This is a genomic window from Vibrio sp. SG41-7, assembly GCF_014164465.1.
GTDB classification, from domain to species: domain Bacteria; phylum Pseudomonadota; class Gammaproteobacteria; order Enterobacterales; family Vibrionaceae; genus Vibrio; species Vibrio splendidus.
Window position 1 is genome coordinate 1 of sequence record NZ_JACJFF010000036.1, and the last position, 45,731, is coordinate 45,731.

Annotated in this window: 42 protein-coding genes, 2 tRNA genes and 1 other annotated feature; of the genes, 24 read left to right on the forward strand and 20 right to left on the reverse strand. The window is 45.1% G+C overall.

What is annotated here, in order from left to right:
* Window positions 1-151: 151 nt before the first annotated feature.
* From H5300_RS11715 to uvrY, 5 genes are all read right to left on the reverse strand, one after another.
* A tRNA-Gly gene (locus tag H5300_RS11715) sits at window positions 152-227 on the reverse strand.
* A gap of 32 nt (window positions 228-259) precedes the next feature.
* A tRNA-Cys gene (locus H5300_RS11720) sits at window positions 260-333 on the reverse strand.
* A 266-nt stretch (window positions 334-599) separates the two neighbouring features.
* Window positions 600-1,157, reverse strand: a complete 558-nt coding sequence (pgsA, locus tag H5300_RS11725; RefSeq protein ID WP_017078221.1) for a CDP-diacylglycerol--glycerol-3-phosphate 3-phosphatidyltransferase — start codon at window positions 1,155-1,157, stop codon at window positions 600-602.
* Window positions 1,158-1,203: 46 nt separating this feature from the next.
* Window positions 1,204-3,036, reverse strand: a complete 1,833-nt coding sequence (gene uvrC / locus H5300_RS11730) for an excinuclease ABC subunit UvrC (RefSeq protein ID WP_182796027.1) — start codon at window positions 3,034-3,036, stop codon at window positions 1,204-1,206.
* A 15-nt stretch (window positions 3,037-3,051) separates the two neighbouring features.
* Window positions 3,052-3,696: a UvrY/SirA/GacA family response regulator transcription factor gene (gene uvrY / locus H5300_RS11735; protein WP_004729778.1), complete on the reverse strand. Its 645-nt coding sequence runs from the start codon at window positions 3,694-3,696 to the stop codon at window positions 3,052-3,054.
* Window positions 3,697-4,122: 426 nt separating this feature from the next.
* Between uvrY and H5300_RS11740 the strand changes: the two genes are divergently transcribed.
* Window positions 4,123-6,486 carry a DNA polymerase II gene (locus H5300_RS11740; protein ID WP_182796028.1) on the forward strand — a complete coding sequence of 788 codons (2,364 nt, stop codon included), beginning with the start codon at window positions 4,123-4,125 and terminating at the stop codon, window positions 6,484-6,486.
* A gap of 141 nt (window positions 6,487-6,627) precedes the next feature.
* Here H5300_RS11740 and H5300_RS11745 read toward each other — a convergent pair whose 3' ends face one another.
* Window positions 6,628-7,395, reverse strand: coding sequence for a hypothetical protein (locus H5300_RS11745; RefSeq protein WP_004729780.1), 768 nt, complete (start codon window positions 7,393-7,395; stop codon window positions 6,628-6,630).
* Window positions 7,396-7,532: 137 nt separating this feature from the next.
* On the opposite strand from H5300_RS11745, the gene yeiP reads away from it, so the two are divergent.
* The 3 genes from yeiP (at window position 7,533) to H5300_RS11760 (ending at window position 9,023) form a co-directional block, all read left to right on the forward strand.
* The gene (gene yeiP, locus H5300_RS11750) at window positions 7,533-8,102 is read left to right on the forward strand and encodes an elongation factor P-like protein YeiP (protein ID WP_004729781.1); all 570 of its coding nucleotides are present in this window, start codon (window positions 7,533-7,535) and stop codon (window positions 8,100-8,102) included.
* A gap of 10 nt (window positions 8,103-8,112) precedes the next feature.
* Window positions 8,113-8,442, forward strand: coding sequence for an HI1450 family dsDNA-mimic protein (locus tag H5300_RS11755; RefSeq protein WP_004729782.1), 330 nt, complete (start codon window positions 8,113-8,115; stop codon window positions 8,440-8,442).
* Between the two features lie 89 nt (window positions 8,443-8,531).
* Window positions 8,532-9,023: an RNA methyltransferase gene (locus H5300_RS11760; RefSeq protein WP_004729783.1), complete on the forward strand. Its 492-nt coding sequence runs from the start codon at window positions 8,532-8,534 to the stop codon at window positions 9,021-9,023.
* A 204-nt stretch (window positions 9,024-9,227) separates the two neighbouring features.
* Here the strand turns inward: H5300_RS11760 and rluB are convergent, their stop codons facing one another.
* The 3 genes from rluB to H5300_RS11775 all read right to left on the reverse strand — a co-directional run bounded on the left by rluB (window position 9,228) and on the right by H5300_RS11775 (window position 11,961).
* Complete coding sequence (gene rluB, locus H5300_RS11765; RefSeq protein WP_004729784.1) at window positions 9,228-10,256, reverse strand: 23S rRNA pseudouridine(2605) synthase RluB; 1,029 nt, start codon at window positions 10,254-10,256, stop codon at window positions 9,228-9,230.
* Window positions 10,257-10,415: 159 nt separating this feature from the next.
* Complete coding sequence (locus H5300_RS11770) at window positions 10,416-11,036, reverse strand: L-threonylcarbamoyladenylate synthase (RefSeq protein ID WP_009848751.1); 621 nt, start codon at window positions 11,034-11,036, stop codon at window positions 10,416-10,418.
* A gap of 55 nt (window positions 11,037-11,091) precedes the next feature.
* Window positions 11,092-11,961 (reverse strand): RNase RNM, encoded by an 870-nt coding sequence (locus H5300_RS11775; protein WP_004729788.1) that lies wholly within the window; start codon window positions 11,959-11,961, stop codon window positions 11,092-11,094.
* Between the two features lie 120 nt (window positions 11,962-12,081).
* On the opposite strand from H5300_RS11775, the gene H5300_RS11780 reads away from it, so the two are divergent.
* The 7 genes from H5300_RS11780 to trpA all read left to right on the forward strand — a co-directional run bounded on the left by H5300_RS11780 (window position 12,082) and on the right by trpA (window position 19,253).
* Window positions 12,082-12,207 (forward strand): trp operon leader peptide, encoded by a 126-nt coding sequence (locus H5300_RS11780; RefSeq protein WP_009848753.1) that lies wholly within the window; start codon window positions 12,082-12,084, stop codon window positions 12,205-12,207.
* Window positions 12,154-12,268: a sequence feature (Trp leader region), on the forward strand. Its footprint overlaps the gene before it by 54 nt.
* Window positions 12,269-12,393: 125 nt before the next feature.
* The gene (locus tag H5300_RS11785; protein WP_065681543.1) at window positions 12,394-13,983 is read left to right on the forward strand and encodes an anthranilate synthase component 1; all 1,590 of its coding nucleotides are present in this window, start codon (window positions 12,394-12,396) and stop codon (window positions 13,981-13,983) included.
* 2 nt (window positions 13,984-13,985) lie between these two features.
* Complete coding sequence (locus H5300_RS11790; RefSeq protein WP_004729794.1) at window positions 13,986-14,612, forward strand: aminodeoxychorismate/anthranilate synthase component II; 627 nt, start codon at window positions 13,986-13,988, stop codon at window positions 14,610-14,612.
* A 9-nt stretch (window positions 14,613-14,621) separates the two neighbouring features.
* Window positions 14,622-15,617 carry an anthranilate phosphoribosyltransferase gene (gene trpD / locus H5300_RS11795; RefSeq protein WP_017080967.1) on the forward strand — a complete coding sequence of 332 codons (996 nt, stop codon included), beginning with the start codon at window positions 14,622-14,624 and terminating at the stop codon, window positions 15,615-15,617.
* Between the two features lie 26 nt (window positions 15,618-15,643).
* Window positions 15,644-17,095 carry a bifunctional indole-3-glycerol-phosphate synthase TrpC/phosphoribosylanthranilate isomerase TrpF gene (trpCF, locus tag H5300_RS11800; protein ID WP_182796029.1) on the forward strand — a complete coding sequence of 484 codons (1,452 nt, stop codon included), beginning with the start codon at window positions 15,644-15,646 and terminating at the stop codon, window positions 17,093-17,095.
* Between the two features lie 161 nt (window positions 17,096-17,256).
* Window positions 17,257-18,447 carry a tryptophan synthase subunit beta gene (gene trpB, locus H5300_RS11805; RefSeq protein WP_004729801.1) on the forward strand — a complete coding sequence of 397 codons (1,191 nt, stop codon included), beginning with the start codon at window positions 17,257-17,259 and terminating at the stop codon, window positions 18,445-18,447.
* On the forward strand, window positions 18,447-19,253 hold the full coding sequence (gene trpA / locus H5300_RS11810; RefSeq protein ID WP_017080965.1) for a tryptophan synthase subunit alpha: 807 nt from the start codon (window positions 18,447-18,449) through the stop codon (window positions 19,251-19,253). The genes trpB and trpA overlap by 1 nt, the downstream gene beginning before the upstream one ends.
* A gap of 101 nt (window positions 19,254-19,354) precedes the next feature.
* Here trpA and H5300_RS11815 read toward each other — a convergent pair whose 3' ends face one another.
* Both H5300_RS11815 and H5300_RS11820 read right to left on the reverse strand, forming a co-directional pair.
* Complete coding sequence (locus H5300_RS11815) at window positions 19,355-20,152, reverse strand: slipin family protein (protein WP_004729804.1); 798 nt, start codon at window positions 20,150-20,152, stop codon at window positions 19,355-19,357.
* A 69-nt stretch (window positions 20,153-20,221) separates the two neighbouring features.
* Window positions 20,222-21,628, reverse strand: coding sequence for a nodulation protein NfeD (locus tag H5300_RS11820; RefSeq protein ID WP_182796030.1), 1,407 nt, complete (start codon window positions 21,626-21,628; stop codon window positions 20,222-20,224).
* Between the two features lie 410 nt (window positions 21,629-22,038).
* On the opposite strand from H5300_RS11820, the gene H5300_RS11825 reads away from it, so the two are divergent.
* Complete coding sequence (locus H5300_RS11825) at window positions 22,039-23,358, forward strand: dicarboxylate/amino acid:cation symporter (protein WP_310736122.1); 1,320 nt, start codon at window positions 22,039-22,041, stop codon at window positions 23,356-23,358.
* 143 nt (window positions 23,359-23,501) lie between these two features.
* Here H5300_RS11825 and H5300_RS11830 read toward each other — a convergent pair whose 3' ends face one another.
* Both H5300_RS11830 and hisC read right to left on the reverse strand, forming a co-directional pair.
* Window positions 23,502-24,275: an ABC transporter substrate-binding protein gene (locus H5300_RS11830; RefSeq protein ID WP_102450290.1), complete on the reverse strand. Its 774-nt coding sequence runs from the start codon at window positions 24,273-24,275 to the stop codon at window positions 23,502-23,504.
* A gap of 10 nt (window positions 24,276-24,285) precedes the next feature.
* A complete protein-coding gene (gene hisC, locus H5300_RS11835) occupies window positions 24,286-25,437 on the reverse strand; it encodes a histidinol-phosphate transaminase (RefSeq protein ID WP_182796032.1) in 1,152 nt (383 codons plus the stop codon).
* 181 nt (window positions 25,438-25,618) lie between these two features.
* Here hisC and H5300_RS11840 point away from each other — a divergent pair, with 181 nt between their 5' ends.
* From H5300_RS11840 to H5300_RS11865, 6 genes are all read left to right on the forward strand, one after another.
* Window positions 25,619-26,506 (forward strand): LysR substrate-binding domain-containing protein, encoded by an 888-nt coding sequence (locus tag H5300_RS11840; RefSeq protein WP_017094465.1) that lies wholly within the window; start codon window positions 25,619-25,621, stop codon window positions 26,504-26,506.
* 285 nt (window positions 26,507-26,791) lie between these two features.
* Window positions 26,792-27,040, forward strand: coding sequence for a hypothetical protein (locus tag H5300_RS11845; RefSeq protein ID WP_004736516.1), 249 nt, complete (start codon window positions 26,792-26,794; stop codon window positions 27,038-27,040).
* A 146-nt stretch (window positions 27,041-27,186) separates the two neighbouring features.
* The gene (locus H5300_RS11850; protein WP_182796033.1) at window positions 27,187-27,789 is read left to right on the forward strand and encodes a septation protein A; all 603 of its coding nucleotides are present in this window, start codon (window positions 27,187-27,189) and stop codon (window positions 27,787-27,789) included.
* Between the two features lie 193 nt (window positions 27,790-27,982).
* Entirely contained in the window at window positions 27,983-28,381 is a 399-nt protein-coding gene (gene yciA / locus H5300_RS11855) for an acyl-CoA thioester hydrolase YciA (RefSeq protein WP_017061510.1), read from the forward strand.
* A 193-nt stretch (window positions 28,382-28,574) separates the two neighbouring features.
* Window positions 28,575-28,871: a YciI family protein gene (locus H5300_RS11860; RefSeq protein ID WP_004741234.1), complete on the forward strand. Its 297-nt coding sequence runs from the start codon at window positions 28,575-28,577 to the stop codon at window positions 28,869-28,871.
* Window position 28,872: 1 nt separating this feature from the next.
* Window positions 28,873-29,268, forward strand: coding sequence for a GspS/AspS pilotin family protein (locus H5300_RS11865; RefSeq protein ID WP_102311435.1), 396 nt, complete (start codon window positions 28,873-28,875; stop codon window positions 29,266-29,268).
* A gap of 92 nt (window positions 29,269-29,360) precedes the next feature.
* Here H5300_RS11865 and metE read toward each other — a convergent pair whose 3' ends face one another.
* Window positions 29,361-31,709, reverse strand: a complete 2,349-nt coding sequence (gene metE / locus H5300_RS11870) for a 5-methyltetrahydropteroyltriglutamate--homocysteine S-methyltransferase (protein ID WP_182796034.1) — start codon at window positions 31,707-31,709, stop codon at window positions 29,361-29,363.
* Window positions 31,710-31,988: 279 nt separating this feature from the next.
* Between metE and H5300_RS11875 the strand changes: the two genes are divergently transcribed.
* A complete protein-coding gene (locus tag H5300_RS11875; RefSeq protein ID WP_102497985.1) occupies window positions 31,989-32,900 on the forward strand; it encodes a LysR substrate-binding domain-containing protein in 912 nt (303 codons plus the stop codon).
* Window positions 32,901-33,130: 230 nt separating this feature from the next.
* On the opposite strand, the gene H5300_RS11880 is transcribed toward H5300_RS11875, so the two are convergent.
* Window positions 33,131-33,331 carry a DUF4250 domain-containing protein gene (locus H5300_RS11880; RefSeq protein WP_004736508.1) on the reverse strand — a complete coding sequence of 67 codons (201 nt, stop codon included), beginning with the start codon at window positions 33,329-33,331 and terminating at the stop codon, window positions 33,131-33,133.
* Window positions 33,332-33,451: 120 nt separating this feature from the next.
* Complete coding sequence (locus H5300_RS11885; RefSeq protein WP_017080955.1) at window positions 33,452-34,132, reverse strand: hypothetical protein; 681 nt, start codon at window positions 34,130-34,132, stop codon at window positions 33,452-33,454.
* Between the two features lie 330 nt (window positions 34,133-34,462).
* On the opposite strand from H5300_RS11885, the gene H5300_RS11890 reads away from it, so the two are divergent.
* Window positions 34,463-36,769, forward strand: coding sequence for a YgiQ family radical SAM protein (locus tag H5300_RS11890; protein WP_405055137.1), 2,307 nt, complete (start codon window positions 34,463-34,465; stop codon window positions 36,767-36,769).
* 389 nt (window positions 36,770-37,158) lie between these two features.
* Here H5300_RS11890 and H5300_RS11895 read toward each other — a convergent pair whose 3' ends face one another.
* Genes H5300_RS11895 through H5300_RS11905 form a run of 3 tightly spaced genes read right to left on the reverse strand, consistent with a single transcriptional unit; the run spans window position 37,159 to window position 40,113 of the window.
* Window positions 37,159-37,623 (reverse strand): GtrA family protein, encoded by a 465-nt coding sequence (locus H5300_RS11895; protein WP_017093111.1) that lies wholly within the window; start codon window positions 37,621-37,623, stop codon window positions 37,159-37,161.
* Window positions 37,610-39,097: a glycosyltransferase family 39 protein gene (locus H5300_RS11900; protein ID WP_182796036.1), complete on the reverse strand. Its 1,488-nt coding sequence runs from the start codon at window positions 39,095-39,097 to the stop codon at window positions 37,610-37,612. Before H5300_RS11900 ends, H5300_RS11895 begins: the two co-directional genes overlap by 14 nt.
* Window positions 39,094-40,113, reverse strand: coding sequence for a glycosyltransferase family 2 protein (locus H5300_RS11905; protein WP_004736502.1), 1,020 nt, complete (start codon window positions 40,111-40,113; stop codon window positions 39,094-39,096). The genes H5300_RS11900 and H5300_RS11905 overlap by 4 nt, the downstream gene beginning before the upstream one ends.
* 125 nt (window positions 40,114-40,238) lie before the next feature.
* On the opposite strand from H5300_RS11905, the gene H5300_RS11910 reads away from it, so the two are divergent.
* From H5300_RS11910 to H5300_RS11925, 4 genes are all read left to right on the forward strand, one after another.
* Window positions 40,239-40,916, forward strand: a complete 678-nt coding sequence (locus H5300_RS11910) for a response regulator transcription factor (protein WP_004736501.1) — start codon at window positions 40,239-40,241, stop codon at window positions 40,914-40,916.
* Entirely contained in the window at window positions 40,913-42,211 is a 1,299-nt protein-coding gene (locus H5300_RS11915) for a HAMP domain-containing sensor histidine kinase (RefSeq protein ID WP_182796037.1), read from the forward strand. The genes H5300_RS11910 and H5300_RS11915 overlap by 4 nt, the downstream gene beginning before the upstream one ends.
* A gap of 161 nt (window positions 42,212-42,372) precedes the next feature.
* Entirely contained in the window at window positions 42,373-43,302 is a 930-nt protein-coding gene (locus H5300_RS11920; RefSeq protein ID WP_182796038.1) for a pyridoxal-phosphate dependent enzyme, read from the forward strand.
* Window positions 43,303-43,518: 216 nt separating this feature from the next.
* A complete protein-coding gene (locus tag H5300_RS11925; RefSeq protein ID WP_004736498.1) occupies window positions 43,519-44,256 on the forward strand; it encodes a dienelactone hydrolase family protein in 738 nt (245 codons plus the stop codon).
* Between the two features lie 80 nt (window positions 44,257-44,336).
* Here the strand turns inward: H5300_RS11925 and H5300_RS11930 are convergent, their stop codons facing one another.
* Entirely contained in the window at window positions 44,337-45,590 is a 1,254-nt protein-coding gene (locus H5300_RS11930) for a D-amino acid dehydrogenase (RefSeq protein WP_182796039.1), read from the reverse strand.
* Between the last annotated feature and the right edge of the window lie 141 nt (window positions 45,591-45,731).

Below are 45,731 nucleotides of genomic sequence, written 5' to 3' on the forward strand. Positions count from 1 at the left end.
ACTTGAACCGGCACAGCGCGAACGCCGAGGGATTTTAAATCCCTTGTGTCTACCAATTCCACCACCAGGGCACGCAATTCTTTATTGCGATGCCGATTACTGAAAAGTAAAACACCATCTTAATGCTGACGCCAATCAACATTACAAATTTTGGAGCGATACATCGGGTTCGAACCGATGACCTCAACCTTGGCAAGGTTGCGCTCTACCAACTGAGCTAGTATCGCATTTTCATTACTCTTCTAAACGAAAGAGATAATGGAGGCGCCTCCCGGAGTCGAACCGAGGTCCACGGATTTGCAATCCGCTGCATAGCCACTCTGCCAAGGCGCCTTAGTAGCTCCAATCGAATCGCTTATTGCCATCCTCTTGGGTACGGGATGCATTCTACGGATTCAGAGGATTGAGTCAATATTATTTTTGTATTTTTAATTCGTTTGAATAGATTTCATACGAAACAGGCTAAATAGCTGACTTTGTGTGCAAAGGACTTTGTGGACAGGCCATTCAAAGGCGATCTATATCACATTAGATATCCACTATTGATAACTTAACCTTAGGTTAAAGATCAAAAAAGCGAGCCTCAGCTCGCTTCTTCATCAATGATGTTTTTCGTCTAACAAATCGTCTTTGGCAGCCATCAAGTATTGCGCCATTGACCAGTATGTAAGAACGGTTGCAACATAGAGCGCAATGTAACCTACCCACACCATCCAGTCGTCGTATCGCCAGATCAGTACCCAAAGAGCGAACATCTGAGAAACGGTTTTGACTTTACCAACCCAAGATACCGCAACGCTTGCACGTTTACCGATTTCAGCCATCCATTCACGAAGCGCCGAAATAATAATTTCACGAGCGATCATGGTAACCGCTGGAATCGTTATCCAAATCGAATGGTAATGCTCAGTCATCAAGATAAGAGCCGTAGCAACCAGCACTTTATCCGCCACAGGGTCAATAAAGGCACCGAAGCGAGACGTTTGCCCGAGTTTACGAGCCAGCATGCCATCTAGCCAGTCAGTAAAACCCGCTACCCAAAACACCATTGCAGCAGCAAAAGGAGCCCATTGGTAAGGTAGGTAAAAAACAACAACGAATACTGGGATCAAAAATAGTCTCAGTAAGGACAAAATGTTAGGTATATTCAAACGCATATTATTGGGCTCTTATTAATTGCGCTTTAATGGTGCGGGATTTTTACTATTGTTTCAATGCTTGATAAATGTTTTCTGCCAAAGAATGACTAATGCCCGGTACTTTGGCTATTTCTTCGACAGTTGCACGCTTAAGTTCTTGTAAGCCACCCATATATTTCAGCAAAGATTGACGGCGCTTAGGCCCTACCCCTTCAATTCCTTCAAGCGCACTGGTTCTACGCGTTTTACCACGTTTTGCTCTATGCCCTGCAATCGCATGATTATGGCTTTCATCACGAATATGTTGGATAAGGTGCAGTGCTGGCGCATCACTTGGTAAATTAAACTCTTCACCTTCAAGGGTCACCAAGGTTTCCAAACCCGGTTTACGTGTTACCCCTTTCGCAATACCCATCATTCTTGGTCGAAACGGCCAATCATCCCAATATTTGGAAATGATCTCATGGGCACGGTTTAGCTGACCTTTACCGCCATCGATAAAAATGATGTCTGGGATCTTTTCGACATCGAGTTGTTTTGAATAGCGTCTCTCAAGCGCCTGAGCCATTGCAGCGTAGTCATCACCACCGGTAATACCTGTGATGTTGTAACGACGGTATTCCGGTTTAACTGGCCCTTCTTGATTGAAGACCACGCAAGATGCAATCGTACTTTCACCCATGGTGTGACTGATATCGAAACATTCCATGCGTTTGATAACGTCCATTGACAGCACTTCTTGAAGCTCCTTAAAGCGCTGATTGATCGTCATCTTGTGATTAATCTTGGTGGTAATGGCTGTTAATGCATTGGTGTTAGACAGTTTAAGGTAGCGACCACGAGTGCCAGAAGGATTGGTATTGAAGTGGATCTTACGACCCGCAACTTCACACAAGGCTTCTTGAATCGGTGTGACATCTTCCATCAAATCAGCACTAAGGATGAGACGAGTTGGGATGGTTCTCGCTTCATTATGTGCAAGATAGTATTGGCTTAAAAAGCTCGAAAAGACTTCCTCTCGCACCGTATTGTTTGGAATTTTTGGGAAATGGCTTCTACTGCCTAAAACCTTTCCTTGGCGAATCATCAAGATGTGAATACAAGCCACGCCATTTTCTTGAGCAAAACCTAACACGTCCATATCTTCCATTGAGTCGTCAGATACGTATTGTTGCTCTTGCACGCGTCGAATCGCTTGGATCTGGTCACGGAAAGCAGCTGCTTGCTCAAAGCGAAGCTCTTGGCTTGCCTTGTCCATTTTGTCGATGAGTGTCTCAAGAACTAGCTTGTCTTTCCCTTGCAGGTATAAACGAACGTAGTCGATAAGCTTGCTGTACTCTTCATCAGAGATAATTGAGCTGACACATGGCGCAGCGCAACGACCAATCTGATACATCAAACACGGGCGCGTTCTGTTGGCATAAACCGTATCTTCACACTGACGAGCAGGAAAGATTTTCTGTATTAGGTGCAACGTCTCACGCACAGCGCCGGAATCAGGATAAGGACCAAAGTATTCTCCCTTTTTCTTCTTAGCACCACGATGCATCGACAAACGAGGATGTTTGTGACCACTAATAAAAATATAGGGATACGACTTATCATCACGCAGAAGTACGTTGTATTTTGGTAGGTACTGCTTGATGTAGTTGTGCTCAAGGATAAGAGCTTCTGTTTCTGTATGCGTTACAGTGACATCGATTTTATCGATATTGCTAACTAGAGCGCGCGTTTTTTCACTGTCGACTTTTTTACGGAAATAACTGGAAAGGCGTTTTTTGAGGTTCTTTGCTTTACCGACGTAGATAACAACAGCCTCGGCGTTATACATACGATAAACGCCGGGCTGTTCTGTTACTGTCTTGAGAAATGACACTGAGTCAAACAAGTTGGTCACTATACGATCTCAGTGTTAAAGGGTCTCAGTGTCTAACATTCCATGTCTAATCGCTAAATGCGTCAGCTCTACATCGCCACTGATATCCAATTTGCTGAACAAACGGTAGCGGTAACTGTTGACTGTTTTAGGACTTAGATTGAGTTGTTCTGAAATATCCGTCACTTTCTGACCTTTGGTAATCATCATCATGATTTGAAGTTCACGCTCAGATAAGTCTGCGAATGGATTTTCAGACGCAGGCGAGAATTGGCTCAAAGCCATCTGCTGCGCAATTTCTGGTGAAATGTATCGTTGGCCACTATTAACCACTCGAATTGCATTTACCATTTCATCCGGACCTGCCCCTTTAGTAAGGTAACCAGCAGCTCCAGCTTGCATCACTTTAGTTGGAAACGGATTTTCCGTATGAACAGTTAAAACGATGATTTTAACATCAGGGTTGAAACGCAAGATTTTCTTGGTTGCTTCTAAGCCACCAATACCAGGCATATTCATATCCATCAAAATAACGTCAGTATTATTAGTACGACACCATTTTGCAGCATCTTCACCGCTTTCAGCTTCCCCTGCTACGTTCATTCCACGGACGTCTTCAATAATACGTCGTATCCCTGTGCGAACCAGCTCGTGATCATCTACAAGGAAAACATTTATCAAACTTGTATCTCCACACTATTAATTGGCTCTGCAACCACTGTGTCATTTCATCTGTTTGAAACAATTGAACAAAGGAACAGTGGATCGCAGCATTGAGTACATCTTAACTTAATTACTAAAAAAAAGCTCTGTTGAATATGTGCTGAAACACGAACTTTAGCAAGTACTTATTAACAAATAAGCTAACTAAAACAACAAGCTTTTTCTAAAAATCAACCAGTTAAAACAACACCCAATAAAATTACACAAGATAAAGATATTTTCAATACCATTGAATAGCCATTCGCGACAATTTCACTTATTTGCTTATGGAGTCCCGTTATTTGCCTCTGTTAACTAGAATTTAGTTAGTATTTTGGTTGCCTGTTGTGCGCAGAGAGCCGCTAGATGGTAGTATTCGATTCCCCATTTCAATAGGTTACTACATTGGATATTCAGCAAGGCTTTGTACTCACAAGACAAGCGAGAGACTTTTCAGGGCGTACCCAAATTGACTTGTGGTTAAGCTCCCCTCAAGGCCCAACTCTGCTGACGATTCAAAATGAAAAACCTGTATTTTTCGTCGCTCAATCTGATGTTGAAGAATGTCAGGCAATCGCAGCGAAAGAGTCGATTGATTGCCAATTCAAGTCCCTAGAACTCGCCACATTCGATCAAACCCCTCTCGCCGCATGTTATACATCACTAGCGAGAAGTAGCTTTGGTTTAGCACAAGCCTTTCACAGCGAAGAAATTCAGACCTTTGAAAGCGATATTCGACTCGCCGATCGATATCTGATGGAACGCTTTATCAAGGGCAGCATTGAGTTCACTGGGACTGCCGTGAAAAAAAGTCAGCATCTTAGAGTTTCCAATGCAAAATGCAGAGCGGGCAATTACTTACCCAGTTTATCTGTGGTTTCGCTTGATATTGAATGCTCGGAAAAAGGCGTACTTTATTCCATTGGCTTAGACAGCCCGATGGACAGCCGAGTCATCATGGTCGGCGAACCACAAGAGGCTGACACAAACGTCCAATGGGTTCCTAATGAAAAAGCTCTAATCGAGGCGATGATTAGATGGTTTTCTGAATTTGATCCCGACATCATCATCGGTTGGAATGTCATTGATTTCGACTTTAGGCTACTGCACAAACGTTCAGAATGGAACGAAGTGAAGCTCAGCATCGGTAGAGACAATCAACCAAGCTTTTTCCGTAGTTCTGCACAAAACCAGCAAGGCTTTATCACGATTCCAGGCCGCGTTGTGTTGGATGGCATCGACATGCTCAAGACAGCGACCTACCACTTCCGCTCTTGGTCTCTTGAATCTGTATCTCAAGAGCTACTCGGCGAAGGCAAAGACATCCATAACGTTCACGACCGCATGGATGAGATAAACCGGATGTTTAAGTTCGATAAGCCTTCGCTCGCCAAGTACAACCTTCAAGACTGCGTGCTAGTAAATCGCATCTTCGAACACACTCACCTACTCGACTTCGCGATTGAGCGCTCTCGATTAACCGGTGTCGAGCTGGATCGTGTTGGTGGCTCTGTCGCTGCTTTTACGAACTTATACATGCCTCAGATACACCGAGCGGGTTACGTCGCGCCTAATTTAGAGCCCGAGAACTGGATCGCTAGCCCCGGTGGCTATGTGATGGATTCGATTCCCAATTTGTACGACTCGGTTTTGGTACTCGATTTTAAGAGCCTATACCCATCGATCATTCGATCTTTCTTGATTGATCCAATGGGGCTGATAGAAGGACTAAAGTTAGAGCTAGGCTCTGAAGAAGACCAAGCGGTGGCTGGGTTTCGTGGCGGTCAGTTTCACCGCTCTAAGCACTTTCTACCAGAGATGATCGAAAACCTGTGGGCAGCACGTGACGTTGCAAAGAAGAACAACGAAAAAGCGTTCTCTCAAGCGATTAAGATCATCATGAACTCCTTCTATGGTGTGCTTGGCTCTTCTGGTTGTCGCTTCTTCGATACCCGTTTGGCCTCATCGATCACTATGCGTGGGCATGAGATCATGAAGCAAACCAAGGTTCTAATCGAGGATAAAGGTTATCAAGTAATTTACGGAGATACCGATTCAACCTTCGTATCGCTAAACGGCAGTTACGATCAACAAAAAGCAGATGAGATCGGAAACGCACTGGTCGCTTACATCAACGATTGGTGGACGAATCATTTAAAAGAAACCTACAACCTAACCTCAATACTCGAACTGGAATACGAAACTCACTATCGCAAGTTTCTAATGCCAACCATTAGAGGTTCAGAAACCGGTTCGAAGAAACGATATGCAGGCTTGATCAATCAAGGCGATCAAGAGAAGATCATCTTTAAAGGGCTTGAAAGTGCGCGAACCGACTGGACACCTCTCGCTCAGCAATTCCAACAAACCCTGTATGAGATGGTGTTTCACGACCAAGATCCAACGGACTATGTCAGACAGTTTGTCGATGAAACCGCTGCTGGTAAACACGATGATTTACTGGTGTACCAAAAGCGTTTGCGCCGCAAACTACACGAGTATCAAAAAAACATTCCTCCACAGGTTCGCGCAGCTCGTCTGGCCGATGAGATAAATGCCAAGCTTGGTCGCCCGCTGCAATACCAAAACAAAGGGCGTATTGAATATTTGATTACTCTGATTGGCCCTGAGCCAAAGGAGTACTTGAAGAATGGTATCGATTATCAGCATTACATCGACAAACAGATTAAACCGGTCGCAGAGGCTATCTTACCCTTCATCGGTTTAGATTTTGAACGAGTCAGCGGGCAGCAGCTAGGTCTGTTCTAGATTGAGCCCTCTTTTCGAGGCGACATTAGACTCGAGATATCTATTAAAACTCGAGCCAAACATCAAAAAGAAAAAAGCAGAGAAGTGCTGTGTTACTCAGCCCGCTCTGCTTTTTAGTATTCATTGGGAGGTTACGAATCTCTACCCGATTCTAAACTCAGTTTTCTGATACTGCTTAACCAGCCACTCGCCAAAGCCATCAAGAATCCCTATCACCGAACGTTTAGGAATCGGTCTACCAGAAAGTAAAATGCCTAACCTTTGGATTTCGACGTCTTTATCTGGGTGATACTTCAAGAACTGTTGACCACACTCTATTGGGTCATCGAACCAATATTTGTCACGATACATCACCAAAGAGTAACTCGCTCGCAGTAGCTTTTTAGCAATGATCACCTGTGCTGCAACTTGTTGTTCTGGCGTTGTTGCTCGGGCTATCTTGTTGCGATAAACCGCCAACCAGTTTTCCGCATCCATATTCCAGTGCTTGGCAATTTCCCAACTTGTTTCAAAATCACCATAACAATCCGATAAGTCTTCACCATGCACACACACGGCTAAATGCTTGAGCATAAAGCCCCACGTGAATATGTTGTCGAAATCAACGATCTCGCTCACCAAGGTAGTTTTAATCGCCACTTGAGTGACCTGAGGGAAGCTCTTTTGAAAACGCCATTTGATGGTATTCAGCAGCGTGGTTCGTTGATCTGGGAAAGGACGATGGGTAACCACAACCACATCTAAATTCGAGCGACCGACAACGGCTTGTTTGCGTGCCACACTGCCATAAACATAGACACTGTGTAGATTGGATCCTAACCCACCTTTTAAAAAGGTAATCAGATCGTTAACCACAGGTTGGAATTCAGGTTGAAATGGCTGTGTTGGGTCAATAACAGGTAGCTGCATAGGTCGTTTCGGTAAATAAAATAATGATTTAACTGTCTCTCTATGATCGCTTAGGTGACTTTATGATTCAAGCTATTCCTATTTATAGCGTCTACGAGATATAATCACCGGATAGACCCAATAAGGACAAACACAAAATGCCTAGAGCAAGTGAGATTAAAAAAGGTTTTGCGATCAACGTTGATGGCAAAACAGTACTAGTAAAAGATATCGAAGTGACAACACCAGGTGGCCGTGGCGGTCAAAAGATTTACCGCTTCCGTGGTCACGATGTAGCAACTGGCGTTAAAACAGAAGTTCGCCACAAGGCTGACGAAATCGTTGAAACTATCGACGTAACTAAGCGTGCAGTGATGTTCTCTTACGTTGACGGCAACGAGTACATCTTCATGGATAACGAAGATTACTCACAGTTCATCTTCAACGGTGAAATGATCGAAGACGAACTACTGTTCATCAACGAAGAAACTCAAGGCATGTACGCGATTCTTATCGACGGTACTGCAGCAACGCTTGAACTACCAACTTCAGTTGAGCTAGTGATCGAAGAAACAGACCCTTCAATCAAAGGTGCATCTGCTTCAGCTCGTACTAAGCCAGCTCGTCTATCTACAGGCCTTACTGTTCAAGTTCCTGAGTACATTGCAACTGGCGACAAAGTTGTTGTGAACACAGCTGAACGTAAATACATGAACCGCGCAAGCTAAGATATTTATTATGACCGAAGCTAACGACCTAATGTCTTACGACGACGCAATTGACACTGCATACGACATCTTTCTAGAGATGGCTCCTGATAACCTTGAACCAGCAGACGTGATCCTATTCACGGCTCAGTTTGAAGATCGTGGCGCTGCAGAGCTCGTTGAAACTGGTGACGATTGGGTTGAACATGTTGGCTTTGAAGTCGACAAAGAGATCTACGCTGAAGTACGCATTGGTCTTGTAAATGAAGCTGATGATGTCTTAGATGACGTATTCGCTCGTCTGCTGATCAGCCGTGACCCTGAACACAAGTTCTGTCACATCTTGTGGAAACGCGACTAGGCTCTTCTTAAATCAGCTCAGAGTACTGAGCTGATTTTCTTACGACTTCATAGCCTCATCACTTTACCAAACTGCAACTCTACAAAATTATGACCAAAGCAAAGACAGATACACTATCCAAAGGCTATGCCTGTGTTGGATTAGTAAACCCCAAAACACCTGAAAATGTTGGCTCAGTAATGCGAGCGGCTGGTTGCTACGGAGCAAACTCTGTATTTTATACTGGCACCCGTTATGACCACGCTCGACAGTTTCATACCGACACCAAGGAAAAGCACCTTGAGCTACCATTAATTGGTGTTGAAGACCTGAAAGACATTATTCCAGTTGGCTGCGTACCAATCGCGGTTGATTTGATAGAAGGCGCTAAGCCTCTGCCTGATTATAAGCACCCACCTCGTGCTTTTTATATCTTCGGCCCTGAAGATGGAACTCTGAAAAAAGAGATCACGGACTTCTGTCGTGAAACTATCTACGTTCCGACTAATGGCTGCATGAACCTTGCTGCCGCGGTCAATGTTATTTTGTATGACCGCATGGCGAAGGGTGACAACTTCTCGAATCATTTGAAAGTGACCTAATACCAATCGTAGTCCATAGCTAGTCACCCTAGCTAGTGAAGCACTTCTACCTGGTTAATCGTTTCTACTTGGTAAGCACTTCGACATGATTTGAACTGCGCCATATTCAAGACGAAAAAAAACCTGCTAAGTTAGCAGGTTTTTTAGTATTCGAAACGTTGGATTAAGCTTTAAGCTTAAGAACTGTAGCAACTACTGGTGTAATTACTTACGTGATCTTGGCTTAGCCGGTTTAGCCGGGCGTCCGTTGTTCAGTTTAGGCTTTTTGGTAGCCTGAGGTTTGCCATTGGTCGCTGGAGCACTACGACCTGAATCAGGTGTTGTAGTTCCGCGAGTAGCAGGCTTCTTACGTTTAGTCTGGTTGCTGCGGCCTTTAGGAGCATTTGCACGCTCTTCGTGACGCTTAACAGCGCGACGAATTTTTTGGCTACGAGAACGCTCACGCTTACGAGAAGTGTTTGCAGGATCAAGATCCAACAGTGTCTCTTTTTCTGGCTGAAGTTCAACAAGCTCACGCAAGTAGTTTACTTCTTGAAGATCTAGCTCTTTCCAACCGCCACGAGGCAGTTTCTTATCAAGGTAGATATCACCGTAACGTACACGTTTCAGACGGCTTACTGTTGTTTCTTGTGATTCCCAAAGACGACGAACCTCACGGTTACGACCTTCGTTAATCGCTACGTAGAAAGTATGGTTCATACCTTCACCGCCAGCGTAAACCACGTCTTCGAAACGAGCCATACCATCTTCAAGTTGAACGCCACGAGTAACGTTTTTAACTTTTTGCTCAGTCACTTCACCAAACACACGTACTAGGTACTCACGCTCAACCTGACGGCTTGGGTGCATTAGGCGGTTTGCAAGTTCACCATCAGTAGTGAAAAGCAAAAGACCCGATGTGTTTGCATCAAGACGACCAACTGAAATCCAACGAGAACCACGGATCTTAGGTAGACGATCGAAAACAGTGCGGCGACCTTCAGGATCATGACGAGTACAAAGCTCACCTTCCGGTTTGTAATAAGCAAGTACACGACAAACCACTTCTTCAGAGGCTTTGCCTGTAATAGTGTGGCCATCGATACGGATCACTGAGTTCTCGTCTTCAAGACGCTCACCCAATTTCGCAACTTGACCGTTAACACTTACACGACCAGATTTAATTAAACCTTCTAGTTCACGACGAGAACCGTGACCAGCTCGCGCTAAAACCTTCTGTAATTTTTCGCTCATTTACTCTTTTCTACCTAATTGTCGTCTTCACAGACGTCGAATGAATTTTTCGCGACCAAATCGCGGTCGCGTATTATCGCAAATAACCTGCCAAAAAGCACTTGTTATTTACTCTGGCAGGTTTGCTGTTTCGTTACAGACTGTTAATCAGTAACGCTATTATTCAAACGGCGCTGGATCGCCGGCACCACGACGTAAAACAACGGCATCATCGTCACTGAAGTCAATAACCGTAGTCGGTTGCTCACCTAAGTAGCCGCCATTCAAAATGACATCAACCGCATGCTCTAGGCTGTCGCGAATTTCTTCTGGATCCGATTCAGTTGTCTCGTTACCCGGAAGAATCAGAGACGTCGACATCAATGGCTCGCCCATTGCTTCCAACAGGTCAAGTGCAATCTTGTTGTCTGGGACACGAATACCAATCGTTTTACGTTTCGCGTTCATCAAACGCTTCGGTACTTCTTTGGTTGCTTTGAAGATAAACGTGTAAGCACCGGGCGTGTGCGCCTTAAGTAAACGGAAAGCCACGTTATCAACTCGTGCATACAGTGACAATTCAGAAAGGTCACGGCATAACAACGTGAAATTGTGCTTATCATCGATTCGACGAATTTTACAGATGCGTTCAAGTGCTTGTTTGTTTTCAAGCTGACAGCCCAGCGCATAACCGGAATCTGTTGGATAAACCACAACGCCGCCATTGCGAATAATCGCAACCGCTTGAGTAATTAAGCGCGCTTGTGGGTTATCTGGGTGTACATAAAAAAACTGGCTCATTGTTGATCCTCGTTATCGAATCTCGCGACTCTATCATCAGAAGGAGCTGGTTCACCTAAATACTGTCATCGGTATCAGTTGGTGAAACCGTTTGAAACTCCCAATCTTTCCATACTTCTTCGACCCCAGAAGGTAGCCAGAGATTACGTCCAAGTTCCATCCACGGAGATGGATAATGGAAGTCACTGCCTTGGGAGGCTAATAGTTTGTATTGTATAGCATAATCCGCAAGTGTGCGTCTTTCTTGTTGCGCTTGCTGAGGCTGAGCGACTTCCATAGCGTCACCTTTTGCTTCAACAAATGCAGCTAACAGACGCTTAACCCACTTCGCTGTTAAACCATATCGGCCGGGGTGAGCTAATACGGCTTGACCACCAGCAGCATGAATAGCCGTTACAGCATCACTCATTGAACACCACGTTGGCGGCACATAACCTGGGTTATTGCGAGTCAGAAACTTTTTAAACACCTGCTGCATGGTTTTTGCGTAGCCGTTATCGACTAACCACTTAGCAAAGTGAGCACGAGTGATAGGCGCATCACCAGCTATCAATTTAACTTCTTCTAGCAAGCCTTCACGAGTCGCTTTCTCAAGACGTTGAGCAATCATCTCTGCACGCCCGACACGATGTTGCTTCTGTTGTTCAATTAACGCTTTTAGCTCTGGTGACTCCGGATCAACATTTAACCCAACAATATGGATATCTTTGTTTTGCCAAACGGTCGAAATCTCTATGCCGTTGATCAACTGGATAGGAAGGTTGTTATCAGCAATATAGCTGCGTGCTTCAGCAAGCCCATCAGTCGTATCATGATCTGTAATCGCTAACGCTTCGATGTTAAAGCCTAGCGCTCGGTCAATCAGTTCAGGTGGAGTAAGTCGGCCATCTGAGGCTGTTGTATGACTATGTAGATCAATTCTCATATATTCTTTTTCATTGTTTTCAATTTTTATCGTTATATTTGTGTCAACGCACTTGACCTGCAAGCACAAAACTAGTTAACTAGTACACAAATACGAAGTATCACATTTGATAGGTTCACCATGTTACAAGAATTTAACCAAAACCATAAAGATAAAGTTTTAGAACTTTCTTCAGTAGAAGCAAGTTCAGAGCTTAATTGGTGGCGCACTTGGACAAGTTCTTGGTGGGCTAACGTGTACTTCTAGTTAAACAGTTTGTTTATAAAAAAGTTATCACTAAGCCCGCTTTAATAGCGGGCTTTTTAATTTGTCGAACATCTCACATTCAACTGACTAACAAATCATCGAATTGACCATATTCTAGATTGGGTGAAAGGTATCTTTATGCGACTATGTACGGCAGGAAATTTAAAGAATCATAAAGGAGGTCTTGTGAACAAGGCCATTGAAATCAAAAAGCTGGGAACCATTGAGGTCATCAATTCTTCAGTTCCTTACTCGCAAGATCCAACCAGCGTTTTTCATACTTTGTGTGAAAACAAAACAGACAGCCTGTTGTTGGAATCTGCTGAGATTGAATCTAAACAGAACCTGACAAGCCTACTCCTTATCGACTCTGCTGTTCGCATCGTATGTCGCGGACATGAAGTAACCTTCCAAGCATTGACTGAAAATGGTCAAGCGCTTATCGAACATCTAACTCAAAACGTTAAAGCAGAAATTGAATCTGACCTTACCGATAACGTTTTGACGCTGACTTTTGTCGAGCCAAGCAACGAATTAGATGAAGACTCACGTTTAAGAGAAGCTTCTTCATTCGATGCACTGCGTTTGGTTCAACACAGCTTTGAGCAAGACGCGGATAACAAGCACGCGTTATTCATGGCGGGCCTATTCGCTTACGACATCGTGGCGAACTTTGAACCGCTAGGTGATGCTGAAGCGACTAACAACTGCCCTGACTTTGTTTTCTACGTTGCGGAAACACTATTGCGTTTCGATCACCAAGAGAACGAAGGTCTGCTTCACGCCAGCTTGTTCACTCAAGATGAAAACATCAGAACACAATTAACTGAGCGTCTAGCTGACATTCAGACACAATGTCAGTCATTGAAAGCCATCACAGAAGTAACGCCGCTCGACAATGTTGACGCTGTACCAAGTGTTTCAGATGAAGACTTCTGCCAAACGGTTCGTGACTTAAAAGAGTACGTAGTTAAAGGCGATGTATTCCAAGTTGTACCTTCACGCCGCTTCACGCTGCCTTGCCCTGCTCCACTTGCGGCTTATAAAGAGCTCAAGCAAAGTAATCCAAGCCCTTACATGTTCTATATGCAAGACGAGCTGTTTACTCTGTTTGGTGCTTCTCCAGAAAGTGCTCTGAAATACGAAACCGAAACCAACCAAATCGAGATTTACCCAATTGCTGGTACTCGCCGTCGTGGTAAGCGCCCAAATGGCCAAATCGATTTCGACCTAGACAGCCGTATAGAACTTGAACTGCGTACCGACAAGAAAGAAAACGCCGAGCACATGATGCTTGTTGACCTAGCACGTAACGATGTGGCTCGTATTGCCGAAGCAGGCACTCGCCACGTAGCAGACTTGCTGAAAGTGGATCGCTACAGCCATGTGATGCACTTGGTTTCTCGTGTTGTTGGTCAGCTACGTGAAGACTTAGATGCTCTGCACGCTTACCAAGCTTGTATGAACATGGGCACGCTAACGGGCGCACCAAAAATCCGCGCAATGCAGCTTATTCGTGACGTAGAAAAAACGCGTCGTGGCAGCTACGGTGGTGCAGTCGGTTATCTAACCGGTGAAGGGACTCTAGATACTTGTATCGTGATTCGTTCTGCTTACGTTGAAGATGGCGTTGCACAAGTACAAGCTGGCGCTGGTGTGGTGTTCGATTCAGACCCACAAGCAGAAGCCGATGAAACTCGCGGCAAAGCACAAGCGGTTATCTCTGCGATTCAAGCTGCTCATACTAAAAACCTAACAACTAAGAAGGAGTCGTAATCATGGCTGATATTGTATTCATCGATAACTTCGACTCGTTCACTTACAACCTTGTAGACCAGTTCCGTTCGTTGGGTCACAGCGTGAAAATTTACCGTAACAACATTCCAGCAAAGGTAGTTGAAGCGGCGATCAACGAACTAGACAACCCTGTTGCACTGCTTTCACCAGGCCCTGGCGCTCCAGCGGATGCGGGCTGCATGCCTGAGCTAATTCAGCTGCTAAAAGGCAAAGTGCCAATGATTGGTATTTGCTTAGGCCACCAAGCGATTGTTGAAGCCTACGGCGGCACCGTTGCAGGCGCTGGCGAAATCATTCATGGTAAGGTGTCGATGATGGAACACCAAAACCATGCGACTTACCAAGGCTTACCTTCGCCGCTGGCTATCGCTCGCTACCACTCTTTAGTGGCAACGCATGTATCCGATAGCCTAACAGTGACCGCTGAAGTCGATGATTTGGTAATGTCTGTAGTTCAAGAACAAGACAAGGTTTGTGGGTTCCAATTCCACCCTGAATCGATTATGACGACCTACGGTGCAACGCTTCTAGCGAACGCTATCGAATGGGCTCTTGAGAAACCTCTTCATCTAGAGAAAAGCTCTACTCTTGATAAAAAGACTAACTAGGAAACGATCATGGAACAGATTAATAAACTTTACGAACAACAGTCTCTTACTCAAGAAGAAAGCCAACAACTGTTTGATGTGATCATCAAGGGCGAACTAGACCCAATTTTGATGGCTTCTGCGCTTACTGCACTGAAAATCAAAGGCGAAACGCCGGATGAAATCGCTGGCGCAGCGAAAGCACTGCTTGCTAATGCAAACCCGTTCCCACGTCCTGATTACGATTTCGCAGACATCGTAGGTACAGGTGGCGACGGTCATGACACCATCAACATTTCTACAACTTCTGCATTTGTAGCAGCAGCGTGTGGTTTAAAAATAGCTAAGCACGGCAACCGCAGCGTATCGAGCAAATCAGGCTCTTCTGACCTACTGGATTCGTTCGGTATTAACCTAGCGATGACAGCAGAAGACACTCGTACTGCAGTCGACGAGCTTGGCGTAGCATTCCTATTTGCTCCGCAATATCACGTCGGTGTACGTCACGCGATGCCTGTTCGTCAGACGATGAAAACGCGCACTATCTTCAACATCCTTGGTCCACTGATTAACCCTGCTCGCCCTAATATCGAGTTAATGGGTGTTTACAGCAAAGAGCTCGTCCGCCCTATCGCGGAAACCATGCTGCAAATGGGTATGAAGCGTGCTGCCGTTGTGCATGGTAGTGGCCTTGATGAAGTGGCTATTCATGGCGAGACAATCGTTGCTGAAATTAAAGATGGCAAAATTCACGAGTACACAGTGACACCGGCAGACTTTGGCCTGAACACTCACCCTCTTGAAGCAATCAAGGGCGGCGAGCCAGAAGAGAACAAAGCCATCACAACCGATATCCTGACGGGTAAAGGCACAGATGCTCAAGTTGGCGCTGTGGCAGTCAACGTTGCTCTGCTAATGCGTCTATTTGGTCACGAAGATCTAAAAGCCAACACACAGCAAGCGATTGACGCGATGAACTCTGGCAAAGCATACGAGCTTGTACAAAAGCTTGCTGCACACGCCTAACGAACGACGGAGTTGAGACAAAGAATATGACACAGACTACCGATAAACTGTCGACCCACGTTTCAGTCAAAGACGCTGAAATGGCGGAAGTATTAGCAAAAATCGTTCGTGACAAATACCAATGGGTTGAAGCGCGTAAGCAAACTCAACCATTGGACGAGTTTAAAGCAGCGTTAACCGCAACAGACCGCAGCTTTTATGATGCATTGAGCGGCGAACAAACGGTTTTCATCACTGAATGTAAGAAGGCATCTCCGTCAAAAGGTTTAATCCGTGACGAGTTTGATTTGGACTACATTGCATCGGTGTACAACAACCACGCCAACGCAATTTCAGTACTGACAGACGAGAAATACTTTCAAGGTGACTTTGAGTTTTTACCAAAGGTTCGCAGCATTGCTAAGCAGCCTATTCTTTGTAAAGACTTCATGGTTGATACCTACCAAGTTTATCTAGCTCGTCACTACTCAGCTGATGCTATCTTGTTGATGCTATCGGTATTGAATGACGAAGAGTACCAAGCGCTTGCTGAAGTCGCTCACTCGCTAAACATGGGTGTACTTACCGAAGTCAGCAACGAAGAAGAGCTTCATCGCGCTGTCGCTTTAAAAGCAAAAGTGATCGGTATTAATAACCGTAACCTACGTGACCTTTCGACGGATTTGAACCGTACTAAAGAGTTGGCTCCGCTGATTCGCGAACTGGCTCCAAACGCAGTCGTGATTTCAGAGTCTGGCATCTACAACCATCAGCAAGTACGTGACCTTTCAACATTTGCAGACGGCTTCCTAATCGGTAGCTCTCTGATGGCTGAAAAGAACCTAGAGCTTGCGGTGCGTAAAGTGACACTCGGTGAAAACAAGGTGTGTGGTTTAACTCACTCTGACGATGCAGCAAAGGCTTATCAAGCCGGTGCAGTATTCGGTGGTTTGATTTTCGTTGAAGCGTCTAAGCGTCATGTTGATATCGAAGCAGCTCGTTTAACCATGAGCGGCGCACCTTTGAACTACGTGGGTGTGTTCCAAAATCATAGTGTTGCTGACGTTGCTAACACAGTTTCTGAACTCGGTCTGTTTGCGGTGCAACTGCACGGTGATGAGTCTCAAGCATTTGTCGATGAACTAAAACAATCTCTACCTGAACACGTTGAGATTTGGAAAGCTTACGGTGTTGCTTCTGGTGCTGAAAACGGTGCTAAAAGCACGCTACCAGAATTACTGAAAAGCAACGTGACTCGTCACCTGCTAGATACTAAAGTGGGTTCTCAAACGGGTGGTACAGGTCAAGCGTTCGATTGGAGCCTAATCAACAACCAAAGCGCAATCATGTTGGCGGGTGGCCTAAACCCAGACAATGCTAACCAAGCCGCTAAGTTAGGTTGTTTAGGATTAGACCTAAACTCTGGTGTTGAATCGGCTCCAGGTAAAAAAGACGCAGACAAACTGCAACGCGCTTTTGCAGCGATTCGTAATTACTAGTCTGGCTTCTAGAACTTAAGACCTAGAACTTAAAACCTAGAGCCCAGAAGCTAGAAAGCGGAAACTAAAAACATATTTGTGAGCTTTGCCTTTTGCGAAGCTCAAACAAGATTAAATGACTTGGTGTGAAGACACATCAATAGAATTGAAGGAATAACACAATGGCTAAACTCGATGCCTACTTTGGTGAATACGGCGGTCAATACGTACCGCAGATCCTAGTGCCAGCACTAGACCAACTGGAACAAGCATTTATCGATGCACAAGCAGATCCTGAGTTCCGCAGTGAATTCATGACGCTTCTTCAAGAGTACGCAGGTCGTCCAACGGCACTAACGCTAACGCGTAACCTGACTAAAGGTACAAAAACCAAACTGTACCTAAAGCGTGAAGATCTACTGCACGGTGGTGCTCACAAGACGAACCAAGTTCTTGGGCAAGCATTGCTAGCAAAACGTATGGGTAAACAGGAAATCATCGCTGAAACTGGCGCAGGCCAACATGGTGTTGCAACGGCTCTAGCTTGTGCTCTATTGGGCCTTAAGTGTCGTGTTTACATGGGTGCAAAAGACGTTGAACGTCAAAGCCCGAACGTGTTCCGTATGAAGCTAATGGGCGCAGAGGTTATCCCTGTTCATTCTGGCTCTTCAACGCTAAAAGATGCATGTAACGAAGCGCTACGTGACTGGTCTGCAACTTATGAAGACGCGCACTACCTATTGGGTACTGCGGCTGGCCCTCACCCATTCCCAACGATTGTTCGCGATTTCCAACGCATGATTGGTGAGGAAACGAAGCACCAAATCTTAGCTCGTGAAGGTCGCCTTCCAGATGCGGTTATCGCTTGTGTCGGCGGTGGTTCAAACGCTATCGGTATGTTCGCTGACTTTATTGAAGAAGAGTCTGTTCGCCTGATCGGTGTAGAGCCTGCTGGTAAGGGTATTGATACCGACCAACACGGCGCGCCGCTTAAGCACGGTAAAACCGGTATCTTCTTCGGTATGAAAGCACCACTGATGCAAGATGAGAACGGCCAAGTAGAAGAGTCGTACTCTGTTTCTGCAGGTCTAGATTTCCCATCAGTTGGTCCTCAACACGCGCACCTAAATGCCATTGGCCGTGCTGAATACGACAACGTGACCGATGATGAAGCGCTAGAAGCGTTCCAATTGATTGCACGCAAAGAAGGTATTATCGCAGCACTAGAGTCATCTCATGCTGTGGCTCACGCTGTAAAAATGGCTCACGACGACCCAGAGAAAGAACAGCTATTAGTGGTTAACTTATCTGGTCGTGGTGACAAAGATATCTTCTCTGTACACGACATTCTTAAAGAGAAAGGAGCATTATAATGGATCGCTATCAATCACTCTTCACTCGCTTAGCTGAAAAGAATCAGGGCGCATTTGTACCATTCGTAACGGTTGGCGATCCTAACCCTGAGCAGTCTCTTAAGATCATGGAAACGCTAGTTGAAGCGGGTGCTGACGCACTTGAGCTTGGTATCCCATTCTCAGATCCGCTTGCAGATGGCCCAACAATCCAAGGCGCAAATATTCGCGCGTTAGATTCAAAAGTCACGCCAGATGTGTGCTTCGATCTTATCGGTCAAATTCGTGCTAAATACCCAGAGCTACCAATCGGCCTACTGATGTACGCAAACTTGGTTTACGCACGTGGTATAGAAAATTTTTACGAACGCTGCGCAAAAGCAGGTATCGATTCAGTATTGATTGCTGATGTACCAACTAACGAGAGTGGCGAGTTTGTTGCTGCAGCTAAGAAGTTTGGTGTTCACCCAATCTTTATTGCTCCACCAACAGCAAGCGATGAAACGCTTCAATCAGTATCTGAGCTAGGTGGCGGCTACACCTACCTACTTTCTCGCTCAGGCGTAACGGGTGCAGAAACAAAAGCAAACATGCCAGTAACGGCACTGCTTGATCGCTTGAACAAGTTCGATGCGCCACCAGCACTGCTTGGTTTCGGTATCTCGGCTCCTGAACAAGTGAAAGAAGCGATTGTAGCTGGCGCTGCAGGTGCTATCTCAGGCTCAGCCGTAGTTAAAATCATTGAAAACAACGTTGAACAACCAGAAGCAATGCTTAAAGCCCTTGCGGAGTTTGTTACACCAATGAAAGCGGCGACGCAGAAATAATCGACGCTCGTAATCAATGGTCATTAAATAGAACCAGCGATTCAAATACTAAAAGGCTCCACAACTGTGGAGCCTTTTTTATTGCTCTTCATTTGAGCCAATCACTCATCGGCTTTCATCGCTTTCTTGATTGCTGCCTCATTGAGTGTCGCTTTAATCGGGTCGGTTATCTTCTCGACCAGATCGATGGGCATTGGGAATATGATTGTGGAAGTTCGCTCATTCGCTACTTCTGTTAGTGTTTGCATGTAACGCAGCTGAATCGCATTTGGCGCTTGATTAAGAACCTCTGCAGCCTCTTTCAGCTTGGTTGATGCTTCTAGTTCCCCTGTTGCATGGATCACCTTAGCTCGACGTGAACGTTCCGCCTCGGCTTGCTTAGCTAGAGCTCGCACCATACTGTCATCAAGATCCACATGCTTGATCTCGACATTGGCAATCTTGATCCCCCAGTTATCGGTGTGTTGATCCAGTATCGCTTGCAAGTCTCTATTGAGCTCTTCACGCTCAGACAATAGCTCATCCAACTCATGCTGTCCTAATACTGAACGCAGCGTTGTTTGTGACAGTTGGCTGGTCGCTTCGAGGTAGTTCTCTACATTATTGATCGCCATCTTCGGATCCAGCACTCGAAAATAGACCACAGCATTCACCTTCACTGACACGTTATCGCGTGTGATCAAATCTTGCGTCGGCACGTCCAACACGATAGTTCGTAGATCCACTCGCACAATTTGTTGGATGAAAGGAATGATGATAATTAACCCCGGCCCTTTCACACCGTAAAATCGCCCAAGGAAAAAAACCACTGCACGTTCATATTCGCGCAGAACTCTGAACATGCTGGCTATCAACAAGATAACGAGCACAATGACAATACCTATAGTGTGTATAAACATAACCGCCCCCTAATAGTAACGATGGCTAAGCAATTAATAATTCAATAACGTTTGTTCTAGCATGCCGCGCTAGCTAGATTTCGATGATGTATCATCGGGCAGCGCCTCAACATCCAAAGATAGCCCCGTCAGCTTGGTCACTCTGATGATCTGCCCCACTTGCAATTCACTCGCACATTTGGCTTGCCAGATTTCACCTTCGACTAGCACACGCCCCGCACCAGGGAAGCCGCTTACCACTTTGCCCGTGTCACCGACTACCGCTTCCATCCCCGTAGTCACTGGTTTGTTTCTCACTCGGACTAGCATTGATATTGTTACGACGATAAAGGCAACAGAGAACAAACTGATCCCGATAATTAGTGGCAATGCGATTTGATAACCTGGTACTTCGGTATCCATCAACATGATTGAACCGAGCGTAAACGCAGCAACTCCGCCCAAACCAAAAATACCAAAGCTAGGGCTAAAGGCCTCTGCGACCATCAAAGCAATTCCCAATAGGATTAAAGCAAGGCCCGCGTAACTCACAGGCAGCATTTGTAAGGAGTACATCGCTAATAACAGACAGATACCACCCAAAACACCCGGTAGCCCGACGCCGGGGTTATAGAATTCGAGTAACAAACCGTAGATACCAATCAGCATCAAAATATATGCAACGTTCGGGTTCGTGATCACTGACAGCAAACTAAAGCGCCAGTCTTGTTCTCGCTCGACAAAAGCAACATCACTAAGTTGGACTTCCTGACTGACACCGTTGATGGTGACGGTGCGCCCGTTACTCAGTTCAACCAATTGCTGAAGGTCGCTGGCAATAAAATCAATCACGTTAAGAGTCAGTGCATTCTCAGAATCCAAACTTGCTGCCTCTCGCACCGCTTTTTCTGCCCATTCTTCATTACGGTTGTGTAGCTTAGCCAAACTGACAATGTAAGCCGCAGCATCATTGATGACTTTCTTTTCCATCGCAGTGGTGGCTTTTACTTGGTCTGAGTTCTCTTGTTTTGTTTCGTCTTGCTCACTCGTTGACGTGTTGTCATCTTTATTGGCGTCGTCTTGAGGAGATAACGGATTAGCAGGCGCTTTGCCCCCACCGAGCGACACAGGGGTTGCTGCACCTAGATTAGTTCCGGGCGCCATAGAAGCGATGTGACTAGCAAGTAAAATATAGGTTCCGGCGCTCGCTGCTCGTGAACCCGCAGGCCCAACCCAAGTTGCTATCGGAATCGGTGATGTGGTGATGGATCGAATAATGTCACGCATCGAAGAATCTAACCCGCCAGGCGTGTTCATTTTCAAAATGATGAGCTTTGCTTGCTCATCGTGAGCTTGTTCTATTTCTCTAGTGAGGTAATCACTGGTCGCCGGACCTATCCCTCCGTTCACCTCAATCACCCAGACATCATCGGCCTGAGCGAACACAGAGCTGAACAACAGAAGAAACACAAACAAGTACTTTAATATAAAAGTCATAGCCCCTCTCCTTACAACTGAGATGCTAGATAGACGTTTTATTTAAAGCGCAGAGGTAACATCTTGGTAATAAATAGATACCTTAAGCATAGTTCAGGCTAAATTTCACACAACACGTAGCTGTGGATTCACCCCAACATAGGTGTTCAAAAAACACTCGCAAATGAAATCAAAATGTTAACAAGATATTTTCAATACCAGCGCTTGTAAATCATTCACAAAATCTCCAGCGAAAAGTCTTTTATAAATTCAACAAATAACATCGCAATAAAAAACCAAGGCAAACGATTGCATTGTTGTGCAAAATCAACAAATGACATTAGACCACCAGTTTTTCAGAGACTTTCACCTCTGCTCATATTGATAAATGTAAAGGATACGTGTAAAACTCGTCGCGAAATATTAATCCAATGGTACATCGTACATTGGTGAGTAGTTCTGGGATTTTTATATTTAGTAGCACAGAGGTTATGGAAGTGTTAAAAGAAAAGAGTTTACTAAGCAACATCGGCGTTCAAGTCGTTATTGCAATGATCATCGGTACCGCTGTCGGTGCAATGATGGGTGACAGCGCAACAATGTTCGCTCCACTGGGCGCAATCTTCATCAATTTAATCAAGATGCTGGTTATTCCTCTAGTCGCAGTTGCCCTAATTTCAGGTGCTGCAGGTCTAGGTAATAGCTCATCGGCAGGTAAAGTTGGTGTGGTTACACTGGGTTACTTTGCACTAACGTCTGCACTTGCTGTAGCACTAGCGCTTGTAATGGGTGAAGTATTCGAACCGGGTCGTGGTATCGATGTTTCTGGCGTTGAAGGTATGTTCTCTTCTGAATACGCTGCGAAAGGCGAACTTCCAACGTTCTGGGCAACCATCACGGGCATGATCCCGACCAACGTTTTCCAATCACTGAACGAAGCTAACATTCTGCAAATTCTCGTTTTCTGCTTATTCTTCGGTATTGCGATTTCTAAACAAGCGAAAGAAAAACGTGACCCAATCATCAATGGCGTAAACGCGATTGTTGACGCTATGGTTTGGATGATCAACAAGGTTATGATCATTGCACCACTTGGCGTATTCGGCCTAATGGCAGAAGCAGTAGGTACATTCGGCTTTGGCGCACTTATGGTCGTGTTCAAGCTGTTCATTGTCTACATTGCTGCGATTCTTATCTTCGGCTTTGTGGCATACCCACTGATGATTCAGATCTTCACTAAGACTTCAGCTAAGAAGTTCCTAGTGGCAATGAAGAAGCCTCAAGCGGTTGCACTATCAACAGCCTCTTCAATGGCGACACTGCCAGTAACAATGGAAACGGTAGAGAAAGAACTTGGTGTTCGTAACTCTACGGCTTCATTCGTTCTGCCACTTGGTGCGACGATCAACATGTCTGGTAACGCAATTTACTACGGCCTAGTTGCTATCTTCTTCGCACAGCTGTTCAACATCGACCTATCTATGGGTGCTTACGTTGCTATCATCGTAACGTCTACCCTAGGTGCGGTTGGTCAAGCGGGTGTTCCAGGTCCTTCTTTCCTAGTGGTTGCGGTTCTTCTAGCAGCTGGTATCCCTATTGAAGGTCTACCTCTGTTGTTCGCTCTAGACCGTATCTTCGACATGATCCGTACTGCTCTGAACATCACTGGTGATGCGGCATGTGCAGTAATCGTTGATTCTCTAATCAAAGACGAAGAACAAGAAGCTGAGCTACAAAAACAGCAAGCGTAAAGACTAAACGCTAAGTTGATGGTTGATTATTGATTATTGATTGTTAATTGAATTGATACCGCTGACATAAACGAAAAAATCCGAGAGCCTCACAGCCCTCGGATTTTTGTTTTTGGTGTTCTAGTTTTTAGGCGTTAGACGAATTACAAATCAGCACCATAAATATCAAACGTGAAGTACTTAGCGGCGATCTTGTCGTAAGTACCGTTCGCTCTGATCTCTTCAATCGCGGCATTGAATTGTTTCGCCAGTTTTGAATCCTGCTTTCTTAACGCTAGTGCCGTGCCTTCGCCAATGTAGGCTTTGTCGGTCACTGCTTTGCCTTTGAATTCAAAGTCCTCTCCTTCTTTCTTATCTAAGAAAGCTAATGACAGTTGATCTGAGTTGCCGAAGGTTAGATCTAGACGACCGTTTTGCAGATCCAGATAAACTTCATCTTGGCCGGTATAACGCTTAATGTTTGCCACATCGCCAAACTTGTCGGTTACGTAGCGATCGTGAATCGTACCTTGCTGAACACCGATGGTTTTACCTGCTAAGCCTGCCTCATCGACGCTGAATTCCGCGCTTTTAGCAGCAACAAACACGGCTGGTGTTTGGTAGTACTTATCGGTGAACAAAATCTTACGCTTACGCTCTTCGGTAATACGCATTGAAGCCATAATCACATCTGACTTTCTTGCCAACAAACTTGGAATTAGCGAGTCCCAACTTTGTGAAACCCAAGTACAATCGAGTTTGGCTTGCTCACACAAGGCATCAGCTATCTCAATATCAAACCCGACAGGCACACCATCACTGTTTTTGTAGTTAAATGGCGGATACGTAAAGTCTGACGCCAAACGGATTTCTTTCGCCTGTACCGTTGTACCAAGTAAAGCGGCCGCACAAGCGAGTCCTAGTATTATCTTTTTCATCATTGCCATCCTAGATATGATCTTTATCGAGTTGAGATTGAGTTTCTATATATTGATCTTGTTGATGCTGTCGTTTTTGCTGATCTTGTTGAGTCTGTTGTAGCTCGGTTTGGTAGCGTGTTAGTGACGTTATCACTTCTAACATGCTCTCTTGGCTACCAATACTGATTCGAACACAGTTACGCAAAGCAGGTTCGTGGTTTTGATTCCTTGTCACAATGCCATCCTTCGCCAATACACTGAACACTTGATGCCCTGGTTTTTGACGCAGCAAAATAAAGTTCGTCGATGAAGGGTAAACCGACTCGATGAAATCAAACTGCGTTAACTCACAAGCAAACCAGTTACGTAGTTCGACCAGCTTTTGTGTGGCGTCTTGCATCACTGAGACTCGCTCATCAGACAATGCGTCTAACACGATTTGAGATGAGCAATCTGGCATTGGATACGGTGGAATTAATTTAGCGACATACTGCATCACATTTTGACTCGCTATGATAAAGCCACATCGAACCGCAGCCAGTCCAAACGCCTTAGACAAGGTGCGAATCACTACCAAATGCGGATAACGCTCAATAAGGCTCACCGCTGACGTTTGTGGTTCAAACTCGATATACGCTTCATCGACTACCACTAGAGATTTTCCAATCGTACCTTCCAGTACCTGAATCAAATCCGATTTGGGAATCACATTGCCCGTTGGGTTATTTGGTGAGCAAAGAAACACAATATTAGCCAACTTCGCTTTGTTCACGATATCAGCGACATCAAGACTGAAATCTTCCTGCAACGGAGAGTCCAAGGTATCGATCGCCAATGCATCGGCGCAAAACTCATACATTGCATACGTTGGTGAACAAATAAGTATATTGTCACTCGCTGGCTTACAGAATGTTCTGATCAGCAAATCAATCGCTTCATCGGCGCCACGAACAGCAACAGTCTCAGCATCAGTTCCGCAATATGCTTGATAAGCTTTGGCAATATCTTGCGGTAAAAAATCTGGGTATCTATTGTGGCTTGCTTCTCCTGGAAACAACGAGCTTTCCAATTCATTGGCGTTTAGCCAGACTCGTCCATCACCACCAATTCTTCTTGCTGATTGATAAGGTATTAATTTTTTTACAGCCTGAGGTACTAAACTATCGATAAAAGATGTCAAGAAGCTATCCCTTTCACAAAATCACAATGTCTTCACCACTGCCTTCATATTCAAAAAATGTGACTTATACACATATTGAATCACAAATGATGATTAAGTATTTACATTCAAACAGAACACTATTGATAAATGAATCGAAATAATCACATAATAGCCATGATAAAAAATCATAGGTAAAGATATGAATCGCACACTTCCTTCAACCAAAACTTTGCTCGCGTTCTTGTCGACGGCAAGGCATCTCAACTTTACGCGCGCGGCACATGAGCTCAATGTTACGCAAGGTGCAGTAAGTCGTCAGATATTGTCGTTTGAAGAAAGCCTTGGCTGTGATCTCTTCTATCGACACGCTCGAGGATTGTCTTTAACTCCGAAAGGCAAAGAACTGGTTCCCCTGATACAAGGAACGATTCATCAACTGCAATCGGCTCTCAATCAAGTGGCAAGTTCTCCCTCTAAGATCAAACTCAACGCCCCCAGCTGTATTACCTCTTGGCTGCTACCCAAATTGATGTCTTTTCAGCAAGCCTACCCTGAAATTGATGTCGAGCTCACGTCGACCATCAAGCACGTTTTTGAACCAAGCTTTGACCCGTTTGACGCCGTAATCACCTATGGAAAGAAGCCAAACCAACAATCGATTGTGAGCCAGTTATTGTTCAACGAGCAGCTGGCTCCGGTCTGCCAGGCGCAAAGCATTACGCAGGGCCATCTTGTAAGTAGCGCTTCTACTTTCATCAAGCCACACAAGCTCGCTCAATACACTTGGCTACACGCCAACAATGAGCAGAGTGATTGGCGACTTTGGTTAGAGCACATAGGAAGTCATGACCTTTCAAGTAAGAACAACCAACAATTCGCGACACTTGATCAAGCGATGAACGCAGCCATTCAAGGGTTTGGCATCGCCATAGGCGATATCACGCTGGCTAAGCAAGATATTGATTTGGGCAGGTTGGTGAAAGTGAGTGAAGGCAGTGTCTTTTCTGGAAATGGTTACTTCTTGCTGCAGCCTAAGAATCGACAAAATACATCCTTATCTACGCTGGTTGATTGGCTCGTCGATTAGCGGCAATCATCGTTGGTAGGCTCCACTATAATCGGCAGTAGTACGTCATAATGAGAAATTCACCATTCTCAAAATGAAACTATTTTATGTCTGTTACGTATTGGTTGTCAGAGAATAGAACGTACCTTGCTTTAACTGTTTGAAAAGAAATTCAATTCTATTTGGTAGGAAAAATGTTCCGTTCAATTAGAGAAAATGGCATTCGAATTGCTTTGTCATAGATAACCCAACCAATATACAGCAGGTTGCAACAGTTTCACTGCAGCTTGTCACGGAGGATAGGCTATGACCTTACAAAGACATACGTATTACGGCTTGATTCACCATGGAATTAAAACCTTATTAATGGACAGAATTGGCCACTTCACAGAGCGTGAATATCACGAGTATCTCGACCTAACGACAGGCAAATCGACGTGTTTTGCCATGAGTGAGCAAGAGCTCGAAAACACCTTAGACAGCTTAAAGAGCGAAGGTTACCTTGAAGATATCAAGAAGCTAATACCTCGCTACCAAACCACATCAATGCGATAACGTTATCCAACTCGATGATGAAAAGATCCGACTAGATAAAGCATTTACATGGAATTAATTAGCACCCAATTGTCTCGGGCTATTTAGCATCGAGACAGTTTTCGTTAGACTGTCTGCAACTCAACTAACTGGACAGTCAGTGCCACATGAAGCAAATCCTTGATTTCATTCCTCTCATTATTTTCTTTGCGCTGTATAAGATGTATGACATCTACACGGCTACAGGTGCATTGATTGTTGCTTCCGCAGTACAAATCGTTTTGACATACGTCATCTACAAGAAAGTAGAGAAAATGCAGATCATCACCTTTCTGATGGTTGCCGTATTTGGTGGCATGACCATTTTCTTGCACGATGACAACTTCATTAAATGGAAAGTAACCATCGTTTATACATTGTTCGCTATCGGCCTGACCGTCAGTCACATCATGGGCAAGTCAGCGATTAAAGGCATGCTGGGTAAAGAGATCACACTTCCTGAAGCGGTATGGAGCAAGATCAACTGGGCTTGGACTTTGTTCTTTACTCTATGTGCCATTCTCAACGTTTACGTTGCTTTCAGCCTACCCTTGGATGTTTGGGTAAACTTCAAAGTGTTTGGCTTACTGATCGCTACTTTTGCATTTACCTTGCTAACGGGTGTTTATATCTATAAGCATTTACCAAAAGACCAGCTTCAGTCAAAAGAGCAAGCTCCAGAAAACGATAAGCAACAAGAGCTCTCAGATAAAAATACCGACGAGAAATAACCCTTAGGGATGAGTCCGCATCCCCTTTTTGATACAATTATTATCAATATGCGATTTAACAGTGGCCAATGATACTCGTGATCATTGGCCACTGGTTGTTTGTGTTCGGTGAATGCGTTAAAAACGACCACCGCGAGTCCCGCAAACACATCTATTTTAATTTAAAACAATCAATACCATTAAGAGTACAACAATGACTATTCAATCAACTTTGAACCCGATTGGTTCTTTACTTCTTCGCACCTTGGCGATGCCTTCTGATACCAATGCAGCAGGCCAGATTTTCGGTGGTTGGATAATGTCTCAACTGGATCTGGCTGGCGGAATATTGGCTAAAGAGATCTCAAACGGAAAAATAGTCACCGTGTCAGTATCAAGCATCGAATTCAAACAGCCAGTATCGGTTGGCGATGTAGTCTGTGTTTATGGCGACTGCACCAAGATTGGCCGCAGCTCGATGAATATCGACCTAGAGGTATGGGTTAAGCCGGTACTTGATCACGGCATCGGCGATCGTTACAAGGTATGTGGCGCGACATTCAACTACGTTGCTGTAGACGAAAGCGGTAAACCTCGCCCAATCAACAAATAGTCCTTCGACGACCTTATCTCTCTAAAAGGTCTTTAGTCATTTCGATTAAAAATGCTAAAGACCTTCTCACTCTGCCGCACCATTTCACAATTTCTTATCATTAGCTCTTCCAATACCCATTAGTTCGCGTAAATTAGCCAGATAAATAATTTAATCGCTCTAATTCAGTGAAGTAACATAAGGATATCTCAACATGTGGTACGTGATTTTTTCTCAAGACGTCGAAAACTCATTAGAAAAACGCCTAAGTGTTCGCCCACAACATCTAGAACGCCTACAAACACTTCACGATGAAGGTCGACTTCTAACAGCAGGCCCAATGCCAGCTATCGATTCAGATAACCCTGGTGAAGCGGGTTTCACAGGTTCTACTGTAATTGCTGAGTTCAATTCTTTAGAAGACGCACAAGCATGGGCTGACGCAGACCCGTACATTGATGCTGGTGTCTACCAAAATGTCATCGTAAAACCATTCAAGAAAGTATTTTAACGTGAAAAAATGGATTATTGGCTCACTGGCTTTAGCTCTGCTTGCAGGCTGTGCTTCAAGTGAGCAAGACCAACAAAGACAGCTTGAAATGATGGCACAACACCGTGCTGGCGTTTTATCTGCTGGCCTGCCGATTGAGTATGGCCCACTTTCAGTTATGCGTGTATTGGCAAAAAACACCGTTATCGAGATCATGATGATCTACAACCAAGACGCTAAAGGTGCTAAGCCTTTGAACCAAGTTGTAGACATGAGTGTGAATAGCTACTGCACTAACTCTGAAGTCAGAGCAAACCTCGATATGGGTTTGGCTTACAACATCAAGATTCGCAACACTCGCGGACAATTGATGGTTGAGAAGCTGATCAGCAAAGATACTTGCCAAAGCAGCAGCTAAATTCGAGATTCGAACAAGCATCAAGCAGAAAGGCCTCGCATTTGCGAGGCCTTTGTTTTTTGAGAGTAATCGAACCCTAGCGCTAGCTAAGCTTAAACTCCTGCCGATTCCCACTCTTTACGCAGTGCCTTAGTTGCCGATACAAGATTGGTCAGTGCGGCTTCTGTCTCTGCCCAGTTACGTGTCTTAAGACCACAATCTGGGTTTGCCCACAAACGTTCTGCCGGGATTTTCTCTGCCGCCTTCTTCAGCAAATCAACAATCCACTCTTCTGATGGAATGTTTGGTGAGTGAATATCGTAAACACCGGGGCCAATCGCATTCGGGTAGTTGAACTCTTCAAACGCTTTCAGTAATTCCATGTTCGAACGAGAAGTCTCAATGGTAATCACATCGGCATCTAGCGCAGCCACTGAGTCAATGATCTCGTTGAACTCGCTGTAACACATGTGTGTATGGATTTGAGTCTCAGGCTTGGCACTCGCAGCCGAAATTTTAAAGGCATCGACCGCCCATTCTAAGTATTCTGCATGGTCGCGTTTTTTCAGCGGCAGGCCTTCGCGAATAGCAGGCTCATCGATTTGAATAATGTTGATTCCAGCGTCTTGTAAATCCGACACTTCATCACGCAGCGCAAACGCCAATTGATTGGTGATCTCTTTACGCGAGATATCTTCACGTGGGAATGTCCAACACAAGATAGTCACTGGCCCAGTAAGCATTCCTTTCATCTGCTTTGAAGTCAGAGATTGAGCATAGGTAGACCATTCCACTGTCATCGGCTTTTCACGCTCAATATCCGCAACCACGATTGCAGGTTTCACGCAGCGAGAACCATAGCTTTGTACCCAACCAAATTTGGTGGTTTGGAAGCCGGCTAGGTTTTCTGCAAAGTATTCCACCATGTCATTACGCTCGGCTTCACCATGCACAAGCACATCCAAATCAAGTGCTTCTTGACGTTTGACCGCATCCGCGATGTGACCTTTTAGTGCGGTGGTGTATTCCGCTTCACTCAATTGACCAGTGCGGTAGGCGCTACGTTGAACGCGAATCTCACCGGTTTGTGGGAAAGAGCCAATCGTTGTTGTTGGTAACAACGGTAAGCCGAGAACTTCAGACTGATGCGCCGCTCGTTCAGCATAAGGTGCACTTCGCTCAGCTAACGCTTTAGTGATGGTATTGAGGCGAGCTTGTACCTGAGGTTTGTTTACATGAGTCGCGCTCTTACGAGCAACGATAGGTTGGCTGTACGTCTCACACGCTAAAATGGCATTATGATCGCCATCTAACGCGGCCCCCAATAAGCTCACCTCCGTGACTTTCTGTTTCGCGAAGGCAAACCAACTCTTCACTTCTTCGCTGAGCGAGTCTTCTAACTCCAAATCCACCGGGCTGTGCAGCAGTGAACTTGAACTTGCCACCCACAGTTTGTCTCCTAACTTCTCTTTCACTGGCTGTAGCAGCTCTAGCTGCGTGGCCAAATCAGCACGCCATACATTGCGACCGTTAATCGCCCCTGCAGAAAGCACCCAATCTTCCGGTAACTTGCTTACCACTTCATTAAGTTGCTGCGGTGCTGCAGCCAAGTCGATGTGTAAACCGTTGACGGGAAGTTCTACGATTTTATCTAACGTGTCAGTCACCGAATCAAAGTAAGTGGTAAGCAGCAGTTTTACATCGCCTTGAATCACTTGATAAGCCAACTTGAATGAATCAGCCCACTTAGTCTCAAGTTCCAGAGATAGAATGGGCTCATCGATTTGCACCCACTCAACGCCCAACTTGGCGAGTTTTGCCAAAATCGCTTGGTAAGCAGTAAGCAAACGTGGAAGCAAGGTTAAGCGGTCAAAGCCCTCTTCCACTTCTTTGCCTAAGTACAGATATGACAGTGGGCCGAGAAGTACAGGCTTAACTTTGTGTCCTGCTTTTATCGCTTCGTTCACTTCGTCAAACAGCTGCGGCCAGCTCACTTCAAAGGTGTCGTCTTTACTGAACTCAGGAACAATGTAGTGGTAATTGGTGTTGAACCATTTCGTCATGTCGGAAGCAGCCGAACTGTCTTTAGTGCCATCATTAGACGTATGCGTACCACCGCAGCAAGTAGACTGAACTTGAGACTGACCGCGACCTACACGGAACAAGGTATCCAGATCTGGGAAGGCTTTTTCATCTTCTGCTCCACCAGCATGACGTTTTGGCACATGACCTAGAAGTAGAGTCGTTGTTAGAACATGGTCGTACCATGCGAAGTCACCCGCAGTTGCAAAGCTTAGATTCGCGTCAGCTTGTACATTCCAGTTACGATTTCTTAATTCGCTGCCGAGTTGCTTGAGCTCAGATTGATCGATTTCACCGCGCCAGTATTTCTCGAGCGTGAATTTAAGTTCTCTTTTTTCGCCGATACGTGGGTAGCCAAGAATATGCGTTGTTGTCGTCATGAGTCTGTTCCTTATTCGATAATTTTAATTTCCGGTCAGACTGCCTTTGATGATTTTACTTTTCTACAAGGGCGTCTGGATGGCTAAACTATCGCCTTAATCCGATCTATGGACAACGTCCAAATATTCATCTTGTTTATTAATAATATTCATCTTGAATCATCCAAAGATGAACAGTTTAAATCCATCTGGACATCTAGACGTTTACAAAAGAGCAAAAACACCGTAGGGTGATTATTAAGAAATATTGAATTGGCTTAGGGAATATGAGGAATACTCATGATAGAGCTTAAACACCTTCGAACATTGACCACCTTGAGAGACAGCGGATCGTTAACAGCCACTGCGACCTCTCTTCACCTGACTCAGTCGGCGCTTTCTCATCAATTAAAAGACCTTGAAGCGCGTATTGGCGGTCAGCTTTTCCTACGAAAAACTAGGCCAGTGAAATTTACCTCTGAGGGTGAGATCTTGCTTAAGCTCGCGGATGAGATACAGCCAAAGATTGCTAAAGCAGAGAATGAGTTGGCGAGCCTAAAAGAGGATGTGAATGGCCGATTGCACATGGCGATCGAGTGTCACTCATGCTTCCAATGGCTAATGCCCGCGTTGAAAGAGTACCAAGTTGCTTGGCCAAGCGTGACGCTAGATTTCTCGTCAGGGTTCGGGTTTGAGCCTCTACCGGCATTGATGGCTGGAGAACTCGATTTGGTGATCACCTCTGATATACAGCCCCGTTCTGAAGTCCATTACGAACCGCTTTTCGATTTTGAGATGCGTCTTATCACCGCGATCAACTCTCCTTTAGCCGAAAAGTCGAGTATTGAGCCGCAAGATCTTAGTGATATTACGATGCTCTCTTATCCGGTTCAAAAGCAGCGTCTCGACGTAGTAAAACACTTTTTGCAACCTGCAGGCGTTGAACCAAAGAAATGGAAACAGGCAGACAACACATTAATGTTGGTACAAATGGTATCAGCAGGCTTAGGTGTCGCAGCATTACCAAACTGGGCAATCAGTGAATTTTCAAGGCAAGGACTCATTGCCAGCAAACCATTAGGCAAAGGGCTTTCAAGAAGGTTGTTCGCAGCGGTAAGAAACTCAGAAAAAGACAAACGTTACCTGCAAGCTTTCTTTAGCACGGCAAGACAGCAAAGTAAGAGTCACCTAGATGGCATTGAGGTCGTTTAAGAGACTCGTTGTTGGGTTAGTTTATGCCTGCGTTGAACCTGATAGGCATGCGCCAGAAACAAAAAAGTCACAGATTATCTGTGACTTTCTTCTTTTAGCTTTAGTACCGACGATGGCGGTACTTGTTCATTCACGATATTGGCTCACTCTCGATAACTAGTTCATTCTCGATAACTGGCTCACAATCGATAGCTAACTAACAATCGACAGAACATGCGCCAGTTTGTTGCTTATCTTGGATAAGACTTAAACTGGTTAGTTAATGGATCGTATTGATAGCCAAGCATATCAAGCTTACCTACAACACTTTCTATATCCATTTCATACATACTGATCAGCTCTTCAAAGCTATCGCATTCTAAGCGAAGTTTTTCATTCACGATTCCCAGCAAAATAATGCTATCGAAACCTTTGACGTTGCTTAAATCCATCCTGAACTCCTAACGAACACACGATTAGAATTAAGTTTAGAACGCTTACCAACACCACGCTAAAAAACAGATCACACTTTTTCGATTCAACACCGAAAGGCTTGTGAGATCAGTAACCGCCTACATCGCCCAAACTGGCGTTAAACCAACGGCCGCCACCAATAACATCAACAATGAAATAGTCAGCTGAAGCTTTTCAGGGGTTTTAACGAACAATAGATGCCAACACCACACTACGATAGCTGATATTAGCAAAGCAAAGCTAAACAGTAGGGTTGAAATCATTGGCTCTAATTGAGCTTCAGACAGAGAATAAACATTTACGACCGTCGCCAAAACCACCAGCATGCCTGTTAATACGCCCACAACAGGCAGAACACGGTGAAATGCTTGTAAGCGTGTTCTCGCAATCGTCAGCAGTAAATGACCAAACGCAGACCCCAACAGTGCCACTAGCAGTAAAGTAGTAATAATACCGACGGTGGTTGCTTGCTCAGTCGCTTGAATAGCAACGTATGACAGCGCCAAACCACACGCAAGGTACATCACCCAAATAGGACCAGAATCACGTGTCTTCTTGGTTTGAACTTGAGAATAGAAATAAAAGATCGCGAACACGACAAGAAACGCTTCAATTCTTAATGAAGCAACAGCAAGCCAAAGCACGCCAATCGCAGGTAACATCTTGTGAATACGGCCACGTTGTCCCGGGCAAATATCCCCTTTTACCAAGATGAGGGTTAAGATCAGTTGGGCTCCTAATAGCATGGGAGCAAATTGTACTAATAATGATTCGACCATTGTGGATCTACTTATTCAGACTTATTTTCGCGAATAATATCAAAAACTGCTGCGAACACTAATCAAAATCACAAATTAGCGACGTTATTCAAGGCTTCAACTATGCTGTTGTATGGTTCTTTTGTCAGCATTATCTGCAAAATGGCGAAAGACATCAGAACTAACAGGGGCATGTTCTACTGGCTAGTCTAGGCTCATGCCGCTATAATTCCCGCCTCAAAAATCAGAGGTTGAAATATGTACAGCGATATCACTCCTATTCACGAACACAAAAAATACTGGGCCGAGTGCTACGGAACAGCACCCTTTTTGCCTACCAGTAGAAAGGAGATGGATGCTCTTGGATGGGATAGCTGTGACATTATTATTGTAACTGGTGACGCTTATGTCGATCACCCGAGCTTTGGTATGGCTATCATTGGCCGTTTGCTTGAAGCTCAAGGTTTCCGCGTGGGCATCATTGCCCAACCAAAGTGGGACAGTAAAGATGCCTTTATGGAACTGGGTCGACCTAACCTATTCTTCGGCATCACAGCGGGTAACATGGATTCCATGATCAACCGCTACACCTCTGATCGCAAACTTCGTCATGACGATGCCTACACACCAAACAATGAAGGTGGTAAGCGTCCTGACCGTGCAACTCTGATTTATTCTCAACGTTGTCGTGAAGCCTACAAAGGCACGCCAATCGTTCTTGGTGGTATTGAAGCAAGCTTACGTCGAGTTGCGCACTACGACTACTGGTCTGATAAAGTTCGTCGCTCTGTATTGTTTGATGCAAAAGCAGACATTCTTCTTTTCGGTAACGCTGAGCGTGCACTGGTTGAAGTGGCACACCGCATTGCCGATGGCGAAGACATGTCTACGCTGACCAATATCCGCGGTACTGCTATCAACTTGCCTGCAGCGCCTGAAGGTTACAAAATTATTGATTCTTCTCGTATCGAAAAACCGAACAAAGCCTATGTTCCGGTTAACCCGTACGAAGTAGAAACGCAATGTGATACCAAGAAAGATGAAAAAGAAGAAGTAAAGGCGCAGCCAATTACTATTCGTCCTTCTCGTCACGATGCAAAAACAACCGCGGTTCGTATCCCTGGTTTCGAAAAGCTCAATAACGACCGTATTCTTTACGCTCACGCTAGCCGTATTCTGCACCTAGAGACCAACCCGTATTCGGGCCGTGCTCTTATTCAACGTCACGGTGACCGCGAACTATGGGTAAACCAAGCGCCAATTCCTCTTGCAACTGAAGAGATGGATTACGTGTTTGGCCTTGCGTACAAGCGTGTTCCGCACCCTATGTATGGCAAAGCAAAGATCCCTGCATACGACATGATTAAAACTTCGGTTAACATCATGCGTGGTTGTTTTGGTGGTTGTTCTTTCTGTTCAATCACAGAGCACGAAGGTCGTATCATTCAGAACCGTTCGAAAGAATCGATCTTGGATGAAATCGAAGACATTAAAGATAAAGTACCTGGCTTTACCGGTACGATTTCTGACTTGGGTGGACCAACGGCGAACATGTATCGTCTAGGTTGTTCTGATCCTAAAGCTGAAATTAACTGTCGTCGCCCATCATGTGTGTTCCCTAAAATCTGTGAAAAACTGAACACAGACCACCAGCACACCATTGACCTTTACCGCTCAGCGAGAAAGGTTCCGGGCATCAAGAAAGTGATGATCGCATCAGGCGTTCGTTATGACCTTGCGATTGAGTCTCCAGAATACGTTCGTGAGCTTGTAACTCACCACGTTGGTGGTTACTTGAAGATTGCTCCAGAGCACACTGAAAAAGGCCCTCTGGATCTGATGATGAAACCGGGCATGGGCACTTACGATCGTTTCAAAGAGATGTTCGAGAAGTACAGCGCTGAAGCTGGTAAAAAACAGTACCTAATTCCTTACTTCATCTCTGCTCACCCGGGCACGGAAGATGAAGACATGCTTAACCTTGCGTTGTGGCTGAAAAAGCATAACTACGAGTGTGACCAAGTACAGAACTTCTACCCATCGCCAATGTGTAATGCGACGTCGATGTACTACTCAGAGACTAACCCTCTGAAGCGCGTGAAATACAAAAAACGTGAAGATGTTCCAGTACCTAAAGGTGATCGTCAACGTCGTCTGCATAAAGCATTGCTTCGTTATCACGATCCAGAAAACTGGAAGATCATCCGTGAAGCACTGATCAGCATGGGCAAAAAGCACCTAATTGGTGACAAAGCGAACTGCTTGGTGCCAGAAGAAGATTTTGAGGCTCAGACACCGGCACAGCGTCGTAAGTCTGGTCGTCATGGTTCACAACGTTTCGCAACTAAGCACAGTAAAGCTCAACCGGGTCTTGGTGGCGAAAGCCCACGTAACCATTCTAAGCCTGGTGGCAATAAGCCTAAACCGGGTGGTAAGAAGCCAACAGGTAGCCAAAGCAACGGCAATCAGGGCAACGGAAAGCAGAACGGCAATGGTAATAAACCAGCGACTGGCTTCATCAAAAAAGCCCCTGCTAGCCAGCAATCGCAAGGCAATGGCAGCGGAAATGGCAAGCCAAACCGCAACAAAGCGGGTAATGGTCAAGGTGGTAAACCTGCAAGTAACGGAAAGAATCGCCAGCGCGCAACACAGCGTTAATATCGCGAACCGATACAATTCACGATAATAAAACACAAAGCGCAGCTTTTTAGCTGCGCTTTTTTGTGTCTGTTACTAGGGCGTGTTGATCTTTCGAGCTGATTTTTGCAGCGAGTTGCTGGACATTTCTACAAGGCAGAGGCTTTGATGTGTAGCTAGCCTACATGAGAAGCCGATAACGTAGTAGAAATGACCAGCAAACGCTGCCCGAAGGGTTCGGCTAAAAGCGTTTTACTCTTTGTTGAGGGAGATTTGCTTAGAATGACTAGGCTACTTCTCCCTCGCCTCTATTAAAACGCTTTTATCTCGAACAAAATTTAACCGCGAAAGGTCAATACGCCCTAATGACTAACCGAAGGTTTCACTTGGCTAATTGATTACAAGAGAGCTTAACGGGTGAAGACCCAATACTGACTAAACAAATAGTTAGTGACCATGCCCACCAAGATACCAACGGCCATTGCGATAAATACAGCCCCAGTAAATGCAGGAAGCAATTCCGTCATCAGCTTAAAGCACAGCAAATTAGGTATCGCCGATATCGATGCGGAAAACATGAACTTTTGCCACTGAATCAACTTCTCTGACCAACTGCCCTGCCCTTTGAAGTCAAAAGTTAGCACTCGATTACCAAACCACGTTGTCGTTGCGGCTGCAATGAAAGATCCTATCCGTGCACTCATTAAAGGCAGCCCAACGGCATAATGCAGTAACGCAAACACTAAGCAATCAACAACAAACCCACCAACCCCAACCACAGCAAATCGAACCACCTTGTGGTGGGACTGTAACCTCTGACTGTGCGTTTGAAGCTTGTTGTTGAACATTCGTAACCCCGAGTTAACGCTGAACATCGCTGCCACTTTGAATATGACTCAACGATAGATTTGGCTTGATGCTTGAGCTATGACAGCTGAATAAAGCACGCTTTATTTTCACCGTCGGCTCTAGAATACACGTTAATGCGTTCTCTTTAATCTTGGTTTCCACTTCAGATCTTTTACCAATCAGATAGAACTTATCAATGCCATCTAGCTGCTCGATATCGAGAAGTTTTTTCGCTTGACCATGACTGTAAAATTGCCCAGAGAATGGTCGTTTACCCACGTAAAAGCTTGGCGAAGAATCCGTAATCTGTTCGAAGATAATACGGTCACTTTTCTCGTTCGCCTTTCCGAGATTCAGGTAGACCATCGCAATCATTAGCAACACAGGTAGAACCAAAGCCACGCTCGGGAACCACTTCTTATCTTTTTCCACTACGAGTATAGCAATCAACAAGCCAAGGGCCGGAATACCTGGTAGGACGTAAGCTGGGAGAATATTGCCCGCCATAGTGAAAAGAATCAGAGGTGAAATCAACCAACAGACAAGAAATGAAAACAAGCCGCGATTTTCAGTATTAATTTCTGCAATTTTCTTACGTCGAGCAAATGCCAATATAGGTAATACAATCGACCACGGCGCAGCCGCTTGAAGCCAAAACAGCCAGATCATGCCTCTTGCTTGGTCATGGGCAGAACCGTATAAATCGCCCTCCCAGCCACTCACAACAAAGCGCTTAAAGTGCTCGCCAACAATAAAGTAATCAATAAAGCCCGGTGTTGCCATTTCAGCCATGATGTACCAAGGCAAAGCAATCGCTAGCATCACACCCAAGCCAGACAACAATGGAAAGCGTTGCCAAAGCACTTTGAAAGCGCCAAAGAAGCCATGTTGTAATACTAACCAAGGGAAAACTGCGATACCCATGATCACAATCGCTACTGGCCCTTTTGCAAGCAAGCCTAGTGCTAAGCCAATGAAACCAACATAACCCCATGATCGATTAGTCTTCGCACTGCCTTCACCTTTCCAACCTTCTCCTCCTAGCCAACACAAGTAGAAGCCTAACATGGCAATGGTCATCGCTAAGGTTAATGCTATGTCTGTCATCACAGCGCCCGCGGCAATAGAGAAAATACCGCATGTCGCCAACACTACCGCGGCAACCAACGCACTTTGCCCAGTTCGCTTCGCCATGTAAGCGGTTAACAAAATTGTCGCTACTCCCGCTAACCAGTGAGGTGCACGAACAGCAAACTCACTCAAACCAAACAGCTCAATACCAGCAGCACTCATCCATGTGAACAACGGTGGCTTGCCCCAAAAAGGAATGCCGTAATCAAACTGAGGTGTTAACCAATTGCCGGTTTCCACCATCAAGCGAGCCATTTCTCCGTAGCGCGCCTCCGTAGTATCCATTAACGGATAAGTCGCCAAAGATAGGAGTCTTAGAACCAATGCAAAAGCCAACAAATACCATAGGTGCGTTCGGTTCAGGCTCATGCTGACTCCTCTAATTTGAAATGTGTTTTTAATGCAGGTGTATCGACCACCGACTGAATCAGATACAGAGGGCGATTCTTGGTTTCGATAAAAATACGACCTATGTACTCACCCATTAAACCAATACTCAGGAGTTGAATACCGCCAAGGGCAAGTTGCACGACCATCATTGACGGGTAGCCCGTGATAGGCTCGCCAAACATAATGGTTTTGAATACGATGAAGACGCCATACACAAAAGCAGTAAGCGCCACTAAACCACCAACGGCCGTCGCAATACGCAGAGGTCGGATAGAGAACGAGGTAATCCCATCCATCGCCAAACCGATTAACTTGAGGTAGTTCCACTTGGTCTCACCACAGAAGCGAGCATCACGCTTAAATTGGAGCGTCGCTTGTCGGAAACCCGGCCATGAAAAAATGCCTTTCATGTAGCGGTTACGTTCTGGAAGCTGATTGATATGGTCGACAACTTCTCGGCTTAACAGTCGGAAATCACCCACATTCTCAGGAACATCAATCTTCGCAGCCACGTTCATTACTTTGTAAAAACTCGCTGCTGAAAACTTCTTAAACCATGTTTCACCATCACGCTGGCTGCGCTGCATATTGACGACGTCATAACCTTCGCGCCACTTGGCAATCATTTGCGGAATCAGCTCAGGTGGATCTTGTAAGTCAGCGTCTAGCAAAATCACCGCTTGTCCACGACAGTGCTCAAGGCCTGCGCTCATCGCTGATTCTTTGCCGAAATTACGGCTTAAACCGATAACAGAAATTGAGCTATTGATTGAAGTGAATGAACTCACCAACTCCAAGCTACTGTCTTTGCTACCGTCATCGACATAAACGATTTCACTCTTGATGGGCAAGCTATCAAGCACCTTGGTAAGGCGAGAGTGGAACTCTTCCAATACCTCTTGTTCATCGTAAAAAGGCACAATGATAGACAGAGAAACCGCAGGGTTGATCTGCGATGTAGATATCTTAGGGCGGCTTATATGAAGTTCAGACATAATACGTTCTTCTATTTTTTAATCTGAATCCAATCTACCCTCCCATAAGTGAAAGTTATGTTATTGACATATTTTTCACGCTCACTCAGGATAATGTTACCGTCTATTTCTGTATGAGAATCAAAATGAAACGAGTTCTATTAGTCGAAGATAACCGTGAAATCGCAGGTGTCTTGTTTGATTATTTTGAGTGTATTGGCATGGAACTCGATTATGCGGACAACGGCGAACTCGGCCTGCAACTCGCGTTGGAAAACTCATTTGATATCATCATATTGGATCTGATGTTGCCAAGAATGGACGGCCTCACGGTTTGTAATAAACTGCGAGACCAAGGCAACGCAACGCCTATTCTAATGCTGACCGCGTTAGATAGCCGAGATGATATGTTAAAAGGGTTTGAGCATGGTGCCGATGACTATCTAACTAAACCTTTTGATTTGGATATTTTGGAAGCCAGAATGAACGCGCTTGTTCGTCGTTACCGAGGAAAAGTGGCTTCTTCTAAGCTTCAGTTTGATGAACTCACCATTGATCAAAAAACCCGTAAAGCCTACCGTAAAGACAAACTGCTCGCGCTTAACCCAACGACTTACACCATCCTTGAGATGCTGTGCCAAAAAGCACCTGAAGTAGTGACTCGTGAAGATATTTCCTACAAGCTATGGCAAGAAGACGAACCCAACAACGATGTGTTACGTAGCCATATCTATCAACTGCGTAATCAACTCGACAAACCTTTTGACACCCCAATGTTGATTACCGTTCCTAAAGTTGGATTCCGTCTGGAGCCATCGAATTGATTTCAAATGTTCTGACAAGCACCAAAACCCTCACAGGCCGCCTAGCAGTTTTCTTTGGGTTGATGGCCGTGATTGTGTCTGCATTCGTCTATGTCGTTTTTGTTGCCGGGTTGTATATGTCAGAAGACCGGGTTGGAGAAAGACGCATCCTGATTGACCGAAACTATGCTGTCGAACTCTTTCAAGCTGGCGAGAGCGGCGCAATACGTATTGACGGTCTCACCATGGCGTACAATGACCTGTCATTTGTACCAAAAGAGTACATACCCTATATAGAAGGTAAGGATAACTTCCTTGGTGAAGTCGGCGACGAGCCGGAATCACGAATGATCTATGTGGGAGAATACTCTCATGAAGGTAAAACTTACCCGATCATCCTTATGTCTGAGATAGATCGCGTCGAATTTGATACCTATGAATTGGTATACGCCATCTCGTTCGTGTTGGTGCTGCTATCCATTTTGATATTTAGCTTTGGTACCTTACTCTCTCGTCTTTCCAAACGACTGATTGAGCCTTTCAATTCCCTATCTGAGCAACTCAATTCGAACAAACTCGACCTAGGGGAAGAGTTTGATGTCAGTGAAGGTGCAGCTGTTGAGTTTCGTCAGTTAACAGACCAACTCAATCAATACCGTAGAGAAATCAATTCCTTGATCAAACGTGAACAGGCGTTTGCTCGTTATTCAAGTCATGAGTTAAGAACCCCACTAACGGTCGCTCGTGGTGCGAATAAATTGCTATTAAGAAGCGAAACAACGGAATTTCAATCTCGTCAGGTTGAGCGCATTGATGAAGCCATTATCCAGATGTCAGAAATGGTCGATGCCCTACTCGGTTTAGTTCGTTATGAAAGAAACAGTGACGATGCACCACAGCGCTTGTTTAGTCAGCAAGAGTTAGAAGCTATCGTTTCCAAGAATTCATTACAGGCGGATGAAAAGCTAGTCGAGATATCCCTACACATTCAATCAGAGCCGACCATTCAAGCCACCAGCGCGATCATGAATATGTTGGTCGGCAACTTATTGAGGAATGCCATTGCAGCGACCAATAGTGGCACTGTCACGGTTACCCTGTCTGAACAGAGTATTGTGATTGAAGACCAAGGTGAAGGCCTTCAGGAACAATACAATCCGAATGGTCATGGATTAGGTTTATTGATTGTCGACGACTTGTGCCAACGCTTCCATTGGGGTTTTGAGTTGGTCAATCGCAACTCTGGAGGGTGCACTGCCAGAATCGCCTTTCAGACAGATTCAACCTCATCTAAACAAACATCTACAAAAACATAAACATCAACTAGATCAGCACCAAATAATCTCTTAGAGCTGTACTCAATATCCGACGAAAACTTGATTTAGTTGGTTTACAGCACTTGCAGGCTACTAGATACTTGTTAGTCCTATTTGAACTAAAAATGCTGGCTTCTTAGTCAGCATTTTGTCTAAGCGCGATGAAACTAAATAATAGCCCTGTAACTCAACATCAATACAACGACCACACCTTTTTCTTGAAGCGTGACGATCAACTCCACTCTCACTTTTGCGGCAATAAAGCACGAAAGTTCATGAAGCTACTCGAAGACGAACACCCGAATACGACAACCTTAATCAGCTACGGTTCTGCGCAAGCTAACTCTCTATTCTCACTCGCTGCACTTGCAAAAATTAAAGGCTGGACGCTTGAGTTTTACGTTGACCGCCTTCCTCAATGGCTACAAGAACGTCCAATCGGCAATTACCGTGGAGCTATAGACTTGGGCGCTAAGGTGATTTCAGTCAAAGAGACGGGCTCTGAGCTTCATCCTCAGGAGTATATTGAGCAAATAAGACAGCCAGATTCTCAGTGCATTGTATTGCCTGAAGGTGGACGCTCTCAGCTTTCTGAATACGGCGTGAAGCAACTGGCGATGGAAATACTCAGCTGGACGCGTTTCGAAAACAAACACGATTTCGTGGTCGCACTACCAGCAGGCACCGGCAGTACGGCTCTGTATCTGCATAAGCATTTAAAAGTGCACAACATCCCGGTGTTAACCTGTGCGTGTGTTGGCGGCAGCGACTATTTAACGCAGCAATTCAATGAACTTGGCGAATCTGATCACCCACAGATCTTACCGCTCAAAACCAAGCACCACTTTGGTAAGTTGTATCAACAGGACTATCAAACCTGGTTGGATCTACAAGAACAAACGGATATTGAATTCGACCTGCTCTACGACCCATTGATGTGGCAATGCTTGGAACAATGGCAAGAAGACAACCCAACCAAAACCGTCATCTATATCCATCAAGGCGGCATCTTAGGCAATGAATCGATGTTGCCACGCTATCAGCGTAAGTATCCAGAGATGAGCATTAGCAAAACCAACGCATCTTGGTAGTTGTTTTCCTTTATTCCCCAGTTTAGCTATTCAAGTTTTGGTAAGCTGAAAACATCACAAGACAGCCATCGCACTCCCTATCGATGGCTATTCATCAGCAATAGCCACCTGCTATCCCTGCCATACATTTCAAGTTAGAAACAGAAATCTGGCGAGAATCATCGCGTTATCTATACTTTCGATTGGAACATCAATTGTCATCGAAAGGAATCACGCATGCGAACAATCACTACGCTCGGCCTGTTTTCAGTTTTACTGCCCTTCTCTGCGATTTCAGGAGAAAACATCACTTACCAAGTCGATGGTATGGATTACGAAGGTTATTGGAGTGAGGCCAGTGACCAAGCGCCTTTGGTGCTGCTAATTCACGATTGGGATGGCTTAACTGATTACGAAAAGAAACGTTCTGAGATGCTCAACGAACTCGGTTACAACGTGTTCGCCATCGACCTATTTGGTAAAGGCATTCGCCCGACCGAAGTGAAAGACAAAAAACAACACACAGGCGAGTTGTATAAAGACAGAGAAAAAATGCGTGCACTACTTAATGCGGGGGCGATGGAAGCGAAAAGGCTTGGTGGTAACTTAGATAACAACGTGATGATGGGTTACTGTTTTGGTGGCGCTGCCGTTTTAGAAGCCGCTCGTGCGGGTATCCCATCAAAAGCTTATGTCACCTTCCATGGCGGTTTATCGACACCTAAAGGACAAGACTACTCTGAGACAAAAGCTCCGGTTGTCGTGTTCCATGGCACAGCAGACTCGATGATTACAATGGAAGATTTTGGCAGCCTTGCCGCTCAACTTGAAACAACCAAAGTTCCGCATGAAATGATCACCTACAGTGGTGCGCCACATGCCTTTACCGTATTCGGCTCAAACAACTATCAACAAGAAGCTGACCAAAAATCATGGGATAGATTTACCCATGTGCTAGAAACCACCACCAGATAACTTTCGATACCCACCCAGAAAAAGTAACCCCATTCGAAAACTTAAGAATGGGGTTGTTTAATTATCACTGCATCACGTCGCTACAAATAACGATGAATACTCAAGTCATCTGTTTTGATATCACTTGAAGAACCACTGACTATGCCTGCCAAGATCTTCCCTGAACCACACGCCATCGTCCAACCCAATGTTCCATGGCCCGTATTGGTAAATAAGTTCTTAATCGGAGTCTTGCCGATAATAGGCGTGCCATCTGGCGTCATTGGTCTTAGCCCGGTCCAGTATTCAGCCTTTGAAAAATCACCCGCTTGTGGGAAGAGATCTTTGATCACCATATCAATCGTGGCTTTGCGTTTTTCTGGGATTAGGTAGTCAAAACCAGCGAGCTCTGCCGTACCCGCAATACGAATTCGGTCATCAAAACGCGTCATCGCCACCTTGTAGGTTTCATCCATTACAGTCGAGGCCGGTGACTTATCTGCATTCACGATCGGTAGTGTTAGCGAGTACCCTTTCACTGGATAAACAGGAATAGACAGGTCAACTTGCTTCAACAAGTCTCGAGAGTAGCTTCCTGAAGCGACCACGTAAGCGTCCGCTTTGAATTCACCTTGAGTCGTGGTAATACTCTCAATGGTTTGATTCTGATGATTCAAACTTACCACTTCAGTATCAAACACGAACCTAACACCGAGTTGCTTGGCTTTCTCAGTCAAGGTTAAACAGAATTGATGGCAATCACCGGTTTCATCGTGTGGTAAATACAGGCCGCCAACCAGCTTATCTTTCACATCTGATAAACCTGGTTCGATGGATAGGCACTGCTCAACGTCAAACAACGAATGCTCGATCCCGCTCTCTTGTAGCAACTTCATATCTTGCTGAATGAAATCCAATTGCTTTTCGCTTCGAAACACTTGTAGCGTCCCTTTCTGCCTACCTTCATAAGCCAATTGCTCACTGGTTCTTAGCTCAGTCAGACAATCTCGGCTGTAGTTCGCGACTCTCAACATCCGCGATTTGTTCTGTGCATATTTAGCTTCGTTGCAGTTGGCGAGCATCTTCGTCGCCCAAGAAACTAACTCAGGGGAAAGTGACGGTTTCACTTTTAGTGGCGCATGCTCTTGGGTTAACCATTTCATCGCTTTTAAAGGGATTCCGGGGGCGGCCCATGGCGATGAATAGCCGTAAGAGATTTGACCAGCATTCGCAAAGCTGGTTTCTTTACCACTGCCATCTTGACGATCAATAACCGTGACCGAGTGACCTTCTTTAGCCAAATACCATGCGCTAGTCAACCCAATAACACCGCTGCCAATTACAATAACTTCCATTCTCTTCTCCTAATGCCCGACAAAGCCAAAACCTGTCGAACACAGCTGTCAGTCTAAAACTCGTTTCGTTAATGATTTGTAACTTATTCCGCTCATGTTGACTTAACAATAGAGAGAGTGTTGACAAAAACTCAATTCAAC

Coding starts and splice junctions, on each gene's coding strand:
- H5300_RS11780 (WP_009848753.1), top strand. CDS start 12,082: ATGTTACAAGAATTTAACCAAAACCATAAAGATAAAGTTTTAGAACTT.
- H5300_RS11775 (WP_004729788.1), bottom strand. CDS start 11,961: ATGAGAATTGATCTACATAGTCATACAACAGCCTCAGATGGCCGACTT.
- H5300_RS11755 (WP_004729782.1), top strand. CDS start 8,113: ATGACCGAAGCTAACGACCTAATGTCTTACGACGACGCAATTGACACT.
- trpD (WP_017080967.1), top strand. CDS start 14,622: ATGGAACAGATTAATAAACTTTACGAACAACAGTCTCTTACTCAAGAA.
- H5300_RS11885 (WP_017080955.1), bottom strand. CDS start 34,132: ATGGTCGAATCATTATTAGTACAATTTGCTCCCATGCTATTAGGAGCC.
- H5300_RS11860 (WP_004741234.1), top strand. CDS start 28,575: ATGTGGTACGTGATTTTTTCTCAAGACGTCGAAAACTCATTAGAAAAA.
- H5300_RS11920 (WP_182796038.1), top strand. CDS start 42,373: ATGAAACTAAATAATAGCCCTGTAACTCAACATCAATACAACGACCAC.
- H5300_RS11930 (WP_182796039.1), bottom strand. CDS start 45,590: ATGGAAGTTATTGTAATTGGCAGCGGTGTTATTGGGTTGACTAGCGCA.
- H5300_RS11925 (WP_004736498.1), top strand. CDS start 43,519: ATGCGAACAATCACTACGCTCGGCCTGTTTTCAGTTTTACTGCCCTTC.
- rluB (WP_004729784.1), bottom strand. CDS start 10,256: ATGAGCGAAAAATTACAGAAGGTTTTAGCGCGAGCTGGTCACGGTTCT.
- H5300_RS11910 (WP_004736501.1), top strand. CDS start 40,239: ATGAAACGAGTTCTATTAGTCGAAGATAACCGTGAAATCGCAGGTGTC.
- yeiP (WP_004729781.1), top strand. CDS start 7,533: ATGCCTAGAGCAAGTGAGATTAAAAAAGGTTTTGCGATCAACGTTGAT.
- H5300_RS11820 (WP_182796030.1), bottom strand. CDS start 21,628: ATGACTTTTATATTAAAGTACTTGTTTGTGTTTCTTCTGTTGTTCAGC.
- trpA (WP_017080965.1), top strand. CDS start 18,447: ATGGATCGCTATCAATCACTCTTCACTCGCTTAGCTGAAAAGAATCAG.
- H5300_RS11745 (WP_004729780.1), bottom strand. CDS start 7,395: ATGCAGCTACCTGTTATTGACCCAACACAGCCATTTCAACCTGAATTC.
- H5300_RS11815 (WP_004729804.1), bottom strand. CDS start 20,152: ATGTTTATACACACTATAGGTATTGTCATTGTGCTCGTTATCTTGTTG.
- pgsA (WP_017078221.1), bottom strand. CDS start 1,157: ATGCGTTTGAATATACCTAACATTTTGTCCTTACTGAGACTATTTTTG.
- H5300_RS11850 (WP_182796033.1), top strand. CDS start 27,187: ATGAAGCAAATCCTTGATTTCATTCCTCTCATTATTTTCTTTGCGCTG.
- yciA (WP_017061510.1), top strand. CDS start 27,983: ATGACTATTCAATCAACTTTGAACCCGATTGGTTCTTTACTTCTTCGC.
- metE (WP_182796034.1), bottom strand. CDS start 31,709: ATGACGACAACAACGCATATTCTTGGCTACCCACGTATCGGCGAAAAA.
- trpB (WP_004729801.1), top strand. CDS start 17,257: ATGGCTAAACTCGATGCCTACTTTGGTGAATACGGCGGTCAATACGTA.
- H5300_RS11890 (WP_405055137.1), top strand. CDS start 34,463: ATGGATGCTCTTGGATGGGATAGCTGTGACATTATTATTGTAACTGGT.
- H5300_RS11895 (WP_017093111.1), bottom strand. CDS start 37,623: ATGTTCAGCGTTAACTCGGGGTTACGAATGTTCAACAACAAGCTTCAA.
- H5300_RS11905 (WP_004736502.1), bottom strand. CDS start 40,113: ATGTCTGAACTTCATATAAGCCGCCCTAAGATATCTACATCGCAGATC.
- H5300_RS11790 (WP_004729794.1), top strand. CDS start 13,986: ATGGCTGATATTGTATTCATCGATAACTTCGACTCGTTCACTTACAAC.
- H5300_RS11880 (WP_004736508.1), bottom strand. CDS start 33,331: ATGGATTTAAGCAACGTCAAAGGTTTCGATAGCATTATTTTGCTGGGA.
- H5300_RS11875 (WP_102497985.1), top strand. CDS start 31,989: ATGATAGAGCTTAAACACCTTCGAACATTGACCACCTTGAGAGACAGC.
- H5300_RS11770 (WP_009848751.1), bottom strand. CDS start 11,036: ATGAGCCAGTTTTTTTATGTACACCCAGATAACCCACAAGCGCGCTTA.
- trpCF (WP_182796029.1), top strand. CDS start 15,644: ATGACACAGACTACCGATAAACTGTCGACCCACGTTTCAGTCAAAGAC.
- H5300_RS11900 (WP_182796036.1), bottom strand. CDS start 39,097: ATGAGCCTGAACCGAACGCACCTATGGTATTTGTTGGCTTTTGCATTG.
- H5300_RS11840 (WP_017094465.1), top strand. CDS start 25,619: ATGAATCGCACACTTCCTTCAACCAAAACTTTGCTCGCGTTCTTGTCG.
- H5300_RS11830 (WP_102450290.1), bottom strand. CDS start 24,275: ATGAAAAAGATAATACTAGGACTCGCTTGTGCGGCCGCTTTACTTGGT.
- H5300_RS11845 (WP_004736516.1), top strand. CDS start 26,792: ATGACCTTACAAAGACATACGTATTACGGCTTGATTCACCATGGAATT.
- H5300_RS11760 (WP_004729783.1), top strand. CDS start 8,532: ATGACCAAAGCAAAGACAGATACACTATCCAAAGGCTATGCCTGTGTT.
- H5300_RS11825 (WP_310736122.1), top strand. CDS start 22,039: ATGGTACATCGTACATTGGTGAGTAGTTCTGGGATTTTTATATTTAGT.